41 protein-coding genes and 1 pseudogene are annotated in these 41,271 nt (G+C 67.3%); 10 read left to right on the top strand and 32 right to left on the bottom strand.

Annotated features, from left to right (window positions below; genetic code table 11):
* The 10 genes and pseudogenes from ACO1P8_RS14230 to ACO1P8_RS14185 form a co-directional block, all read right to left on the bottom strand.
* Nucleotides 1–593: cbb3-type cytochrome c oxidase subunit I (locus tag ACO1P8_RS14230; RefSeq protein ID WP_486296540.1), on the bottom strand; the 593-nt coding region annotated here is incomplete at its 3' end.
* 120 nt (nt 594–713) lie between these two features.
* On the bottom strand, nt 714–851 hold the full coding sequence (ccoS, locus tag ACO1P8_RS14225) for a cbb3-type cytochrome oxidase assembly protein CcoS (protein ID WP_094842144.1): 138 nt from the start codon (nt 849–851) through the stop codon (nt 714–716).
* A complete protein-coding gene (locus ACO1P8_RS14220) occupies nt 848–1,846 on the bottom strand; it encodes a hypothetical protein (protein WP_486296539.1) in 999 nt (332 codons plus the stop codon). The genes ccoS and ACO1P8_RS14220 overlap by 4 nt, the downstream gene beginning before the upstream one ends.
* 44 nt (nt 1,847–1,890) lie before the next feature.
* On the bottom strand, nt 1,891–2,730 hold the full coding sequence (locus ACO1P8_RS14215; protein WP_486296538.1) for a universal stress protein: 840 nt from the start codon (nt 2,728–2,730) through the stop codon (nt 1,891–1,893).
* Between the two features lie 47 nt (nt 2,731–2,777).
* Complete coding sequence (locus tag ACO1P8_RS14210) at nt 2,778–3,458, bottom strand: BON domain-containing protein (protein WP_486296537.1); 681 nt, start codon at nt 3,456–3,458, stop codon at nt 2,778–2,780.
* A 33-nt stretch (nt 3,459–3,491) separates the two neighbouring features.
* A complete protein-coding gene (locus ACO1P8_RS14205; RefSeq protein WP_094842141.1) occupies nt 3,492–3,914 on the bottom strand; it encodes an Hsp20/alpha crystallin family protein in 423 nt (140 codons plus the stop codon).
* Nucleotides 3,915–3,951: 37 nt separating this feature from the next.
* Nucleotides 3,952–4,599, bottom strand: coding sequence for a BON domain-containing protein (locus tag ACO1P8_RS14200; RefSeq protein ID WP_486296536.1), 648 nt, complete (start codon nt 4,597–4,599; stop codon nt 3,952–3,954).
* Nucleotides 4,600–4,773: 174 nt separating this feature from the next.
* Entirely contained in the window at nt 4,774–5,370 is a 597-nt protein-coding gene (locus ACO1P8_RS14195) for an ATP-binding protein (RefSeq protein ID WP_486296535.1), read from the bottom strand.
* A gap of 3 nt (nt 5,371–5,373) precedes the next feature.
* Entirely contained in the window at nt 5,374–6,132 is a 759-nt protein-coding gene (locus tag ACO1P8_RS14190; protein ID WP_486296534.1) for a sensor histidine kinase N-terminal domain-containing protein, read from the bottom strand.
* Nucleotides 6,129–6,251: pseudogene (locus ACO1P8_RS14185) on the bottom strand (winged helix-turn-helix domain-containing protein); the annotation flags it as partial. The gene ACO1P8_RS14190 and the pseudogene ACO1P8_RS14185, both read right to left, overlap by 4 nt.
* Between ACO1P8_RS14185 and ACO1P8_RS14180 the strand changes: the two are divergent.
* Complete coding sequence (locus ACO1P8_RS14180; protein ID WP_486296533.1) at nt 6,195–6,446, top strand: hypothetical protein; 252 nt, start codon at nt 6,195–6,197, stop codon at nt 6,444–6,446. The pseudogene ACO1P8_RS14185 and the gene ACO1P8_RS14180 sit on opposite strands and share 57 nt — an antisense overlap.
* Nucleotides 6,447–6,577: 131 nt before the next feature.
* Nucleotides 6,578–7,060: a universal stress protein gene (locus tag ACO1P8_RS14175; protein ID WP_486296532.1), complete on the top strand. Its 483-nt coding sequence runs from the start codon at nt 6,578–6,580 to the stop codon at nt 7,058–7,060.
* A 15-nt stretch (nt 7,061–7,075) separates the two neighbouring features.
* Here ACO1P8_RS14175 and ACO1P8_RS14170 read toward each other — a convergent pair whose 3' ends face one another.
* Complete coding sequence (locus ACO1P8_RS14170) at nt 7,076–8,083, bottom strand: zinc-dependent alcohol dehydrogenase family protein (RefSeq protein WP_486296531.1); 1,008 nt, start codon at nt 8,081–8,083, stop codon at nt 7,076–7,078.
* Between the two features lie 208 nt (nt 8,084–8,291).
* Between ACO1P8_RS14170 and ACO1P8_RS14165 the strand changes: the two genes are divergently transcribed.
* Nucleotides 8,292–11,021 carry a bifunctional acetate--CoA ligase family protein/GNAT family N-acetyltransferase gene (locus ACO1P8_RS14165; RefSeq protein WP_486296530.1) on the top strand — a complete coding sequence of 910 codons (2,730 nt, stop codon included), beginning with the start codon at nt 8,292–8,294 and terminating at the stop codon, nt 11,019–11,021.
* 34 nt (nt 11,022–11,055) lie between these two features.
* Here the strand turns inward: ACO1P8_RS14165 and ACO1P8_RS14160 are convergent, their stop codons facing one another.
* The 3 genes from ACO1P8_RS14160 to ACO1P8_RS14150 all read right to left on the bottom strand — a co-directional run bounded on the left by ACO1P8_RS14160 (nt 11,056) and on the right by ACO1P8_RS14150 (nt 13,673).
* Nucleotides 11,056–11,481 carry a universal stress protein gene (locus ACO1P8_RS14160; RefSeq protein ID WP_486296529.1) on the bottom strand — a complete coding sequence of 142 codons (426 nt, stop codon included), beginning with the start codon at nt 11,479–11,481 and terminating at the stop codon, nt 11,056–11,058.
* A 94-nt stretch (nt 11,482–11,575) separates the two neighbouring features.
* Nucleotides 11,576–11,764: a hypothetical protein gene (locus ACO1P8_RS14155; protein ID WP_486296528.1), complete on the bottom strand. Its 189-nt coding sequence runs from the start codon at nt 11,762–11,764 to the stop codon at nt 11,576–11,578.
* Between the two features lie 91 nt (nt 11,765–11,855).
* Nucleotides 11,856–13,673 (bottom strand): PHA/PHB synthase family protein, encoded by a 1,818-nt coding sequence (locus ACO1P8_RS14150; RefSeq protein WP_486296527.1) that lies wholly within the window; start codon nt 13,671–13,673, stop codon nt 11,856–11,858.
* A 217-nt stretch (nt 13,674–13,890) separates the two neighbouring features.
* Here ACO1P8_RS14150 and phbB point away from each other — a divergent pair, with 217 nt between their 5' ends.
* The 4 genes from phbB (at nt 13,891) to ACO1P8_RS14130 (ending at nt 18,208) form a co-directional block, all read left to right on the top strand.
* Nucleotides 13,891–14,634, top strand: a complete 744-nt coding sequence (gene phbB, locus ACO1P8_RS14145; RefSeq protein WP_486296526.1) for an acetoacetyl-CoA reductase — start codon at nt 13,891–13,893, stop codon at nt 14,632–14,634.
* A 124-nt stretch (nt 14,635–14,758) separates the two neighbouring features.
* Nucleotides 14,759–16,270, top strand: coding sequence for a sensor histidine kinase (locus ACO1P8_RS14140; protein WP_486296525.1), 1,512 nt, complete (start codon nt 14,759–14,761; stop codon nt 16,268–16,270).
* Nucleotides 16,267–16,680, top strand: coding sequence for a response regulator (locus ACO1P8_RS14135; protein WP_486296524.1), 414 nt, complete (start codon nt 16,267–16,269; stop codon nt 16,678–16,680). The genes ACO1P8_RS14140 and ACO1P8_RS14135 overlap by 4 nt, the downstream gene beginning before the upstream one ends.
* A gap of 46 nt (nt 16,681–16,726) precedes the next feature.
* Nucleotides 16,727–18,208, top strand: a complete 1,482-nt coding sequence (locus ACO1P8_RS14130) for a response regulator (protein ID WP_486296523.1) — start codon at nt 16,727–16,729, stop codon at nt 18,206–18,208.
* A gap of 7 nt (nt 18,209–18,215) precedes the next feature.
* Here ACO1P8_RS14130 and ACO1P8_RS14125 read toward each other — a convergent pair whose 3' ends face one another.
* Both ACO1P8_RS14125 and ACO1P8_RS14120 read right to left on the bottom strand, forming a co-directional pair.
* Nucleotides 18,216–18,653 (bottom strand): universal stress protein, encoded by a 438-nt coding sequence (locus ACO1P8_RS14125; RefSeq protein WP_486296522.1) that lies wholly within the window; start codon nt 18,651–18,653, stop codon nt 18,216–18,218.
* Between the two features lie 93 nt (nt 18,654–18,746).
* A complete protein-coding gene (locus ACO1P8_RS14120; RefSeq protein WP_486296521.1) occupies nt 18,747–20,519 on the bottom strand; it encodes an adenosylcobalamin-dependent ribonucleoside-diphosphate reductase in 1,773 nt (590 codons plus the stop codon).
* Between the two features lie 261 nt (nt 20,520–20,780).
* On the opposite strand from ACO1P8_RS14120, the gene polX reads away from it, so the two are divergent.
* The gene (gene polX / locus ACO1P8_RS14115; protein WP_486296520.1) at nt 20,781–22,544 is read left to right on the top strand and encodes a DNA polymerase/3'-5' exonuclease PolX; all 1,764 of its coding nucleotides are present in this window, start codon (nt 20,781–20,783) and stop codon (nt 22,542–22,544) included.
* A 60-nt stretch (nt 22,545–22,604) separates the two neighbouring features.
* Here polX and ACO1P8_RS14110 read toward each other — a convergent pair whose 3' ends face one another.
* Together ACO1P8_RS14110 and ACO1P8_RS14105 are read right to left on the bottom strand one after the other, a co-directional pair.
* On the bottom strand, nt 22,605–23,846 hold the full coding sequence (locus ACO1P8_RS14110) for an MgtC/SapB family protein (RefSeq protein WP_486296519.1): 1,242 nt from the start codon (nt 23,844–23,846) through the stop codon (nt 22,605–22,607).
* A gap of 177 nt (nt 23,847–24,023) precedes the next feature.
* Complete coding sequence (locus ACO1P8_RS14105) at nt 24,024–25,184, bottom strand: acyl-CoA dehydrogenase family protein (RefSeq protein WP_486296518.1); 1,161 nt, start codon at nt 25,182–25,184, stop codon at nt 24,024–24,026.
* A 131-nt stretch (nt 25,185–25,315) separates the two neighbouring features.
* On the opposite strand from ACO1P8_RS14105, the gene ACO1P8_RS14100 reads away from it, so the two are divergent.
* The gene (locus ACO1P8_RS14100) at nt 25,316–26,212 is read left to right on the top strand and encodes a LysR family transcriptional regulator (RefSeq protein WP_486296517.1); all 897 of its coding nucleotides are present in this window, start codon (nt 25,316–25,318) and stop codon (nt 26,210–26,212) included.
* Nucleotides 26,213–26,261: 49 nt separating this feature from the next.
* Here the strand turns inward: ACO1P8_RS14100 and ACO1P8_RS14095 are convergent, their stop codons facing one another.
* The 10 genes from ACO1P8_RS14095 to cuyA all read right to left on the bottom strand — a co-directional run bounded on the left by ACO1P8_RS14095 (nt 26,262) and on the right by cuyA (nt 37,647).
* Complete coding sequence (locus tag ACO1P8_RS14095) at nt 26,262–28,313, bottom strand: 2Fe-2S iron-sulfur cluster-binding protein (RefSeq protein WP_486296516.1); 2,052 nt, start codon at nt 28,311–28,313, stop codon at nt 26,262–26,264.
* A gap of 105 nt (nt 28,314–28,418) precedes the next feature.
* Nucleotides 28,419–29,030: a glutathione S-transferase family protein gene (locus tag ACO1P8_RS14090; protein ID WP_486296515.1), complete on the bottom strand. Its 612-nt coding sequence runs from the start codon at nt 29,028–29,030 to the stop codon at nt 28,419–28,421.
* 205 nt (nt 29,031–29,235) lie between these two features.
* Complete coding sequence (locus ACO1P8_RS14085) at nt 29,236–30,135, bottom strand: LysR family transcriptional regulator (protein ID WP_486296514.1); 900 nt, start codon at nt 30,133–30,135, stop codon at nt 29,236–29,238.
* A 59-nt stretch (nt 30,136–30,194) separates the two neighbouring features.
* Nucleotides 30,195–31,415: a M20 family metallopeptidase gene (locus ACO1P8_RS14080; protein ID WP_486296513.1), complete on the bottom strand. Its 1,221-nt coding sequence runs from the start codon at nt 31,413–31,415 to the stop codon at nt 30,195–30,197.
* Between the two features lie 6 nt (nt 31,416–31,421).
* Nucleotides 31,422–32,561 (bottom strand): M24 family metallopeptidase, encoded by a 1,140-nt coding sequence (locus tag ACO1P8_RS14075; protein ID WP_486296512.1) that lies wholly within the window; start codon nt 32,559–32,561, stop codon nt 31,422–31,424.
* Nucleotides 32,558–33,340: an ABC transporter permease gene (locus ACO1P8_RS14070; protein ID WP_486296511.1), complete on the bottom strand. Its 783-nt coding sequence runs from the start codon at nt 33,338–33,340 to the stop codon at nt 32,558–32,560. Before ACO1P8_RS14070 ends, ACO1P8_RS14075 begins: the two co-directional genes overlap by 4 nt.
* Nucleotides 33,337–34,230, bottom strand: a complete 894-nt coding sequence (locus tag ACO1P8_RS14065) for an ABC transporter permease (RefSeq protein WP_486296510.1) — start codon at nt 34,228–34,230, stop codon at nt 33,337–33,339. The genes ACO1P8_RS14070 and ACO1P8_RS14065 overlap by 4 nt, the downstream gene beginning before the upstream one ends.
* Nucleotides 34,231–34,271: 41 nt before the next feature.
* A complete protein-coding gene (locus ACO1P8_RS14060; protein ID WP_486296509.1) occupies nt 34,272–35,435 on the bottom strand; it encodes an ABC transporter ATP-binding protein in 1,164 nt (387 codons plus the stop codon).
* A gap of 18 nt (nt 35,436–35,453) precedes the next feature.
* A complete protein-coding gene (locus ACO1P8_RS14055) occupies nt 35,454–36,545 on the bottom strand; it encodes an ABC transporter substrate-binding protein (RefSeq protein ID WP_486296508.1) in 1,092 nt (363 codons plus the stop codon).
* A 73-nt stretch (nt 36,546–36,618) separates the two neighbouring features.
* Nucleotides 36,619–37,647, bottom strand: a complete 1,029-nt coding sequence (gene cuyA, locus ACO1P8_RS14050) for a D-cysteate sulfo-lyase (RefSeq protein WP_486296541.1) — start codon at nt 37,645–37,647, stop codon at nt 36,619–36,621.
* Between the two features lie 227 nt (nt 37,648–37,874).
* On the opposite strand from cuyA, the gene ACO1P8_RS14045 reads away from it, so the two are divergent.
* Entirely contained in the window at nt 37,875–38,798 is a 924-nt protein-coding gene (locus ACO1P8_RS14045; RefSeq protein WP_486296507.1) for a LysR family transcriptional regulator, read from the top strand.
* 8 nt (nt 38,799–38,806) lie between these two features.
* Here the strand turns inward: ACO1P8_RS14045 and ACO1P8_RS14040 are convergent, their stop codons facing one another.
* The 4 genes from ACO1P8_RS14040 to ACO1P8_RS14025 all read right to left on the bottom strand — a co-directional run.
* Nucleotides 38,807–39,253, bottom strand: a complete 447-nt coding sequence (locus ACO1P8_RS14040) for a baeRF12 domain-containing protein (protein WP_486296506.1) — start codon at nt 39,251–39,253, stop codon at nt 38,807–38,809.
* Between the two features lie 57 nt (nt 39,254–39,310).
* Entirely contained in the window at nt 39,311–39,958 is a 648-nt protein-coding gene (locus tag ACO1P8_RS14035; RefSeq protein WP_486296505.1) for a BON domain-containing protein, read from the bottom strand.
* A gap of 189 nt (nt 39,959–40,147) precedes the next feature.
* Nucleotides 40,148–40,906 carry an ABC transporter permease gene (locus ACO1P8_RS14030; protein WP_486296504.1) on the bottom strand — a complete coding sequence of 253 codons (759 nt, stop codon included), beginning with the start codon at nt 40,904–40,906 and terminating at the stop codon, nt 40,148–40,150.
* On the bottom strand, nt 40,903–41,271 hold a 369-nt coding region (locus tag ACO1P8_RS14025; protein ID WP_486296503.1), incomplete at its 5' end, for an ABC transporter permease. The genes ACO1P8_RS14025 and ACO1P8_RS14030, both read right to left, overlap by 4 nt.

Here is a 41,271-nt window from a genome sequence, read left to right as displayed (position 1 = left end):
TGCACGCCGGCATAGGCCGAGTAGGACTTCCACAGCGACACCGGCATCTCAATGTTGTTGACGATGTGCAACAGCGCGATGGTCAGGATGTAGGCGCCGAAGAACCAGTTGGCCACATAGATGTGCTTGACCTTGCGCTTGACGATGGTGCCGAAGAAAACGATGGCGTAGGCCACCCACACCAGCGTGATCAGGATGTCGATCGGCCACTCCAGTTCCGCGTATTCCTTGCTGCTGGTCAGGCCCAGGGGCAGGGTAATGGCCGCGGCCACGATCACCGCCTGCCAGCCCCAGAACGTGAACTCGGCCAGCCAGCCGCAGAACAGCCGTGCCTGACAGGTACGCTGGACGACGTAATAGGACGTGGCGAACAGACCGCAGCCGCCGAAGGCGAAGATCACCGCGTTGGTGTGCAGGGGGCGCAGCCTGCCATAGCTCAGCCAGGGGATGTCCAGGTTCAGGGACGGCCAGATCAGCTGAGCGGCGATAAGCACCCCGATGGCCATGCCGACGATGCCCCAGACGATGGTCATCAAGGCGAAGCGGCGAACGACGCCATAGTTGAATGTCGCCGTCGTTGGACTGTCACGCATGATTTGTCTCCCCCTTGGTTTCCGTGGCGCCATGATGGTGCCGGCCGCAGGGAACCGGCTTGACCTTGGTCAATCCCGGTGCGCGGGGATCGGCCGCCGGGGCGGCGTGTCGCGCGCGCGTCAGTCGTCGTCCGGCAGGCGGTCCGCGATGCCGTCGGTGTCGTCGTATTGTCCGGTCAGCACCGCCCAGGCCAGGAAGCCCCCGATCGCCGCGACGAACAGCAGGGACAGGGGCAGCAGCAATACCAGGATGGTCATGGCGTTCCCACCGCCGCGTCCGCGCCGCCTTCCGCCGGCGCGACCGATGCACGGGGCCGGGCCGATGCATGGCCGTCGAGCCAGCGGCCATGCAGCCGCCACGCGTTGCCCGCCACCGCCAGCGACGACACCAGCATCGTGACCGCCGCCAGCCACGGCGTGACCCAGCCCAGGGCCGCCAGGGGCATCATCAAAAGATGGAAGGCCGCGCTGCCGTAGAGGTTCTGCATGGCCTTGCGCACGGCCATGGCCTGGATGGCGCGGATGTCGGCGTCGTCGGCGCAGGGCAGGGCGCCGATGGCGGCGTCGGCGCTGGCCATGACCGCCGGTACCGACATCGACAGTGCGCAGGGGCAACTGATCACCAGCATCGCGACCGTGACGGGCAGGAAACGGCCGGGGTCGAGCCAGATCCAGACCAGGCCGGTGGCGAACGTGGCGGCCAGTTGAACGGTACAGAACTGCGCCGCGCGGCGGTCGGCGTACAGGGTAAGGGTGGCACGCGTGCGCCGCAGCGGGTCGTTGCGGCCGCCTGCGCGCGACTGGCGTGCGCACAGCGCCAGATAGCGCGCCGTCAGCAGAAAGGCGACGAACATTGTGACGGAATCGAAGTACACCACGCCGTCGCCGGCGATCGTCGCGTGGACGCTGGGCACGAAAGCGGCCGCCATGCCCGTGGCCACCGGCAGGTCCATTCCGGGACGCCCCTGCCATAGCCGTGTCGCCGCGCCGCGCCACAACGGCCAGGCGGAATAGACCAGGACCGGCAGCGTCAGCGCCAGGCTGGCCCAGTTCATCAGCCCGATGGCCCAGTCCAGGGTTGCCAGATTGCGCGCCGGCAGGTCGTCGTGTCGGACGTAGGCCGGCCACGCCAGCATCATGACCTGCATCATGACCAGCCAGGCCAATCCCAGCCGCAGCAGGGCGTGGCGGCGAATCTGGCGGTCCGCCGGCGGTAGTCCGGCCGGGATGGAGAAGATGGAGTAGGGACGCATGGCTGGAGCGTACGCCGGCCGCCCGGCCGGGCCCTTGACCTGGGTCAATGCGAGAACAGCACCGGTACGGTCATGGCTTCCATGATCTCCCGCGAGGCGCCGCCCAGCACCCATTCGCGCATGCGGCTATGTCCGTACAGGCCCATCACGATCAGGTCGCAGCTATGGTCTGAAGCGGCATTCAGGATGGCGTTGCCGATGCCGACGTCGCTCGTCTCTCGGTTCAGCATCCTGGGTTCGCGATAGCCCTGGGCGCGGAACCAGGCCGGCAGGTCGTCGGCAACCGTCTGGCGCGCCCGCATGGCGTCGGATTGCGCGTCCAGCGTCAGGACGAAGGTCTCCTCGGCTTTTTCGATGAAGGGTGCGGCATCGGCGAGGGCACGCGCCGCCTCGCGGCCATGGTCCCAGCAGAACATGATGCGATTGCCGACCGTGCTGTATTCCCCGGCGTAGGGTACGACCAGGACCGGACGGCCCGCGCTCATGACGATGGTTTCCACCAGGTAGGGATCGACGATGGAATCCGTGTCCGTGTTGTTGGCCTGGCTGAGGACCAGCAGGTCGGCGCAGCGGGCGTGCAGCGGCAGGATCTGCTCCGGGCGGCCGTCCGGCGTGCGCCATTGGGCCACGACGTTGCCGGCGGCGTCGACCCGGCGATTGAATTCGGTATGGCATTTCTCGCGGTCCGCCGCGCGTTGCTGCAGCATGACCTCGTGTACCCCGCTGGGGATGACGCTTTCGTCCAGGGTGTCGCGCGGCCACACATAGGCGACGTATATGCCCAGGACCTCCGCCCCGAAGCGTTGCGCCAGCGCCAGGGTGGTGGCCGTGCGGGCCGGGCAGGCCTGGTCTTTCTCGATGTGCAGCGCGATGCGTTTCAGCATGATGGTTCTCGCTTTTGGATTTATCGTGTTTATCGACAGGCTCGCTCTCAGGCGGTGACCTCGGAGCGGATGGACAAAAGATTCTCGACGGCTCGCACGCCCGGCACCGACCAGCAGGCGCGCTCGGCGGCGGCCTTTTCATGCCAGGTGGAGACGTGGCCCTCCAGGACGGCCGTCTCGCCGCGGATCGCGACGTGTATGCCGGCCGCTTCCAGCTCCGCGTCGCGGCGCAGCGCGGCCTGGATCGTGCGTTCCACGTTGTCGGGACGAACCTGCCGCAGCAGTTCGATCTGGTTCGTAATCCCCGTCACCCCGGACAGCTTGCGTACCGCTATTTCCGCGGCCATGCGCTGGAAATGCCAGGAGACCCTGCCGGTAAGCGTCACCCAGCCGTGCTGCACGGTGACCTGGATGTCCTGCTCCGGGATGCCGGCGCTCCATTTGATGATGGAGAGCGCGCGCTGGGCGATCTGGTCGTCGTCCACGTGCTTGTCGGCTGCCCGGCGCACGGTTACTTCGAGCGCGATCCCGCGCACGCCCCGCACCTTGCGGACGATGTGTTCGATATCGAACCGTTCCGCATAGGTGTCGACGTGCCCGGACAGCGTCACGATGCCGTTGGACGCGGCGACGCCGACGTGCGCGGCATTCACGGCGGGGTCGGCCTCCAGCGCATCCAGCACCCGCAGGCGCAGGGATTCGTCGGCGTTTCTTTCTTCCTGGTTCATGGTCTTGTCTCCCGGGTCGCCCGCCTGGCCGCGTTACGAAATCTCGATGCGGCGCGTGCCGTCGCCGGCCTTTTTCGGCAGCGTCAGCTTGAGTACGCCCTTGTCGTACACGGCCGTGACGTGGTCTTCATCGATGCTGGTGGCGAACGAGACGGCGCGCTGCATCTGGCCCCAGTAGCGTTCGCTGCGCACGACGCGATCGCCGTCCTTGACTTCCTTTTCGGAGGATTTCTTGGCGGAGATGCGTACCTCGCCGCCATCGATGTCGACCTGGATATCCTCTTTGTTCATGCCGGGAATCTCGGCCTGGAGGACATACTCCTTGTCGTTCTCGGTGATATCGAGGTCCATCCGGGGGCCGTCTTCCGCCAGGCCGCGTATCGGACGCAGGAATCCTTCGAAGGCATCGGCGAACGGTTCGGCGGAGAAGGGGCTGTAACGGGTGAGTCGGCTCATGGTTTGCTCCATGTGGGGTGAAAAGATTGGGCCGTCGCTACACGACGGTCAGATGGTTGACGACGGAGGTCACGCCCGGCACCGCCCATGCCGCCCGCTGCACGGCATTGCGTTCGTGCCAGCTGCGGGTCGTCCCCGACAGCGTTACTTCGCCGCCGTTTACAAGCAGGCGGATGTTGCCGGCTTCGACTTCGGCGCTGCGCCGCAGGGCCTGGTCGACGCTGGCCCTGATATCGCCGGACTGGACCCGGTGCAGCAATTCGATCAGATTGGATACGCCGGTGACGCCGGCCAGCCGCCGCACGGCGCTTTCGCAGCCCATGCGCTGGTGGTGCCACTCCACCTCGCCGCTCAAGGTCACCCAGCCCCGTTCGACCTTTACCTTGACGGCGTCGGCAGGCAGGGAGGTGTCCCAGGCGATCAGATCCAGCGCGCGCTTGGCCAGCTGGTCGTCGTCGGTAGGGCTGGCCGTCGGCAGCCGGACTTCGATTTCCTGCGCGATCCCGCGCACGCCCTTGACCCGCTGCGCCGCGCGCTCGGCGTTGTACTTTTGCGCGTAGGCGGGGACGTGCCCGGTCAGGGTGGCGATGCCATCTTCCACGGCGACGCCGATGTGGGCAGCATCCAGGCTGGGGTCGAACTCGAGTTCTTCCAGGACACGCTTGCGCAGTTCCGCGTCGTTCATGATGGCCTCCCGTACGAGGCTTCGCGATGAAGCCTTGCGTTCATACTCGTGCGAGACGCGCGGGCATGCCTTGACATTGGTCAAGTTGCATCCGGGATGGGAAACGGCCGCGGGACGAGCGCGTCGCGGGGCTCGTACTTAAGGACCAATCCGGGGCGCAGGGCGCCCCGTGCACTAGGATCCCCGCAGGAGGGTCACGCGCAGGCCGGGACCGAAATCGCCGCCCGCCGGGCGCATCTCGAAGCGCAGGTTCAGTCCATGGTTCCGGGCGATACGGCGGGCGATCGATACCCCCAGTCCGCTGCCGGATTCTTCGTTGCCGGCGGCCCGCAGGAAGCGGTCGCCGATGCGCGCCAGCACTTCGGGCGGCATGCCCGACCCCTGGTCGTCGACGTGGATGCGCGACGCGGTGAAGGACAGGCGCACGCGCGAGTGCCGCGGCCCGTAGCGGACGGCATTGTCCAGTACGTTGCGCAGCATGATCACCAGCGCATCGGTGTCGCCGGCGATGGGTAGCGGCGCTGCGCCGTTTTCAGGCCATTCGATCTCGATCTCGATATGGCGCCGGTTGGCGATCCACAGGCAGTCGCCGACCGCCTGCTCGGCCACGCAGCGCCAATCGATCTCGCCGCCGAAGCCCAGGTGCCCGACGCTATCCAGACGCGCCATGGTCAGAAGCTGGGCCACCAGGCGGTCCAGGCGTTCGAGCCCGCGCGTCACGCTGGCCTGCGCCTGGCGGCGCTGCGCGGGATCCTCGGCACGCTGCGCCACATCCTATTGCGCACGCAGCGCCGCCAGCGGCGTGCGCAATTCGTGGGCGGCATCCGCCGTCAAGCGGCGCTCCTGTTCGATCAGGGAGGCCACGCGGGCAAGCAGGCCGTTCATGGCCTGTACCAGGATCTTCAGCTCGCCGGGCGTATCGCGCAGAGGCAGCAGGCTGTCGTCGTCCGGATCCCGCCGTTCAAGGCGATGCGAAAGATCCCGGACCTGCCGGATCGCACGGCGCACGGCGACGATCAGCAGGACGATCAGCACCGGCAGGCTGACGAGCAAGGGCAGGATCTGGCTGGCGATATAGGAGACGATCAGATCCTTGCGTTCGCCGATACGCTGTCCCACGGCCACGCGCGTGCCGCTGGCCGGATCGTTCAGGTAGAACAGGCGCCACGATACGTCGTCGGCCATGCTGTCCAGAAAGCCCTCGCGCGTGCCGTTGCGGGGGAACTGCTGCGCTTCGGGATCGGCCACCAGCGGATCGCCCGCGCCACGCCATACGGCCAGGGACCAGTCCTGCAGCTCCGCGGCGCCGAGATCGCCGGGCAGCTCCATCTTCAGGGGTTCGGGCGAGGGCGCCGCGCCCGCCGGCAGCAGCCTGGCCACCGCCAGCGTCTGCTGCGCCAGGCGCAGCATATCGGTGTCGTACAGTTCGTTGATTTCATGTTCCGCGCGCCAGTAGGTACCGGCGATGGTCAGCAGCCAGGCCACGGGCGCGGCCACGAGCACGGCGACGATGAGTCGTTGCTGCAAGGTCATGAATCGATGTCTACCTGTCCCAGCGCGTATCCGGAGCCGCGCAGGGTGCGGATGATCCTGGGATGTATCTTCTTGCGTACGTGGTGCACGAAGACGTCCAGCGCATTGCTTTCCACGTCCGCGTGGCGGTGAATCCGAAGGGCATCGATCCGAACTACTTTTATGCCGATTATCTCGTCTACAGGAACCTAAAGGCCGAGGCGATGCCGTACCTGGAAAAAGCGCTCAAGGCGCCGCCGCGGCCGGGACGCGAGCTCGCCGACGAGGGCCGCAGGGGCGAAATACAGGCGCTGATGGCGAAGATCCGCTCCTGACGAACCCTTCGCCGCCGCCGTTCGTGCGGCATTGACCCATATCAAGGCGGGGGCGAGCGCGTCCGATAGAGTGGGGACTGGCAATCCGGCCGTGTATCGACGCGGGCCGGTGCCTTTTCCGAGGGGGCGCTATGTACGACAAAATCCTGGTGCCGGTCGACGGCAGCGAGACGGGCAGGAGGGCGCTGGAACAGGCCGCCAGGCTGGCCACGCTGTGCAAGGCGAAGATCCGCCTGCTTCATGTCCTGGATACGCTGCTTTATAGCAATGGGTTCGAGCGGCCGGATGTCTATGTGCATCAGGTGCATCCATCCATGCTGCGTGCGGGACATCGCATCCTGACCGAGGCACGGCATTTCCTGGAACAGCGCGGCGTGCCTTGCGATTGCCATCTGGAGGAATGCGATGACCGGCGCGTTTCCGAGATCATCGTCGATCACGCCCGGCAATGGGGCGCCGATGTGATCGTCATGGGCACGCATGGCCGCCGGGGCGCGAACCGCCTGTTGATGGGCAGCGATGCCGAACTGGTCGCGCGCACCGCGGCCGTGCCGGTGTTGCTGGTGCGCCTGCTGGAATCCGAACAGGCGGCGCCGGCCGGGGCATCGGCCTGATGCGGCGGCGCCGGATCAGGCCGATGCCCCGGCCGGCGGCACCAGGACGGCCGCGCCGACCAGGCGCCCATCGCGCAGGTCGGACAGCGCGCGGTTCGCCTCCGCCAGCGGATAGGCCGTCGTATGCATGCGGATCGGGGCGGTGCCCGCGAAGCGCAGGAATTCCTCGCCGTCCTTGCGCGCCAGGTTGGCGACGGAAACGATTTCCCGCTCTTCCCATAGCAGGCGATAGGGGAAGGCCGGAATGTCGCTCATGTGTATGCCTCCGCATACGACACGGCCGCCTTTGCGCACGGCCGCCAGGGCCGCGGGGACCAGGGCGCCCACGGGCGCGAACAGGATAGCGGCGTCCAGCGGCCGGGGCGGCATCTCGTCCGAGCCGCCGACCCAGCTGGCGCCCAGATCCCGGGCCAGCGACTGCGCGGCCAGGTCGCCAGGCCGCGTAAACGCGTAGACGGTCCGGTCCTGCCACACGCAAACCTGCGCCAGGATATGGGCCGCGGCGCCAAACCCGTACAGTCCGATATGCCGCGCATTGCGCGCCGCCCGCAGGCAGCGCCAGCCGATCAGCCCGGCGCACATCAGCGGCGCGGCCGCCACGGCGTCGTGCAGTCCAGCCAGGGGAAAGACGAAGGCGGCGTCGGCCAGGGCATGCGTGGCGAATCCGCCGTCGAAGGTATAGCCGGTGAACAACGGCCTGTCGCACAGGTTCTCCTGCCCCTGGCCGCAGTACGGGCAGTGCCCGCACGTATGGGCCAGCCAGGACACGCCCACGCGCGTTCCCGGGGCCGGCGCCGTCACACCCGGGCCCAGGGCGTCCACGATGCCGACGATCTCGTGTCCCGGAATGATGGGCAACGCCGGATGCGGCAGATCTCCATCCACGACATGCAGGTCCGTGCGGCAGATGCCGCATGCCTCGACCCGTATGCGCACCTGTCCCGCCGCTGGCTGGGGCAGGGGCCGCCGTTCCAGGCGCAGCGGTTCGCCGCGCGCATGCAAGACCATCGCTTCCGCTTCCATATCTACTCCCGGACGGATGCCGCCGAAAAAAATAAGCCGGAAAACAACGATACCCAGGTTACCGCGCGAACGATCGGCGTCGTTGACCTGGATCAACACCGCCCGGCGGCCTATGCGCGAAGGTAGGCCCATGAAGCGGGAGGGTGGGCCGGACCGGCGGGCGACCAACGGTCTGTCCGCCCGGATCGGGTCCGGAGAGGAATACAAGATGAGCATCAGGAATCTAAGGGCGCTCTTCCAGCCCACTTCGGTGGCGGTGGTCGGCGCATCGGAACAGCCGTATTCCGTCGGCGCGCGGGTCTTTTCCAATCTGCTCGAGGGCGGCTACGGCGGCGCGATCTACGCGGTCAATCCCAAGTACTGCGTGGTGCGCGGCGTACCTTGCCACCGCGAGATAGCGGAACTGCCGGCCGCGCCGGACCTGGCCATCCTGTGCACGCCTGCGGCCACCGTTCCGGGCCTGATCGCGCAACTGGGCGCCAAGGGCACCAGGGCCGCCATCGTGCTGAGTGCCGGGTTTTCCGCCCAGGGTGGCGCGGGACAGCCCGATCTGCGCCAGGCCATGCTGGACGCTGCGCGGCCGCACCTGCTGCGCATCCTGGGCCCGAACTGCCTGGGTATGCTGACACCCGGCCTGGGACTGAACGCCAGTTTCGCCCCGACGATGGCACTGTCCGGGCGGCTGGCCTTCGTGTCGCAATCCGGCGCGCTGGCCACGGCGGTGCTGGATTGGTCCAACAGCCGGAACATCGGCTTTTCGCACTTCGTCACGCTGGGCGATAGCGCCGATGTGGATCTGGGGGACCTGCTCGACTATCTGGCCGACAGTCCCGAGGCCAACGCCATCCTGTTGTATGTCGAATCGGTGACCGCGGCACGTAAATTCATGTCGGCCGCCCGGCGCGCCGCGCGCAACAAGCCCGTGGTCGTGATCAAGTCCGGCCGGGTGCCTGAAGGCGCGCGGGCGGCGGCCACGCATACCGGCGCGCTGGCCGGCTCCGACCTGGTGTACGACGCCGCGATCCGCCGCGCGGGCATGCTGCGCGTGGACACCACGGACGAGCTGTTCGATGCGGTAGAGACCCTGGCGCGCGCACAGCCGCTGCGTGGCGACCGCCTGGCCATCATGACCAACGGCGGCGGCGCGGGCGTCATGGCGACCGACGCGCTGGTGCTCGGCGGCGGCAAGCTCGCCAGCCTGGAAGCGTCCACCCTGCAAGCTCTGGACGCGGTGCTGCCCGCCACATGGTCGCATGCGAATCCGGTCGATATCGTCGGCGACGCGCCGGTCAGCCGATATGTCGATACCATCGATATCCTGCAGCGCGACCACGCCAGCGACGCGGTATTGTTCATCCACGCGCCGACCGCCATTGTCTCCAGCGAGGACATCGCGGCGGCCATGCAGCCGCATATCGTGGGGGCGCCGCGCAATGTATTCGCGGCCTGGCTGGGCGGCGACGCCGTGGCGCATGCGCGCAGGCGCTTCCGCAAGGCCGGTATCCCCACTTACGACACGCCGGAACAGGCCGTGGGCGCGTTCATGCACGCCGTGCAGTATCGACGCAACCAGGCACTGCTGATGGAAACGCCGTCGCAGAACGTCCGCGCGGAAAGCCGCAATGCGGACCTGGCCAGGACCATTGTCGCCGGCGCGCTGGCGCAAGGGCAGACCATGCTGCCGGACGCCGAGGCCAAGGCAGTACTCGCAGCCTATGGCATCCCGGTCCTCGAAACGCGCATCGCCCGCGATGCCGGCCAGGCCGCCGCGCATGCGGAGGAACTGGGCTTTCCCGTCGTGGTAAAGATCCTGTCGCCATCGATTTCCCATAAGTCGGACGTCGGCGGCGTGGCGCTGGACCTGGACACCGCGGACCACGTGCGCCTGGCGGTCGAGTCCATGACGCGCCGGGTCGCATCCCTGAGGCCCGACGCGCCGATCGAGGGATTCATGGTCCAGAAGATGGTGCGTCGTCCGCAGGCGCACGAACTGATCGTCGGCGCGGCGGTGGACCCCGTTTTCGGCCCCGTGGTGCTGTTCGGGCAGGGCGGTACTGCCGTCGAGGTGCTGGCGGACCGCGCCGTGGGCCTGGTGCCGTTGAACGAACCCCTGGCGCGGGACATGGTCTCGCGGACCCGGGTGGCCAGTCTGCTGGCCGGCTATCGCGACCGGCCCGCGGTCGATCATGAAGCGCTGTATCGCGTGCTGACGCAGGTGTCGCAGCTGATGTGCGATCTGCCGGAAGTCGAGAGCCTGGATATCAATCCCTTGCTGGCGGACGCCCAGGGCACGATCGCCCTGGATGTGCGCATGCGGGTGCGCACCCATACCGGTGCCGCGGCCGACAGGCTGGCGATCCTGCCCTATCCCGCGGCCCTGGAACAGTGGGCGCAGTGGGGCGGGTCCACCGTACTGATCCGGCCCGCCAGGCCGGAAGACGAGGCCTTGTACCGCGGCTTCTTTCTTTCGCTGACGCCGGACGACGTGCGTCATCGCTTCTTCGGCATGGTCCGCCAGTTGCAGCACCGCGAACTTGCCCGCATGGCGCAGCTGGACTACGACCGCGAAATGGCCTTCGTGGCGATCCGGCGCAGCGCCGAAGGGCAGGAGACCATGCTGGGCGAGGTCCGCGGCGTCGTCGATCCCGACAACGAAGCGGCCGACTTCGCGCTGATGGTCCGCTCGGACCTGAAGAACCGCGGTCTGGGAACCCTGCTGATGACACGCCTGATCCAGTATTTCTCGGGCCGGGGGACTGGCCGGCTGGTCGGCACCGTCATGGCGGACAACAGCGGCATGCTGGAGCTGGCCCGCCGCTGCGGCTTCATCGCCGAACCGCATGGCCTGGGCGAGGAAATCCGCATCGCGCTCACGCTGAACGCGCCCGCGGGAACGCCGGAAAGACAGGATCCGGCGCCGGTACCGCAGCCGGCCTGACAGGGAAAGGGCCCCGAAGGGGCCCTGGCCGGGATTACTTGACGATGGTGACGGGTATCTGCGCCAGGTGCAGCGTCTTGGTCGTGATCGATCCCAGCCACAGTCCGGACGTCGCGCCCAGTCCGCGCGAGCCCATGACGATCTGGTCGCATTTGCTTTGCTCGGCCATGGCAACGATGGTCTCCGCGATATGCCCGACCTTGATATGCGCCGTATATGGCACACGGGCGTCGTCCAGCATCGCCTTGGCCTTGGCCAGCATCGCCTCGCCTTCTTCCTGGTGGTATCTGCGGATCGTTTCCTTATCGATGAACAGATGCACGGTGCCGGACACGATGGGGATCTGCACGTTCAGCAGATGCAGGGTCAACGGCTCGTACTGCTTCGTGTGCCTGATCACATAGGACAGCGCGCGCAGCGCGTTGTCCGAGCCGTCGATGGGGACGAGGATGCAGCTCATGGAATCTCCTTGGGTGGCAGGCCCGGCGGGGCCGGGCATGGGGATCGGGGGACTGGCGAAGCGGGGCGGGCGGATTGGCCCCGATGCGGGTGGTTCAATGGATCGCGACCGGGTCGTGTCCCGGCTCCGGCGCCGCGTTTCGCTCCGCGTCGTAGGCGTTGCGCAGCATGCGTTCGGCAAGCGCCAGCGCCCGCAACGCATCGTCGACGCTGGCGCCGGAGGCCAGCACGAAGTGCACGGCCTGGGATGCGAGATGGGCGACGTCATACGGTTCTGCTTTCATGTCATGTCCTCCGTGTATTGCTCCGAGTGTCGGCCGTGGCGCGGACCCATCGATTGACATACATCAAACGGGATCGTCGCGGAGATGGCTACTAACGGTCGAGGACATACTCGCCCGGCGCGTCGCAAAGGACGCTGTCGGGGGGATAGGCGGGCGCGGGGCCCCTGGCGCCGGAATGCCGGGCCAGCCAGGCTTCCCAGTGCGGCCACCAGGACCCTTCGACCAGCTCGGCCTGGCTGGTCCATTCTTCGGGCGGCAGATAGCGCGCGCCCTCGCGGCGCACGCTCCAGCGGAAATAGCGATGCGGCCGGTCCGGTTCGCTGACAATGCCTACGTTATGGCCGCCCGAACACAGGATAAACGTCAGGTCGCGATGGTTCAGGAGGTGCAGCTTGTAGACCGATTCCCACGGCGAGATATGGTCGCGCTCCGTGGCGACCGCCAGCATGGGAATCCGGATGTCCGCCAGCGCGACCGGTTGGCCGCGCACGCATAGCCGGCCCGCGGCCAGGTCGTTGTTCAGGTACAGGTGGTGCAGGGTTTCGGTATGCATCCGGTAGGGCAGGCGGGTGATGTCGGCGTTCCAGGTCATCATGTCGGTGATCTGCAACTGGTGCCCCAGCAGGTAATCCCGTACCAGCTTGGACCAGATCAGGTCGCGCGAATTCAGCAGCTGGAACACGCCGGCCAGCTGCCGGCCGTCCAGATAGCCCTGCTGCCACATCAGGGCATCCAGGCAGGCGACGCCGCTGGGGCTGATGAACAGGCCCAGTTCGCCGGGTTCCTCGAAATCCGTCTGCGCGGCCAGCAGGGTGATGCTGCGCAATAGCGGCCGCCGTTCGTGTTCGCGGGCCAGCGCCGCGGCGCCGATGGCCAGCAGCGTGCCGCCCAGGCAATAGCCCACCCCGTGCACGCGCCGTCCTCCGCTATCCTGCGACGCCTGCCGCAAGGCGGTCAGCAGGCCGTCGTGGATGTATTCGTCCATGCCCCAATCGCGGGCCTCCTCCTTGGGATTCTTCCATGACACGGCGTAGACGGTATGGCCATGGTCCACCAGGTAGCGGATCAGGGAATTGTGGGGCGACAGGTCCAGGATGTAGTACTTGAGCAGCCAGGATGGCACGATGACCACCGGCTCGCGCCAGGTATCGGCGGTGCGCGGCGCGTACCGGATCAATTCGAACATCTCATTGCGGAAGATCACCGCACCCGGCGTGGCGGCGATCTCCTTGCCGACGCGGTAGACCTCGCGGTTGCTGGCGGAGGTTCCCGGGGCGCAACCGGATAGCAGGTCGCAGGCGTCGGTCCAGAAGCGCCTCGCGCCATGCAGCAGGCTCATGCCCTGGGTCTGCGCCATCGCTTCCAGGACTTCCGGGTTGGCGAACCAGAAGTTGCTGGGCGACATCGTGTCCAGCAATTGGCGCCCGATGAAGTTCATGACCTTCTGATGATGGGGCGCGGCTCCGCTGACGCCGTGCGTGGCGGCATCCCAGCTGCTTTCCAGCCGCTGGAAGGCCGAACGCCACTGCGCATAGGGCCAGGTGTTCCAGTCCTCATGGCGGAAGCGCGGATCGGGCCGCCGATGGTAGTGCTCGAACTGGCGGGCGGCTTCGGCCGGCGACTGGCAGGCCGCCTGCCACAGGGACAGCTGCTTGCCGGGCGAAATGGCCAGGTGCATGGCCCAGTCCATCCAATCGAGGTAGATGCCCAGCGGAGACACGCCGCCCACGGTGCGCGCGACGGCGGCGTGGCTCAGGCGGTCCAGGCCGCGCCACGCGGGCTCGGCGGGCGGTTCCGGGCAACGGGCGGACGCGTCCGTCGCGGGCAGGGCGGGCGCTTTCCGGCCGGCCCGGCGCGATGGCGCGGGCGGCGCCGCCGCCGTGGCGCCGGCGATCGCGGCCTCGTTCATCGGGGACAATTCCTTCGACATCGCGCCACCTTGCGGATCTGGATATGGTTCGATGCTAGGGCCGCCGCGGCGCGGGCGTATTGATATAGCGCAAGAGGGCCATCCGCCCCCGGCCAGCTTGACGCACGTCAACGCGAGGTAGCCCGGCGCGGTCTAGTGTGGCCGGATGCGGGCGGCCGATGGCGCAGCCCGCCGGCAAACCACGGGAGGATCGGCCATGATGCAGAGAATCGCAATGATCACGGGAGGGATGGGGGGACTGGGCCAGGCCATCGTCTCGCGTTTCCACCAGGCCGGCCATCGCATCGTCGTGACGGTGTCGCCGGGCAACGACCACGCCACGGCCTGGCTGGAGGCGCATCGCCGCAACGGCATCGAAGTCAGCGCCTATCAGGTCGACGTTGCCGACTATGACAGCTGCGTGGCATGTATCGAACGCGTGCGCAAGGAAGTCGGCGATGTCCATATCCTGGTGAACAATGCCGGCATTACGCGGGATGCGACCTTGCGCAAAATGGCGCGAGCGGATTGGGACCGCGTCATCCGCACCAATCTGGATTCCGTCTTCAACATGACGCAGCCCCTCCTGGCCGGCATGGTGACGAATGGATGGGGCCGCATCGTCAATATCGCCTCGGTCAACGGGCAGCGCGGCCAGTACGGCCAGGCCAACTACGCGGCGGCCAAGGCCGGCATGCACGGTTTCACCATGTCCCTGGCCCAGGAGATGGCCAGGCATGGTGTCACCGTCAACACCATATCGCCCGGATATCTGGCGACCAGGATGGTGACGGACATGCCCAGGGAAGTCCTGGAAACCAAGGTGTTGCCGCTGATCCCGATGGGCCGGCTGGGCCAGCCGGAAGAAATCGCCGCCCTGGTCGACTTCGTCGCCTCGGACGACGGCGCCTACATAACGGGGGCCAATCTGGCGATCAATGGCGGGCTCCATATGCAGTAGGAAATCCCCATCCTTTATCGCCCCGCGACGGATCAGCAAGGTCTCGCTTAGAATGCCGGTGACGCATGATGTGCCCGCCCGGCGGGCGCTCGACAGTCCACCCCAAGCCGGCGCAACGAGGCGAATGAAAGATCACATATTGGAAAGCCAGACGATGGACTGGCTGATCGGTTCGGCCACCGAAGCCATCGTTATCGCGGATGCCGCGCACCGCATCGTCCTGGCCAATGCGGCCGCCGCCGCGCTATTCGGCCATCCCGCCGCCGCCATCGCGGGGACCGCCATATCCGTCCTGCTTCCCGATTGGCCGGCGCTGGACGGCACGGCCGGTGGCCAGGATCCCGGCCAGCCGAAGGGCGAAGCGCGGGCCGGCGTGTTCGAATTGCCGGCGCGGCGCTACGACGGCAGCGCGTTTCCGGTGGAAGTATGCGTATCGCCGCTGACCACCCATTGGGGGCTGCGGCTTTGGATGGTATCCATCCGGGATATCAGCTCCCGCAAGCAGGCCGAGCAGGGCCTGCGCGATAGCGAGGCGCGGCTGCGCGCCGTCTTCGACACCGCGGTCGACGCGATCATCACCATCGACGACCACGGCCTGATCGAACGTTTCAATCCTGCGGCCATGCGCATCTTCGGCTACACCGAGGCCGAAGTCCTGGGCCGCAACGTGTCGATGCTGATGCCCAATCCGCATCGCGACGTGCACGATGGATACCTGGAGCATTACCTGCGCACGGGCGAGAAGAAGATCATCGGCATCGGCCGGGAAGTGGTCGGCATGCGCAAGGACGGCAGCCTTTTCCCGATGGATCTGTCCGTGGCGGAAATGAACGTGGCTGGCAGGCGCATGTTCACCGGCATGGTCCGCGACATCACGCAACGCAAGCTCGCCGAAGAGCAATACGCGCAACTGCTGCGCGAAGTCACCAGCGCCAACGAGGAGCTGACCAACTTCGCCTACATCGTTTCGCACGATCTGAAGGCGCCGCTGCGCGGCATCGGTTCGCTGGCGAACTGGCTGGTGTCCGACTACGCGGACCGCCTGGACGACGAGGGGCGCGAGCACCTGCGCCTGCTGATCGGCCGTGTACATCGGATGAGCGGCCTGATCGACGGCATCCTGGAGTATTCGCGCATCGGGCGGATCAAGGAAGCCCGGGTGCGGGTGGATCTCGACGTCCTGGTGCGCGAGATCATCGACCTGCTGGCGCCGCCGGACCATATCCGCATCACGGTCGAGCGCCCGCTGCCGGTCATCGTCGCCGAGCGCACGCGCATGCAGCAGCTCTTCCAGAACCTGATTTCCAACGCCATCAACTACATGGACAAACCGCAGGGGACCATACGCATCGGCGTCGAGCCGGCCGGCGGTCGCTGGCGATTCTCGGTGGCCGACAACGGCCCGGGTATCGATCCGCGCCATCACGAAAGGATTTTCCAGCTGTTCCAGACCCTCGCGCCGCGCGACCGGGTCGAAAGCACCGGCGTCGGGCTGACCCTCGTCAAGAAGATCCTGGAGATGTACGGTTCGGATATCTGCGTGAAATCCGCGGCCGGTGCCGGTGCCACATTCCTGTTTACATTGCCCATGACGGGCGGGGACCCGAACATAAACGAATCCGGAGTCAATCCATGAAAACGCCTTCCAAGCCGGTGTTGCTGGTCGAAGACGATACGGTCGACGCAATGACCGTGAAGCGCGCGCTGAAGGAAATCAATGTCGTCAACCCGCTGGTCCGTTGCGAGAACGGCGAAGAAGCGCTGGATTATCTTCGCAATCCGGCCAACGAGCGGCCCTGCATCATTCTTCTGGACCTGAATATGCCGGTGATGACCGGCATCGAGTTTCTTCACGTGATCAAGGCCGATGAACAATTGCGGCGCCTGCCGGTGATCGTGCTGACCACCTCGGAGGAGCAGCAGGACAAGGTCAACAGCTTCAACATGAGCGTGGCCGGCTATATGGCCAAGCCGGTCGATTACCGGCAGTTCGTCGACATCATGCGCTCCATCGATCTTTACTGGACGATCAGCGAGCTACCCTGATCCACCGTGGGGAAGCGGCCGGCGCCGCTTTCCAAAGCGAACCAACATGGGAAACACCACTATCCGGGTACTGCTGGTCGAGGACGATGCGGTGGATCGCATCGCCTGCCGTCGCGCGCTGTCCGCCGACCCGGTACACCGGTTCGAGGTGGCCTCGGCCGAGACGGGGGACGAGGCAATGCGGTACCTGCAATCGCATCGCGTCGATTGCATATTGCTGGATTACCGCCTGCCGGATCAGACCGGCCTGGAATTCCTCGGCGGCCTGGCCGACGACACGGGCGAGGTACCCCTGCCGGTGCTGGTCCTGACTGGCGAAGACAGTACCGGCGTGGCCGTCGACATGATGCGCCACGGGGCGCGCGATTATCTGTACAAGGATACGGAGCGGCGCTACCTGCAGGCCCTGCCGGCCGCGATCGAGCGCATGCTGCGCGCCCAGCGGCTGCTGGAGGACAAGCGGCAGGCGGAGGCGATGTTCCGCACGCTGGTCGAACAGATCCAGGCCATTACCTATGTGCGTGGCCTGGACGGCGACGGCGCCCTGCGCTATATCAGCCCGCAGGTCGAAGCGCTGGGGTTTTCGGCCGAGGAATGGCTGTCCGACCCCGGTGTGCCGCTGGCTGCCATCCATCCGGCGGACCGTACCAAGGCAGCCGCCGCGATCGCGCGCAGCAGCGCCGACGGCAGCCCGCTGCGGGTGGAGTACCGGATGATCGGCAAGAACGGCAGGGAATCCTGGTTCCGCGACGAGGCCGAAGTGGTCCGCGATTCCACCGGACGGCCGCTGTTCCAGCAGGGCATCCTGATCGACATCACGCAAAGCAAACTGGCCGAGGAAGCGTTGCGTGAATCGCGCGAGGCATTGCGGCGCCTGGCCGCCCACCAGGAGAACATCAAGGAAAGCGAACGCAAGCGCATCGCGCAGGAAATCCACGACGAACTGGGCGGCCTGTTGACGGGCATCAAGGCCCACGTTTCGGTGTCCCTGGAGCGCGGCGTACGGGCGGGCGCCAAGGCCGATCCTCTGCTGGAAGAAGCCGGGCGCCTGACCGAGGACGCGATCCAGGCCGTGCGCCGGGTCATCAACGATCTGCGCCCCAGCGTGCTGGACCAGCTCGGCGTCTGGGAGGCCATCGAATGGTACTCGGGACAGGTTGAATCGCGCTTCGGACTGGTATGCGATTGCAGCATCGCGGAATCCGCGCTGCAGGCGCGCGTGGACCCGGACCGCAGCATCATGCTGTTCCGGGTGGTGCAGGAGTCGCTGACCAACGTGGTGCGGCACGCCGATGCCTCGCTGGTATCGGTGCATGCCGCGGCCAAGGACGGCGTCGTTACGGTGGAGGTTCGCGACGATGGCAAGGGATTCGCGCCGGACCGGCCGGCCAACCACCACTCCTGGGGAATCCAGGGGATGCAGGAACGTACCCGCCACTTCGGCGGGCAGCTGACCGTCTCCAGCATCCCCGGGCAGGGCACGCGGGTTTTGCTGCGCCTGCCGCTGGAACCCCACGACACCGCCTGATCCGCCCTTAGCGGTAGACCAGCACCGGTATCGAGCAGTGCGTCAGCACCTTCTGGGTGACGCTGCCCAGCACCAGCGCCTTGACGCCGCCGTAGCCGTGCGAGCCCATCGCGATGACATCGCAGTTGGCCCGCCGGGCCGTTTCGATAATGGCTTCGTACGGTTGCTCGTGCTCGACCTGCACGACATCGCACGCCACCCCCTCGCGCTGGGCCAGTTCCCGCCCCGTTTCCAGCATGCCGCGGGCGCGCTCGCGCTGGTATTTGTCGTACTCATCCTTCACCCGTTCGATCTGCTCGGCCTCGGCCGACAGCATGTGGAAGGGTTGCGTTGCCGTGAACAGGGTCACTTTGGCCTGCATGTCGCGGGCCAGGGCCATGGCATGCCGCAGGGCGCGCGTGGCGCCTTCGGAGCCGTCGATGGGAATCAGCAGATGTTTGAACATGAGTAGCTCCAGGCGGGTTGACGGGGTGCGACTTCGCATACTTTCGCGCCGGGCGGGGCGGGCCTTCTTGATCTCGGTCAAGATGTGCGCCGCCTAGAGCCGCTGCGCGGGCGGGGTTTCCCGCCCCGGACAGCTCGGGCCCAGGGGCGACGGCATCGACGGATCGGGACGGAATACCGTCAGCCCCTTGGCGCCGGCGTGCCAGGCGTGGAGGAAGAGGCGGCCCACGTCGCCCGGGGTGGAGTTCGCCGGCAACGGCACCGTCTTCGAAATCGCGGCATCGACCCAGGGCTGCAGCGCGGTCTGCATGGCCAGATGGTCTTCGGGACGGATTTCAGCGGATTGCAGGAAATGCGCGGGCAGGGGCGCGGCACGGTTGCCTTTCAGGCGCTGCCACAGGCGCCAGGCCGCGCTCTCGGCCACGACCGTGCGCGGCGCGTCACGGCCAAGGTGCACCTGCCGGGTATAGCGCCAGGCATAAGGCGGCTCGATACCGCTGGAGCAATTGCCGAAGAAGGCGACGCTGACGCTGCCGGCGGGGGCGAAGGACAGCAGATGGCTGTTGCGCAAGCCGTGGCGGCGGATCGCGGCCAGAACGTCCGCGGGGAAAGGAGGCCGTGGCGGCGCGGTATCCAGGAAACTTTCCGGCTGGTAGCAGGGAAAGGCGCCGCGCTCGCCGGCCAGCTCGGCGGACGCCAGGTAGGCGTGATCGCGCATGCAGCGGGCGATCTCCGCGGCAAGCGCCCGGCCTGCTTCGTCATCGTAGCGCAGCCCCATCATGAGCAGCGCGTCGCCCAGGCCCGTCATGCCGATACCGATGCGCCGCTTGGCGCGAGCCTCGGCTGCGTGCTCGTCCAGCGGCCATCGCGTCAGGTCCAGCACATTGTCCAGCAGCCGCACCTGCACGCGGACCCGGCGGCCCAGTTCGACGAAGTCGTACACGGCGCGCGCGCTCAAGCCGAAGGGATAGTGGACGTAGCGCGACACGTTGATCGGCCCCAGCACGCAGCTGCCATAGGGCGGCAGCGGCTGCTCTCCGCACGGATTCGTGGCCCGCAGCGTCTCGATGGCATGCAGATTGTTGGCCGCATTGATCGTATCGACGAACAGGATGCCGGGCTCGCCGCTGTGCCAGGCGGCGCGGGTCAGCCCGTCCCACACTTCGCGAGCCGGCACCGTGGCATGCGGCCGGCGGGCGTCGCCATCGGGCGCCGCGTCGGCCGTGCTTGCTCCGGATTCCGGCGGCGACGGATGGCGCAGGGTCCAGGCCTCGTCGCGCTCCACCGCGCCCAGGAAAGCATCGGTGACGGCCACGGATACGTTGAAGGTCTGCCATCGCCGCCGTCCTCGCTTGGCATCGATGTACTCGAGCAGGTCCGGGTGGTCGCAGGCCAGCACCGCCATCTGCGCGCCGGGCCGGCCATCGGGATGGAGCTGAGCGCGGCAAACGGCGTCATAGCGGTCGATGACGCCGCACGGGCCGCCGTGCGCGGCGTTCTTCGGCGGCACCGGCGTGAAGTCGTAGCCGATGCCGCCGCCCATCGCCAGGGTCCGCACCGCGCGGTCCAGCGCGGGATCGACGGCGGCCGGGAAGGGCAGGCCCGGCATCACGGCCGGCTGCACGAAACAGTTCACCATCGTGCCGTTGCGCGCGGTGCCGGCGTTGGCCATGATGCGTCCGGCGCCGATGGCGCCGCGCATGAAGTGATAGGCGTAGAGCGCGGCATAGCCGTGCCGTTGCGATGCCTTTTCCACGGCGGCCAGCGCCGTGGCGACGCGCTGGAACGTCGCCGCCCGGCTGGTTTCGCCGGGCAGGGCGTAGCGGTCGCGGAAGACCAGGTCGGATAGCTCGGCATCGTCCGTCATGGCATCACCATTGGTGAGGCGTCGGTGGACCATCTTAGGTGCGGCGTCGAGCTACGCCTTGACGTGCGTCAAGACCGACCGGCGTGCCGGTTGTCTATGCTGTGATGGAAAGAACGCACCGCATCGCTTGGGCCGCCGTCAAGCGTTCCTATGTCAAGGTCGGCGACGCATGGATCGCCCGTTCCGATGCCTGAACACCCGGCGCCATTCGCGGTCGGGCGCCGTTCCGGGCCTGACCGCGCCCATCCGCAGGAGTCCGCCATGCCGGTTCAAAACAGTGAAATCGCCGCGATGTTCGACCAGCTGGCCGACTTGCTGGAAGTGTCGGGCGAGAATCCCTTTCGGGCGCGGGCCTATCGCCGGGCGGCGCGTACCGTGGACAGCCTGCCGCGCAACGTGGGGGCGATGATCGCCGAGGGCCAGGCGCTGTCCGAACTGCCGGGCATCGGCAAGGACCTGGCCGCCAGGATCGCCGCCATCGTGCAGACCGGGCATTTCGATGTGCTCGACCGGTTCGCGCAGGCGATGCCGGGCGACGTCGGCAAAATGGTGGCGCTTCCCGGCCTGGGGCCCAAGCGCGTGAAACTGCTGTGCGATACCTTGCATATCCGCACGTTGGACGATCTGCGGCGGGCCGTGAAGGCCGGACAACTGCGCGACGTGCGCGGACTGGGCGCGGCCGTGCAAAGCAAGCTGGCCAAGGCCCTGGAGCAGCCGGTGGCCGAGCAGCGTTTCAAGCTGTCGGTCGCGGAGGAGGAAGCCGAAGCCCTGGCCGCGCATTTGCGCGGCAACGGGCGGGTCGTGATCGCGGGCAGCTATCGACGGCGGCGCGACACCGTAGGGGATCTGGATATCCTCGTCACCTCCGCGCATGGCGCGGCGGTGGGCGACCGGTTGATCGCCTATGAAAACGTGGCGGAGGTCCTTGCCCACGGCCCGTCGCGCACGACCGTCGTCCTGCGCTCGGGGCTGCAGGTCGACGTCCGAGCGATGCCCGCTGAAAGCTACGGCGCCGCGCTGCTGTACTTCACCGGCTCCAAGGCCCACAACATCGCCTTGCGCGCGCTGGCCAGCCGGCAAGGCTGGAAGCTGAACGAATACGGGCTGTTCGACCAGGACAGCGCACGCATCGCCGGCGCCACCGAAGAGGGCGTCTACGAGGCGCTGGGCATGGCGTACATTCCGCCCGAGATGCGCGAGGACCGCGGAGAAATCGCGCTGGCGCAGTCCCGCTCGCTGCCGCGCCTGGTCGCGCTCGAGGACCTGCGCGGCGATCTGCACGTGCATTCGGACTGGACAGACGGCACCGCCGGCATCGCCGAGATGGCCGCCGCGGCGCGCGCGCGGGGCTACGCCTACATGGCCCTGACCGATCACAGCCGGCGCGTAGCGATGGCGCATGGCCTGCGCCCCGCCGACTTGGCCCGGCAGATCCGCGAGATCGACGCGCTGAACGCATCGTTCAGCGGCTTCCGTATCCTGAAGGGCATCGAAGTCGATATCCTGAAGGACGGCAGCCTGGATCTTCCCGATTCCATCCTGGCGCGCCTGGACCTTGTCGTGGCGGCCGTCCATTCCTTCCTCGACCTGCCGCGCGAGGCGCAGACCGAACGCGTGCTGCGCGCCATGCGCCATCCCCACGTGTCCATCCTGGCCCATCCCACCGCGCGCCTGATCGGCGAACGCGAGCCCTGTGCGCTGGACATGGATCGCATCACCTCGGCGGCCGCCCATTCGGGATGCATCCTGGAAATGAACGCGCAGCCGGGCCGGCTGGACCTGAACGACGTCCATGCGCACATGGCCCGCAGCAAAGGCGCCAGGCTCGCCCTGTCCAGCGATGCGCATTCGGTGCACGATTTCGCCTGCATGCGCTTCGGCGCGGACCAGGCGCGCCGTGCCTGGCTGAGCCCCGCGGATGTCGTCAATACCCGCAGCCTGGAGGCGCTGCTGCCCTTGCTCAAGCGCGGCCGTGGTCCCGCGCCGGTGGAAACGCGCGGCGCGCGCCAGCGCCGCGCGGCATGAAGGGCGCGGCGCCGCCAGCCCGCGCCGGCACGACGGCCCGGATGGCGGGAGGCCGTGCGCTCAGCGCTGCAGCAGCACGTAGGGCAGCCACAAGGCCGCCAGGATAACGGCCAGGCCCAGGCCGATCCGCGCGCCGAAGCGCGGGCCGCCACCGGCCAGGGCCGCGACCAGTTTGCTGATCGAATTCGTGGTAACCGCGAGCAGCACGGGTAGCACGATATGGCCTGGTTCGAGTGCCCCATTGGCGTAGAGGGAAAGTATCGATCCGGCCGCCACGTGCACGTCGGCGATGCCCATGAGCGCGGCGATGACGTTGACCCCGGGCTCGCCCAGGCCGCTGTTGACGTAGACCACCAGCACCGTCACGCCCGTCAGCAGCACGGCGACCACGATGGCCTGGACAGGGTCGAAGGCGCGGCCTTCGGCGGCGGGCGCAGCCGTCTCCGTATCGTCGCGATAGCGCAACAGGCTGGCGACGGATACGGCGATGGCCGCGGCGAGGCCGCTGAACAGGGCCGGCGCCAGCGCGCCGAGGGCATAGGGGAAGACGGCCAGCACCACGGCGATCAGGAAGACGAAGGTGGATACGTTGGAGAGCGACGCGCCCGATACGCATGCGCCGGACAAGGCCGGATGTTTCTTCGACCGGGCGCCCATCGTTGCGATCGTGGCGATGCTCGAAATGAAGCCTGACACGAAGCCCGACAGCGGCAAGCCCAGGCGTGGACCGCCCACGCGCAATCCCACATGGCCGGCCGCCTGCAATGCCAGGATCAATGTCACCAAACCCCAGAGGCGGCGCGGGTTGATGCCCAGCAGCAGCGGTTCGGCGCGGTCGGGCATCAGAGGCAGAACGATCAGCGCCGCGCCGGCCAGCAACAGGCCGTCGCGCAGTTCGGCCGCGGTCAGCAACTCCTGGGAAAACCGGTGCAGGGGCTCGCGCAGGAACAGCAGGCCCGCCAGGACGACCGCGCCTGCCGCGGAAATCGCCGGCCGCTCGATGGCGTTGACGCCCAGCAGGTAAGTTGCGAACAGCGCGACTTCGGTGGTGATGCCGATGTCGCCCGACTTGTCCCGCAGATAGGACGCCACGCTGAGCGCGACGATCAGTACCGCGCCCACGACGACGAGGGCGGGCGCCAGCGCCTGCGCCAGCGCCGCGGTCACCGCTGTGACGGCGAAGCTGCGGATACCGGCATACCCTTGGTAGCCGCCGCCGCCCTTGCGCCGCTCGCGCTCGATGCCGATCAGCAGACCGCATCCCAGCGCGACCGACAGGCCGATCAACATTGTCCCGGTCATGCCGTCCACCCTGGAAAAGCCGGCCTCAGTCACCCCGGAGGGCCGGTCCCCAAGTATCGCAATGTCCGGAAAGCCGCCGTTGACGCAGGTCAACGTGTCCCCGCGCCGCGCTGCCTGTCGGCAGCGGCGCCATCGGAGCGTTGCCTTGAATCGCGCCGCTGCCGGCGCGACGCAGCGTCAGGCCGATTTCATCAAATGCTTGCCGATGACCAACTGCTGGATCTGCGTGGTGCCTTCGTACAGGCGCAGCAGGCGCACGTCGCGATAAAAGCGTTCGACCTTGTAGTCGCTGATATAGCCCGAACCGCCGTGGACCTGCACACCGCGGTCGGCGACGCGGCCGACCATTTCGGTGCTGAAAAGCTTGGCGCAGGCGGCCTGCATGCTGACTTCCGGGTCCGTGGCGCCGAACGGCTTGGCGTCGTAGCGCCGCGCGGCCTCCCGCACCAGCGACCACGCGGCCAATAATTCAGCCTGGCTGTCGGCCAGCATGGCCTGGACCAGTTGGAAGTCGCCGATGCGTTGGCCGAACTGCTTGCGCTGCTGCGCATAGGCGATGCTTTCATGCAGGATGCGATCGGCCATGCCGCAGGCGACGGCGGAGATGTGCAGGCGGCCGCGGTCCAGCACTTTCATGGCGGTCTTGAAGCCCTTGCCGGGCACGCCGCCGATGATGTTGGCGGCCGGCACGCGCACATTGTCCAGGTTCACGTCGCAGGTCTTGGTGCCGCGCTGGCCCATCTTGCGGTCGGGCTTGCCCAGGGTCAGGCCGGGCAGGCCGGCGGGGACGATGAAAGCCGTGATACCGCCGGCACCCGGGCCTTCGGTCCGTGCCATCAATGTGAACGCTCCCGCGCGGGGCGCATTGGTGATGAAGCGCTTGGTGCCGCTTAGCAGGTAGTCCTCGCCGTCCTTGACGCCCCGGGTCTTGATCGATGCCGCGTCCGAGCCGGCGTCCGGTTCGGTCAGGGCGAAGGACACCACCAGCTCGCCGCTGGCGATGCGCGGCAGGTAGCCGGCTTTCTGTTCGTCGGTGCCGTCCATCAGGATGCCCTGCGAACCGATACCGATATTGGTGCCCACCACGGACCGGAAGGCCAGGGCCGTGTGGCCCAGTTCGTAGGCAACTTCGCACTCCTGCGCCAGGCTCAGGCCGATGCCGCCGTACTCCTCCGGGATGGAGAGGCCGAACAGGCCCAGTTCCTTCATGTCGTTCACGATCCCGGCGGGGACTTCATCGTGGTCCTCGACCTCGTCCTCGGCGGGCATCAGCCGTTCCCGCACGAAGCGCTGGACGCTGTCCTTGAGCAGGTGGAAGGTCTCTTGATCGAGCGGCATGGCGTCTCTCCTGGTAAGCCACGTATTATTTTCCCAACCCGACGGCTTGACAATCCCAAAGAATGCGAACAGTCTGTCAAAACAGATTTGACAATAAACGCCTATCAATCACCTGCCTATCAATCACCCCCATGGACGCTCATTCCCTGGCGCTGTTCGTCGATATCGTGGAGGCCGGCAATCTCAGCCTGGCCGCCCGCAATATGAAAATGAGCCGCGCCAATGTCAGCTACCACCTGGCGCAGATGGAGAAATCCGTCGGCATGCAGTTGATGCGGCGCACGACGCGCCGCGTCGAGCTGACCGAAGCCGGCCATCGGCTTTATCGGCATGGCCGCGTCATCCGCGACGAAGTACTGGCCGCCCGCGAAACCGTTGCGGCGTTCGGCAAGGGCCTGCACGGCGCCCTGCGGCTGAGCCTGCCCACCGGTTTCGGGCATATGGTGATGTCGGACTGGCTGATCGAGTTCAAGCGCCTTTATCCCGACATTTCCCTGGATGTGCTGTTCGACAACCGCGTCGACGATCTTCTGCGCGAGGAAGTGGACGTGGCCGTGCGCGTCATGTCCGAACCTCCGCAGCAGATGGTCGCGGTCGAATTGGCGCAAGTCCGCTACGTCGTGTGCGCGTCCGCCGACTACGCGCGCGCCCACCCGCTGCCCTCTAACCTGGCGCAACTGGCGGACATGCCGGTGATTACCTCGGCGGTGGCCGGCCGCGACCTGCGCGTCTCCGCCTATCAGGGCGCCGAGCGGCGCGAACTGACGCTGCACCCCACGCTGGCATCGGAAAATTTCCAGTTCCTGCGCGAGGCCATCCTGGCCGGTCTGGGTGCGGGCCTGGTGCCGGACTATGTCGTCGAGCCCGATGTGGCGCAAGGGCGGGTGATCACCGCCTTGCAGGACTGGCGCCTGAGCGTCTTCGGCACGCGCATGTTCCTGTTGCGCATGCCGGACCGCTATCAGACCCTGGCGACCCGCACGCTGGTCGATTTCCTGGTCGGAAAAGCGCGCGCATGGGCGGCGTAAGGGCCGTCTTTCGCCGGGTCCGGCACGGGGTCCCCGCCGGCCGCCAAGGTCACAGCGCCAGTTGCAACGGCGCGCCGTCGGCCGCCGGGACCGCGCAGCAGATCAGCGCTTCGCCCTGCGGCACGTCGAACTCCGGCCGGGTCGGGTAGGCCACGGCTCCCTGCACGATACGCGTGCGGCAAGTGCCGCAGTTGCCTGCCCGGCAGCCGAACTCCGGTGCCAGGCCGCGCTGTTCGGCCACCTCCAGCAAGGAGCCGTCGCCCGGATTCCAGCGCGCTTCCTTCGCGGATTCCACGAAAATCACGGGCACCGATTTCGTGGCGGGCTGGCTTGCCGGCTGGGTATCCGCACCCGTACGCGCAGCGCCTGTCCGCGCCAACGACGATGCCCCGAACGCTTCCGCGTGGATCCTGGCATCCGGCACGTTCAGCGCGCGCAACCCGTCGTAGAGAGACTGCATGAACGCGGCCGGCCCGCACAGGTAGAAGTCGTAGTCGTCGAACGGCAGCCGCGCGCGCAGCAGGTCGATATCGATGCGGCCGGACTGGTCGTAGTCCTCGCCCAGCCGCGCCTGCGTCGTGTCGCTGAGCAAGCGGAAAACCTGGACATGGCCGCCGCCTTGTTCCCGCAGCACGGACAATTCGTCCGCGAACGCGCGTTCGGACACGCTGCGCGCCGAATGGAAGAACCACGTGGGCCTTACGCGCTGCTTGCGTTTGCCTTCGTAGACGATGTGCCGCAGCATCGCCAGCATGGGTGTCACCCCGATGCCGGCGGCCAGCAGCACGGCGGGGCGCTTTTCGGCGGCGTCGATCGTGAAGGCGCCGGCGGGCGCCCGCGTCTCGATGATGTCGCCGACCTTCACGTTATCGTGCAGATGCCGCGAGACGACGCCGTCGCGCTTCACGCTGATGCGGTAGGCGGCGTCGGAGGGTGCCACGGACAGGGTATAGGTGCGGGTCAGCGGCTTTTCCTGGCCGGCAGGCGTGATCCGGATGGGCAGGAACTGGCCCGCGCGGTGGGCGACGACGCCGGCGTCGTCGGCCGCCTGCAGATGGAAGGAACGCACGACGCTGCTCTCATCGACGATACGCGTCACGCGAAAGGGGCGCCAGCGATCGGCGACGGCGGCGGCGCGCAGGCGTCCGGCCGCTTCGCTCCAATCGCCCGTCAGCAGCGCGCTCGGCGAGGCGCCGTCTTCCTTCGTGGCCCAGCGCAGCGGCAGCGCCTGCTCGCGCCGGACGATGACGTCGGGGAAGAAGCGCCACAAGCGTTCGGCGCCCTGGAAAGCGGCGATTTCCGGCGAGTCCACGATCACCTCGGCGCGGCCGGTCATCTGCAGCAGTTCGCCGGTGTCGAAGTCGGCGAAGGTCACCCCGGCCAGCGGATTGAGCATGAAGTTGCCCAGCGTATTGAAGAAGAGGTTGCCGGCGAAATCGGGAATGGTCATGCCGCCATCGGCGTCCAGCCGCACGAAGCCCGGCCTGCCGCCGCGATGCGATACGTCGACCTGCCGACCCTGGTCGGCAAGATCCACATAGGACGCGACAAAAAAGGCGTCCGAGCGGCCGATCAGGGCGCGCGCACGCTCGTCCAGCGCGGCAAGCGTTTGCGGTGCGACCGGCGACGGCACGGCGGGGTCCCGCGTGAAGGCCAGGCTGCGCTGCTGGATGTAGCGGGGGCAGTTGCCGAAACTGTGCACCACGTCGATATGGGAAATACCCTGCGCGCCGTGCCGCAGCACGCCGTTCATGCGGTTGCGCCGGCGCGTGGCCAGGTCGATGCCCAGCAAGCCGATCGCGCTGCCGTCGGAAAGGCCGGCATCGGCGGGATCGGCGGGTTCCCGTGCAAGGGCAAGGTCCAGGCGGCGAGGATCCGGCGAGTTCAGGAGCCCCGGCTTGCCCGCCCGCAAGGTGGCCCAGACGGCGCCTTCGGCGTCCACGCTACCCAGCACCACGAACGGAAGCTGGGCGAAGAATTCGCGGTGCTGGTCGGGCATGTGGTCGCGGATGAAGCGGCGACCGACGTCGTCCATTTTGGCCAACACGCCGATCTGCGATTGCAGGGCGAGTTCGCCGGCATGCCAGGGTAGAGTAGACATGGAAGTTCCTTTGTGTACGGCCCGCTCGCCACCGATTGGCTGGATCCGCGTGTCGCAGGCGGGGCAAGGCCGGACACGCGCCGGCCATCGCGGGGAACGGCAAGCTCAGGCGGCCAATCCGACCGGCGTCTGCTGGAAGTCGACGAAGCCGGGCAATGCTTCCACGCGCGCCAGCCATTGCCGCACGTTGCCGTAATCCGCCAGGTCGACGAAGCCTTCCGGCGCGCGGGCCGTGTAGCTGTACAGCGCCACATCGGCGATGGTGGGATGGTCGGCGGCGATCCAGTTCCTGCCGGCCAGCGCGTCGTCCATGCGCTTGAGGACGACATGGGCGCGGGCAATGGCGGCATCCGCGTCCAGCGTTGCCGCGAACACCGTCACCAGGCGCGCCGCGGCCGGGCCGAAGGCGATGTCGCCGGCGGCCACCGAGAGCCAGCGCTGCACGGCGGCGGCTTCGGCGGGCGATTCCGGCAGCCAGTCGGTCTTGCCCAGCTTCTTGCTGGCATACACCAGGATCGCGTTGGAGTCGGGTACCGCGACGTCGCCGTCGACCAGGACGGGCACCTGGCCGAACGGGTTGATCTTCAGGAAATCGGCATGCTTGTGCGCGCGGCTGGCGAGGTCGACTTCGATCAGCTCCACGGGCTGGCCGATCAGCGAGAGGAACAGGCGGGCGCGGTGGGCATGACCGGAGAGCGGGTGGTGGTAGAGCTTCATGGCGTGGTCCTTTGGTTGCGTTTTTCGCACGTAATGTCGTGCTGGAACGAATCATAGGAGGGCCCATTCACCGGAAAAACCCCCGCCTATAGAAGGCATTCTTCTTGAATTTGCAATAATTTTCCCGAATCGACCGGGAAACCGCCAGACGGGGCCTCGCCGCCGCCGGATCGGCCCCGAAAGCGCCGGGACGGGACCCGCCAGCTCAATTGAGGGACTTATCGGCCCGCAAACGGTCGATCGCCAGGTCCAGGAAGGCGCGGACCTTCTGCATGGCGTGGCGGCCTTCCCGATGGATCACGTGGATCGGCAAGGTCGGCTGCTCGTAGTCGGCCAGGACCACGCGCAGCTTGCCATCCCAGAGTTCGCCCGCCACCTGATAGGACAGCACGCGGGCCAGCCCCAGCCCGGCCACCGCGGCGGCGATCGCCGAGTCATTGGTCGAGGTGGCGAATCGCGGGGTGAAGCGCAGCGGCTTGGTTTCACCTTGTTCCAGGAAGCGCCATTCGGCCAGCGCATTGACGGCGGTGGTCTGGATCAGTGTGTGTGAAAGCAGGTCGGCGGGCGTGCGCGGCGTGCCGTGTTCCTGCAAATACGACGGCGATGCGCATACCACCCGCCGCACGCGGCCCACCGGAATGGCCTGCAGCGAGGAACTGGGCAGCTCGCCGATGCGCACGCCGACATCGACGCCTTCGTTGATCAGATTCACGTTGCGGTCCAGGAACAGGCTCTGGACGTCGACCTCGGGATAGCGTTGCAGGTACTCGACCACGATGGGGGTGACGTGGCGCGCCCCGAACAACACGGGCGCCGTGACGACCAGATCGCCGCGCGGGGCCGCGTGCGTGCCCGCCGCCGTCAGTTCCGCTTCTTCGATCTCGTCCAGGATGCGCTTGCAGTTCTCGAAGTACGCGGTACCGGTTTCGGTGGGGCGAACGACGCGGGTCGTGCGCGTCAGCAGCCGCACGCCCAGATGGGCCTCCAGTTCGGTGATCACGCGGCTGACGACCGACAGCGACACATCGAGCCTGCGCGCGGCCGCCGTGAAGCCGCCGTTCTCGACCACGGTGACGAAGGTCTTCATGCCATGTAGCCGGTCCACGCGTTGCTCCGCAAAATTGGGGTCCGGCAAGTATATGCGCGCGCGGCGCGGCCGCTGTCCTAGCGGCCGCAGATTTCCAGGACGGCCAGCATGTAAACCCGGATGGCATCGAGATAGTCGGGGATGTCCACCCGCTCGTCCGGCATGGTGTTGTACTTGCCGCCGGGTCCGCAAACGATGCCCGGCATTCCCAGGCGCTGGTAGAAGTGCGCCGCGTCCGTGCCGTAGAAGGCGGGCGGACGCAGGGCGCCGGTCGGCTGGTCCGCATGGCGTACGGCGCGGTAGGCGCCGTTCACGGCCCGCACGATGCGCGATTGCGGATCCACCTGGAAAGGCAGCATGGTCGGCCGGTTGTCGCTGCGGTTGATCGATACGCTGGCGCGTATGCCGGGGAAAAGGCCTTCCATTTCGTCCAGCAGGCCGCGCAGGTCCGCCATGACGCCGTCCTCCGTCTGGCCGGGCGCATAGCGAGCCGATCCCTGTATGCGCACGAAATCCGCGACCTGGGGGGCACGCCATTCCAGCATCTCGCGGCCCAGCCCGCCGCGCATGACACCTACGTTGGCGCGGTTGATGGAACGGTGCTCCGGCCCGGCAGCGCCGGAAAACGTCATCGCATTGATGCGCGGCACCAGCCAGCAGCCCGCCGCGATGGCGTCGGCGGCCTCCTCGCGCTTGGACAGGTGGCGCGTGCTGCCCGTTATCTCGATCACGAACACAAAGGACCCGGCATGCATGGTCAGCGCCTGGACATCCGTGGGTTCGGCATTGATGAAGTAATCCGCCGCCACCCCTTGTTCGATCGCGGCCACGCTGCCGATACCGCCTTGCAGTTCACCCACCACGTAGGTCAGCACGACATCGCCGGGCAGCCGCACGCCCTGGTCGATCAGGGTCTTGACCGCGCAGTAGTAGGCGGCGTCGCCGGCCTTCATGTTCGAGACGCCGATGCCATAGATGAAGGCGTCGTCGTATAGTCCGCCCCAGGGATCGACCGTCCAGCCTTCGCTGACCGGATTGGTATCCAGATGGCCATTGAACAGCAGGCTGGCGCCCGGCCCCGCACCCGTGCCGCGCCAGCGGCCGATCGCGTTGACGCGGCCGCCGGGTACGGGTGTCAGTTCGGCCTGCAGCCCGATGGCGTTCATGCGATCGACCATAAACTCGGCGAGCTCCCGCTCGCCGGGCGTGGCGCTGTAGCTCTTGAAGCGGATCATTTGCGCCAGGAATTCCAGGCTGGCCTGCTCGTCCAGGGCGGCAATCAGTGCGGCGTGTTCCATGGCGGCTTATTCCGTGGCGTACAGCTTGCGCTCCAACCTCGTCAGGCGCCGCGGCCCGTCCGGCTCCACCAGTACGGTCTCGCTGAACGCGAGTCCTTTGGCCGAGGTATACATATGAAAAACCATGCCGGCCTGCAGCGTCCAGTCGGCATGCGGACCGAAGACCCGCGTGAAGTCGCTGGAGCGCACGGGCTGCTGCGAGTAATACCCCAGCGTATAGCCCGTGATGTTCTCGTAGGTATCGCGCAGGCCGGCCCGCACCACGCCATCGCGCAGCATGGCATCGATGTCGCGCGCCGAGGCGCCGGGGACCATGGCGGCGATCTGCGCGTCCTGCAACGCCGCCAGGCGTTCGGCGGTCTCGCGTTGTTCGTCGCTGGGCCTGCCCATGACGACGCTGCGCATCAGGCGCGCGCTGTAGCCGCGAAAGCGCGGCACCAGTTCGATGTGCAGGACGTCGCCCGATTGCATCGGCGTGTCGTGCAGATGCCCGTGCAGGAAACCCCAGCCCTTGCCGTAGGTGATCGGCCCGACGTGGCCGGGCAGGGCGCCCAGTTCGATATAGCGGCCGGCCGCGTAGGCCGCCAGGTCGCGGCCGCTCATTCCGGGCCTGGCGCGTTCCGTCATTTCGCGCATCGTCCGGTCGGCGATGGCGCTGGCCTGTTCGATGTGGCGGATCTCCAGCGGCGATTTGAGCAGGCGCAGTTCCCAGGGCACGTTGGTCATGTCCACGAAGGCCGCGCCGGGCAGCGCGGCCTGGAGCCGGCGGTAGACGTCCACGGTCATGCCATGGCTGCCGAAGTCTATGCCCAGCCGCACGCCGGTGCCCCAGCGCCGCGCGACCTCCGTGGCCAGCAGTGCGACCGGGTCTTCCGCGTCGGCATAGCCGACGTGCCGGTCGAACCAGGCCGTTTCCAGGAAAGGCGCCGCGTCCAGGCTGCGCAGTACCATCAGCGGCTCGCCCTCCAGCGGCACCAGGCACGCGCGGTAATAGCTGATGGACCTTTCGTAGCCGGTGAAGTAGGCCAGGATCTCGATATCGTCCAGCAGCATGACCTCGGCGGACCGCTCCCGCATCGATTGCCGCAGCCTTTCCAGGCGATCGAGAAACTCGGCGCGGTCGAAAAGCGGAATGGCGGCGGTCATGCTTGCTCCTTGCGTTGCAGGAAGTTGCCCGCGGCCAGCGCGGCAGCGGAGAAGACGATCAGCAGCGCGCTGACGGCGGCGATGGTCGGGTCGAGCTGGAACTGCACGGCGTTCCATATCCGCACCGGCAGGGTCTGCTGTTCGGGCGAGGACAGGAACAGCGCTACCAGCAGCTCGTCGAACGAGCTCAGGAAGGCGAAGATCGCCGCGGCGGCGATACCGGGCGCGATCAGGGGCAGGGTGATGCGCCGCAGCGCCACCAGCCGGCTGGCGCCCAGGCTTTGCGCGGCCTGTTCCAGGCGGATGTCGAAGGCCTGCAGCGTCGCCGAGAGGATGATGGTCGCAACCGGGATCGCCAGCGCGACGTGCCCGATGATCATGCCGGCCAGCGCCGGAATGCCGGCGGACGAGAAAAAGAAATACACCGCGATGGACGTGATGATATGGGGCACGATCATCGGCAGCAGCACCAGTGCATATACCAGCCGCTTACCGCGGAAGTCCATGCGCACCAGCGCCAGCGCCGCGGCCAGGGCCAATAGCACCGCGCACAGCGTGGATGCCAGCGCCACGCCCAGGCTCAGCCGCAGCGAGGCCGTCCAGCCCGGGTCCGACAGCACGGCATCGAACCAGCGCCACGATATGCCCGTGGGGGGAAAGGACAGGTAGTCCGACGGGCTCGCGGCCAGCGGAAAAATGATCAGGATGGGCAGCACCAGGAAAAGCAGCACCACGGCGCCGACTATCCTGATGAACCAGCCGGGCATGCGTTCCTTCATCGCTGTTTCGCCCTGAAGAGATGTTCCATGCCCACCACGCGTTCGTACACGAAGAACGCCACCAGCGTTAGCGCGAGCAGCACCGTGGCCAGGGTGGAGGCGAACGGCCAATCGAAATAGGTTTCCACCTGCTGCTGGATGATCATGGAGATCATCGCGTCGCGGTCGCCGCCCATCAGTGCCGGGGTAATGAAGAACCCCAGGCTCAGGATGAAGACGATCAGGCTGCCGGCCGCCACGCCGGGCATGCTCAAGGGTAGGAAAATCCGCGCGAAGGCGGACAGCCGGCTCGCGCCCAGGCTGTGCGCCGCTCGCAGCAGCGAACTGTCGATGCCTCGCATCACGCTGTAGAGCGCCAGCACCATATAGGGCAGCAGTACGTACGTCATGCCGAGCAATACCGCGAAGCGGTTGTACATCAGCGGGATCGGCGCATCGATCGCGCCCACCCTCACCAGCAGGCGATTGAGGATCCCATCGGTTCCCAGCAGCACCATCCAGGCATAGGTGCGCACCAGGATGCTGGTGAAGTACGGCACGATGACCAGGATCATCAGCAGGCCGGCCGTGCGCGGCCGCAGGGCGGACAACAGATACGCCAGCGGATAGCCCAGGACCAGCGTGCAAAGCGTGGTCATCAGGCCGATCTGGAAGGTGATCCAGATGATCTGCAGCCAGACGGGTTCGGCAAGCAGGCGACCGTAATTGGCCAGGCCGATACCGTGGTCCGGGCCGGACAGGCTGCGTGCCAGCATGCCCAACAGGGGATAGACGAAGAAGATCGCCAGGAAGATCAGCGCGGGGGCCAGCAATAGCCAGGGACGGCCGCGCGGCGCGCCCGCATCTTGCGGAGCCGCCGTGCGCGCGATCCGCCCGGACGGTTCATTCATGACCCCCGTCGCATCCTGTCCGGACGAGCGGACGGGCGGGGTCATGCCGCCCTCGCATCGCCGGCCAGCAGCCAGGCGTCTTCGCGGGCCCATTGCACCTCGACCTGCTGTCCCGGCTCGAACAGCGGCACGCCGTGGCGATTGGCCTCCTGCACCTGCAAGGTGGCGCCGTCGGCCGTGCGCACGAGGCGCCGGGTGGCATGGCCCAGGTAGATCAGGTCGGCCACATTGGCCGGCAAGCGGTTCTCCAGGCCTTCCGCGGCGCCGGGCGCGGCCACGCGCAGTTTTTCCGGCCGCAGGACCAGCGTGGCGTCGGTACCCGCCCGCAAGGACGGCGTGCCGGGCACGGACGCGGTGCTGCCGTCGGGCAGGCGCACGATCGCGGTGCCGTCCGCGCCGACCTCCAGCACCCGGGTCTCGATGAAGTTCGAGAGTCCGACGAAATCCGCCACCCAGCGCGTGGCCGGCCGGTCGTACAGATCGGACGGGCTGCCGATCTGTACGATGCGTCCATGCTGCATCACCGCGATGCGGTCCGACATCGTCAGGGCCTCTTCCTGGTCGTGCGTTACATAGACGACCGTCGCGCCCAACTCGTTCTGGATGCGCTTGATCTCCAGTTGCATGTGCTCGCGCAGCTTCTTGTCCAGCGCCCCCAGCGGCTCGTCCATCAGCAGTACCCGGGGGCCGAATACCAGCGCGCGCGCCAGCGCCACGCGCTGCTGCTGGCCGCCGGACAGTTGGCGGGGATAGCTGCCGGCCTTGTCGGGCAGGTGCACCATGTCCAGTGCCTGGCGTACCAGGCGCTCGCGCTCGGCGCGCCCCACGCCGCGCATCTCCAGCGGAAAGGCGATGTTCTGGCGCACCGTCAGGTGGGGAAAAAGCGAGTAGTTCTGGAAGACCACCCCCAGGTTGCGCTGGGCGGGCGCCATGCCGTTCATCGACCTGCCGTCGATCAGGATCTCGCCGGCGGTCGGATCGGTAAAACCCGCGATCATCATCAGGGTAGTGGTTTTGCCCGAACCGCTGGCGCCCAGCAGGGTAACGAACTCGCCCGGCTGGATTTCCATGTCCACGTCGCGCACGACCGTGGAGGCGCCATATTGCTTATGGACGGCGCGCAGCGACAGGCCGGCGCCGATGCGCGGCCGCGCGCGCGTATCCCCGGCCCCCGTGGGCGAGGGCGGTGGTTGAGTGATCCGCATGATGGTGTCCCGACGCGCTCAGGCTTGCAGCACCCAGGCCTGCCAGCGCTTGCCGACCTCGGCAAGATTGGCCAGCCACCACGCGTAATCCATGTCGAAGGAATGGTCGTAGTGTTCCGGCACGCTGGGCAGCTTCTGCGCATCTTCGGGCTTGATCAGCGGCAGGGCGGCGCGATTGGTCGGACCGTAGGCGATGTAGCGGGTCAGCTCGGCCTGCACCTTGGGCTGCAGCGCGAAGTCGATGTACTTCTGGGCGTTTGCGGCGTTGGGGGCGCCCTTGACGATGCCCAGTCCCTGGACCTCCCGCCGCGCCTGGTTCCATTCGATGGCCAGCGGCGCGCCCTTGTCGATCAGGTCCTGGGCGCGGCCATTCCACACCGCGCCCAGCACCGCTTCCTTGCGTTCCAGCAGTTGGGCGGAAATGGCGCCCGTTTCCCACCACTTGACCACGCCCGGCTTGACCCTGGATAGCGAGGCATACGCCTCGTTCAGATCGATCGGGTAGATCTTGTCCATAGGCTTGCCGGCGGCCAGCATCGCGAACTCCAGCGGCACCGAACCGGCCGACTGGCTGGCCATCGTGCGCGGACCGGGCCAGGCTTTCAGGTCCCAGAATTGCGCCCAGGTGGTCGGATGATGGTCCTTCGAGTAGGCCTGGGTGTTGTAGACCAGCACCGTGGCGAAATACAGGCTGCCCACGTAATTGGGCTTGCGTACCGCGTCGTAGATGTCCTGCGGCCGGGTGTAGGTCATCTTGTCGTAGGCCAAAGGCTGCAGGATGCCGTCGGCGTCGAAGGCCACCATGCTGGGCAGGCCGATGTCCACCACGTCCAGGCCGCCGCGGCCGGATTGCACCATCGCCCGTACCTGTCCCGCGCTCGCCGTCTGCAGGACGACGTCGATGCCGGTCGCCGCCGTGAAGGGCGCATGCAGGGCTTTTTTCATCGCGGCGTCGTAGGCGCCGCCCAGGCTGCGAACGATGACTTTGCCGCGATCCGCCGCCCGCGCCAGGGGCGCGCCGAGGATCACGCCCGCCGCGGCGGCGCCGGTTTTCAGCAATGTCCGGCGCGTGCGCGAAAGCGATGGCGGGATCGTGGTTTTTTCGATCATGGTATTTCCCCTTGTCGGTTTATGGACCCGCTTGAAACAACCGTCCGCCCGCCAGCGGGAGGACGGCGTCCGATCAGGCGTTCGCGCGCGCGCTGCCGGCCGCGTCGAACGTGGAGCGGTACGCGAACAGCGCTGCCGATCCACCCGTGTGCACGAAGACGACGTTCTGGTCGTCGCTGAACTTGCCGGCGCGGATCTGCGCGATCAGGCCGGCCATACCCTTGCCGGAATATACCGGGTCCAGCAGGATGCCTTCCAGCTCGGCGGCCAGGCGCACCGCTTCGATCATGCCCTCGGTGGGCACGCCGTAGCCCCCGCCCACGTGGCCGGCATCCACCATGACGTCCTCGCGGCGGATCGAATCCGCGGGCAGTCCCATGTAGTCGCGCGTCGCCTGTACCAGCTTCCAGACGTTGTCTTCCTGTTGCTGCTGCGCCGCGCGCACGCTGATACCCATCACGGGAATACCGCTGTTGCTGGCCGCCAGGCCCGTCACCAGGCCCGCCTGGGTACCGGCGCTGCCCGTGGCATGCACGACGCAATCCAGCCGCAGGCCCATTTCGAAGGACTGCGTCAGGAGTTCCTGGGCGCAGGCGACATAGCCCAGGGCGCCGACGGGGTTCGACCCGCCGCCGGGAATGACATAGGGCTTGTTGCCGCGCTCGCGCAGTTCGGCGGCCAGGTCTTCCATCGCCTTCTGCATGTTGGTGCCCGCCGGCAGGCGCGCGACGATCTCGCCGCCGAGCAGGCGGTCCAGCATCACATTGCCGGATTCTTCGTAATCCTGGCCGCCGTCGGCCACGCGGGATTCCAGCAGGATCTTGCATTCCAGGCCGAAGCGCGCCGCCGCGGCGACGGTCTGGCGGGCATGGTTGGATTGCACGGCGCCCTGGGTAATCAGCGTGTCCGCGCCTTGCGCGAGCGCCTCGGCGACCAGGAATTCGAGCTTGCGCGTCTTGTTGCCGCCCGTGGCCAGGCCGGTGCAGTCGTCGCGCTTGATGAAGATGTTCGGGCCGCCCAGATGGCGGGACAGATTGGGCAGGGGTTCCAGGGGCGTCGGGAAATGTCCCAGGCGTACACGCGGATAGGCGGCAAGATGCAGCATGGATGGCGATCGCAGCGAAAAGGAAATGGGTGCCGCTGGGCGGCGGTCTCGCGATGCTTGCCCGACGGCCCGGGCCCATGCAGCGTATGCCTGGAAACCGCGTGGGCGGCGGGAAATATCGCGTGTCGTCGAGGTTACCGGAGCGCCGGGCCTGGCGCCCAATGCTATATTTTCTGGCCCTTATGCTTTTTTTGCATGAGGCCCCGGTTGCGTGCGGTCTACCTATGAAGCTGATCTGGCTGGAAGATTTTCTTGCGCTGCTGCAGGCGGGCACGTTCTCGCGGGCGGCGGCGATGCGCAACATCACCCAGCCGGCGTTCTCGCGCCGCATCCAGATGCTGGAGGACTGGCTGGGTGTCAGGCTGATCGACCGCGGCAGCGCGGGGCTGCGGCTGACGCCGCTGGGCGAACGCTACACGCACGAATTCCGCGCGCTGTTGATGCAGGCCACCGAGCTGCGCAACCGGATCCAGTCGGAGCATCACGGCGTGCGGCGCGCCCTGGTCGCGGCCCAGCATACGCTGACGATCACCTGGCTGCCCGGTTTATTGCGCCTGGTGCAGCGCGAAGCCCCCGGCGTGGAGCTGGGCGTGGACTCGCAGGACCGGGGCGAGAGCATCGCCCGCTTCGCGTCCGGCGAGGCGCAGCTGTTGCTTTGCCTGGAGGCCGATACCCCCCTGCAGGCCTCCATGCCGCATACCGCGCGCCTGGAGCTGGGCCACGAACGCCTCGTCGCCGTCAGCGCGGCCACTGCGGCCGGCGCTCCCGTGCACCGTCCGCACGCGCGGCGTTCCGTCCGGCTGCTGGGCTACCCGGCCCAGAGCTTCATGGGCACGATCCTCTACAAGCACTGCCTGCCGCCCCTGATGGACCGCTACGAAGTCCGCATCGTGCAGGAATCCGGCTTCGTTGCGGGCATCAAGGAAATGGCGCTGGCCGGCATGGGCATGGCCTGGCTGCCGGAACGCCTGATTGCGCGCGAGCTGGCGACCAAGGCCCTGGTGATGGTGGGGCCGGAGCTGCCCAGGGTGGACGTCCCGGTATCCCTGTATCGCGCGGGCCGTGTGCCGGAACACGGCGTGGTGGATGAAATCTGGGCGCTATTGCAAGCGCACTACCCGCCGGCGGAGCCGCGCGAAGACGGGTAGGTATACCGTCAGGCCGACAGCCTGCCCTGGATTTCCGCTACGGTATTCGCGGTGAGATCCTTCGGGATTTCGGCGAACAATCTGTCCTGCAATTCCGGATTCAGGATCTTTCGCACGCGTCCCAGCACGCGCGGCGGCGCAGCGATAATCAGCCGGCCATGCGGGTCGCTCTTGACGTGGCAATCCAGCTCGTGGACGAAGCGCGCCACGAACTCCTCTTCCGCGCGGTCGTGAAGGTCCGGGGACTCCACCGCGCTGCGCGGGAAGCCCAGCGATGCGGTCACGCGGCCCGGCCGGTCGGTACCCAGTTCATGGGTGGGCGCGGCGCTGCGCTCGTAGGCGGCGACGGTGCGCAGGCACAGGTTCGCGGCGTCCCCGTCGTTGCGCAGGATCAGTCCTCGCGCGCCATCGCACAGCGCCAGCCATGCGTGCTTGGGAATGGCGATTTTCCACATTCTCGATCTCCGGATTTGCGGGTAGGCGGGATGCATCGGGCGGAAGGCGTCGAACGGTCAGCCCACGACCAGCCGGTTCACCACCGACGTCACGCCCGGCACCGACCAGGCGGCGCGTTGCGCGGCGTCGCGTTCGTGCCAGCTCTGCACGCCTCCTTGCAGGGTGACCGCGCCGCCCGACACATCGAGCGTAATGTTGCGGGATTCGATTTCGGCGCTGCGCTGCAGCGCACGGTCGATGCTGGCCTTGACGTCGACCGCCGACAGATGCGGCTTGATCCCGATCAGGTTGGCCACGCCGACCACGCCGGAAAGACGGCGGACGGCGCTTTCGCAGGCGGTGCGCTGGTATTGCCAATCCACCGTGCCGGACAAGGTCACCCAGCCGCTCTGCACCTTGACCTTGACCGCGTCGGGCGGCAGGCTGGCGTCCCAGGCGATGACGTCGGCCGCCCGCTTGGCCAGTTTTCCGTCGTCGGTCAGGGCCGAGGCCGGGACGCGGACGGCGATTTCCTCGACGATGCCGCGCACGCCCTTGACCCGCTGGATGGCGCGCTCGGCGTTGTATTTCTCCGCATACGAACCGACATGGCCGGCCAGGGTCACGATGCCGTTCTGGACGGTTACGCCGATGTTGCGGGCGTCCAGGCTGGGGTCGAAGTCCAGTTCATCCAGGACGTGCCTGCGTAGTTCGGTGTCCAGCATCGCTTGCTCCTGTCACGGTCGTCATGCCGGATGCCATGGCCGTAATCTCGCGCTTTCGACCACGGCCATTCTTGATTTGGGTCAATCGGGGACCGGGTGAAGGAGCGGCGCACCGGGGGAGTCCGCCATAGGTAGCCATCCGGCAAGGCCGGGGCAGACGGGTGGCGCGTAAGGCATCGAGGCCGGCGACTACTTCCAGAAGATGTAGCGTTTCTCCAGCAGATTGACGATACGGAAGAACAGCAGGCTGGCCGCCGAGGCGACGAAGATGGCCGACCACACCTGGACAAAATCGATCTGCAGGACGGCCTGGAATATGGTCCATCCCAGTCCGCCGGTGGCGCCCAGCATCTCGGTGACGATGGCCACGATCATGGCCCGCACTGTGGACACGCGCATGCCGGCGGCGGTCAGCGGTATGGCGGCCGGCAGCCGCAGGCGCCACAGGATCGCCGCGCGGTCGGCGCCGAAGCTGCGCATCAGGTCGACGGCGCGCTGGTCCACGCGGTCCAGTCCCGCCAGGGCGTGCAGGAACACCGTGAAGCCCACCGCCAGGGCCACCATGACGATCTTCGATTCCGGCCCCATGCCGAACCAGAGCAGGATCAGCGGCGCATAGGCCACCACCGGTACCGAGTTCAGCGCGGTGGCGATGGGCAGCACGACGCCGCGCGCGCGCGGGAGCATGGTCAGGATGATGGCCAGCAGGATGCCCGTGGCCGCCCCGAGCAGGAAACCGCAAACGGCTTCCATCACCGTCATGCGAGCCGCGGCCAGCAATAGGGCGTGCTGGTCCGCGACGGCGGCAATAATGCGGCTGAAGCGGGGCAGCACGTATTCCGGCAGGTTCAGCAGGCGCGCGCACAACTCCCACAGCACGGCCAGGCCCGCCAGCCCCAGCGCGGCGCGCCGGGCCGCGCGCGTCGGCCTGGGCAGTCTGATATTCATATCTCGGCCCTCCAGAAAACCACTTTATGCTCGGCCCAGGCCACCAGCCCATAGAAGGACGTGCCCAGCAAGCCGGCCATCAGGATGGCCGCCCACAGTGCGACGAACTGCTCGTTGTACATGGCCTGCAGCAGCAGCACGCCCAGCCCCGTGGTGTCGCCGAACCATTCGCCCGCGATGGCGCCCAGCAGGCTGAGCGTGCACGCCAGCCGCAACGCGACGAAAATCTGCGGCAACGCGGCGGGCAGCTGCAGGCGCAGCAGCAGCTGCAGCGGCGTGGCGCCGAAGCTGCGCAGCAGATCCAGCTGGCGCCGGTCCACGGCCTCCAGCCCCTGCAGCGTGTTCACCGTGACGGGGAAGAACGT

This window comes from Bordetella sp. (assembly GCF_057362025.1).
The sequence above is the reverse complement of the archived record's forward strand: the minus strand, read 5'-3'. Positions and strand labels throughout refer to the sequence as shown.

Excerpts from the sequence above, each read along its gene's own strand:
- ccoS (WP_094842144.1), bottom strand. The coding sequence starts at position 851 with ATGACCATCCTGGTATTGCTGCTGCCCCTGTCCCTGCTGTTCGTCGCG.
- ACO1P8_RS14220 (WP_486296539.1), bottom strand. The coding sequence starts at position 1,846 with ATGCGTCCCTACTCCATCTTCTCCATCCCGGCCGGACTACCGCCGGCG.
- ACO1P8_RS14215 (WP_486296538.1), bottom strand. The coding sequence starts at position 2,730 with ATGCTGAAACGCATCGCGCTGCACATCGAGAAAGACCAGGCCTGCCCG.
- ACO1P8_RS14210 (WP_486296537.1), bottom strand. The coding sequence starts at position 3,458 with ATGAACCAGGAAGAAAGAAACGCCGACGAATCCCTGCGCCTGCGGGTG.
- ACO1P8_RS14205 (WP_094842141.1), bottom strand. The coding sequence starts at position 3,914 with ATGAGCCGACTCACCCGTTACAGCCCCTTCTCCGCCGAACCGTTCGCC.
- ACO1P8_RS14200 (WP_486296536.1), bottom strand. The coding sequence starts at position 4,599 with ATGAACGACGCGGAACTGCGCAAGCGTGTCCTGGAAGAACTCGAGTTC.
- ACO1P8_RS14190 (WP_486296534.1), bottom strand. The coding sequence starts at position 6,132 with ATGACCTTGCAGCAACGACTCATCGTCGCCGTGCTCGTGGCCGCGCCC.
- ACO1P8_RS14180 (WP_486296533.1), top strand. The coding sequence starts at position 6,195 with ATGTATCTTCTTGCGTACGTGGTGCACGAAGACGTCCAGCGCATTGCT.
- ACO1P8_RS14175 (WP_486296532.1), top strand. The coding sequence starts at position 6,578 with ATGTACGACAAAATCCTGGTGCCGGTCGACGGCAGCGAGACGGGCAGG.
- ACO1P8_RS14170 (WP_486296531.1), bottom strand. The coding sequence starts at position 8,083 with ATGGAAGCGGAAGCGATGGTCTTGCATGCGCGCGGCGAACCGCTGCGC.
- ACO1P8_RS14165 (WP_486296530.1), top strand. The coding sequence starts at position 8,292 with ATGAGCATCAGGAATCTAAGGGCGCTCTTCCAGCCCACTTCGGTGGCG.
- ACO1P8_RS14160 (WP_486296529.1), bottom strand. The coding sequence starts at position 11,481 with ATGAGCTGCATCCTCGTCCCCATCGACGGCTCGGACAACGCGCTGCGC.
- ACO1P8_RS14155 (WP_486296528.1), bottom strand. The coding sequence starts at position 11,764 with ATGAAAGCAGAACCGTATGACGTCGCCCATCTCGCATCCCAGGCCGTG.
- ACO1P8_RS14150 (WP_486296527.1), bottom strand. The coding sequence starts at position 13,673 with ATGAACGAGGCCGCGATCGCCGGCGCCACGGCGGCGGCGCCGCCCGCG.
- phbB (WP_486296526.1), top strand. The coding sequence starts at position 13,891 with ATGATGCAGAGAATCGCAATGATCACGGGAGGGATGGGGGGACTGGGC.
- ACO1P8_RS14140 (WP_486296525.1), top strand. The coding sequence starts at position 14,759 with ATGAAAGATCACATATTGGAAAGCCAGACGATGGACTGGCTGATCGGT.
- ACO1P8_RS14135 (WP_486296524.1), top strand. The coding sequence starts at position 16,267 with ATGAAAACGCCTTCCAAGCCGGTGTTGCTGGTCGAAGACGATACGGTC.
- ACO1P8_RS14130 (WP_486296523.1), top strand. The coding sequence starts at position 16,727 with ATGGGAAACACCACTATCCGGGTACTGCTGGTCGAGGACGATGCGGTG.
- ACO1P8_RS14125 (WP_486296522.1), bottom strand. The coding sequence starts at position 18,653 with ATGTTCAAACATCTGCTGATTCCCATCGACGGCTCCGAAGGCGCCACG.
- ACO1P8_RS14120 (WP_486296521.1), bottom strand. The coding sequence starts at position 20,519 with ATGACGGACGATGCCGAGCTATCCGACCTGGTCTTCCGCGACCGCTAC.
- polX (WP_486296520.1), top strand. The coding sequence starts at position 20,781 with ATGCCGGTTCAAAACAGTGAAATCGCCGCGATGTTCGACCAGCTGGCC.
- ACO1P8_RS14110 (WP_486296519.1), bottom strand. The coding sequence starts at position 23,846 with ATGACCGGGACAATGTTGATCGGCCTGTCGGTCGCGCTGGGATGCGGT.
- ACO1P8_RS14105 (WP_486296518.1), bottom strand. The coding sequence starts at position 25,184 with ATGCCGCTCGATCAAGAGACCTTCCACCTGCTCAAGGACAGCGTCCAG.
- ACO1P8_RS14100 (WP_486296517.1), top strand. The coding sequence starts at position 25,316 with ATGGACGCTCATTCCCTGGCGCTGTTCGTCGATATCGTGGAGGCCGGC.
- ACO1P8_RS14095 (WP_486296516.1), bottom strand. The coding sequence starts at position 28,313 with ATGTCTACTCTACCCTGGCATGCCGGCGAACTCGCCCTGCAATCGCAG.
- ACO1P8_RS14090 (WP_486296515.1), bottom strand. The coding sequence starts at position 29,030 with ATGAAGCTCTACCACCACCCGCTCTCCGGTCATGCCCACCGCGCCCGC.
- ACO1P8_RS14080 (WP_486296513.1), bottom strand. The coding sequence starts at position 31,415 with ATGGAACACGCCGCACTGATTGCCGCCCTGGACGAGCAGGCCAGCCTG.
- ACO1P8_RS14075 (WP_486296512.1), bottom strand. The coding sequence starts at position 32,561 with ATGACCGCCGCCATTCCGCTTTTCGACCGCGCCGAGTTTCTCGATCGC.
- ACO1P8_RS14070 (WP_486296511.1), bottom strand. The coding sequence starts at position 33,340 with ATGAAGGAACGCATGCCCGGCTGGTTCATCAGGATAGTCGGCGCCGTG.
- ACO1P8_RS14065 (WP_486296510.1), bottom strand. The coding sequence starts at position 34,230 with ATGAATGAACCGTCCGGGCGGATCGCGCGCACGGCGGCTCCGCAAGAT.
- ACO1P8_RS14060 (WP_486296509.1), bottom strand. The coding sequence starts at position 35,435 with ATGCGGATCACTCAACCACCGCCCTCGCCCACGGGGGCCGGGGATACG.
- ACO1P8_RS14055 (WP_486296508.1), bottom strand. The coding sequence starts at position 36,545 with ATGATCGAAAAAACCACGATCCCGCCATCGCTTTCGCGCACGCGCCGG.
- ACO1P8_RS14045 (WP_486296507.1), top strand. The coding sequence starts at position 37,875 with ATGAAGCTGATCTGGCTGGAAGATTTTCTTGCGCTGCTGCAGGCGGGC.
- ACO1P8_RS14040 (WP_486296506.1), bottom strand. The coding sequence starts at position 39,253 with ATGTGGAAAATCGCCATTCCCAAGCACGCATGGCTGGCGCTGTGCGAT.
- ACO1P8_RS14035 (WP_486296505.1), bottom strand. The coding sequence starts at position 39,958 with ATGCTGGACACCGAACTACGCAGGCACGTCCTGGATGAACTGGACTTC.
- ACO1P8_RS14030 (WP_486296504.1), bottom strand. The coding sequence starts at position 40,906 with ATGAATATCAGACTGCCCAGGCCGACGCGCGCGGCCCGGCGCGCCGCG.